This is a genomic window from Collinsella sp. HCP3S3_E11 (assembly GCF_052067375.1).
Classification (GTDB): domain Bacteria; phylum Actinomycetota; class Coriobacteriia; order Coriobacteriales; family Coriobacteriaceae; genus Collinsella.
The window spans coordinates 1-41,055 of record NZ_JBQHQI010000016.1 but is presented as its reverse complement, the minus strand read 5'-3'; the positions used below and the strand labels follow the sequence as shown (position 1 = coordinate 41,055).

Annotated in this window: 37 protein-coding genes; 9 read left to right on the top strand and 28 right to left on the bottom strand. The window is 59.2% G+C overall.

The genetic code is table 11. The features are described 5' to 3' along the window. Positions 1-438: 438 nt before the first annotated feature. From ACTM86_RS08145 to ACTM86_RS08135, 3 genes are all read right to left on the bottom strand, one after another. Positions 439-1,839 carry a phosphoglucomutase/phosphomannomutase family protein gene (locus tag ACTM86_RS08145; protein WP_441017015.1) on the bottom strand — a complete coding sequence of 467 codons (1,401 nt, stop codon included), beginning with the start codon at positions 1,837-1,839 and terminating at the stop codon, positions 439-441. Positions 1,840-2,013: 174 nt separating this feature from the next. After that, complete coding sequence (locus ACTM86_RS08140) at positions 2,014-2,907, bottom strand: homocysteine S-methyltransferase family protein (protein WP_154518399.1); 894 nt, start codon at positions 2,905-2,907, stop codon at positions 2,014-2,016. Positions 2,908-2,919: 12 nt separating this feature from the next. Next, positions 2,920-3,342, bottom strand: a complete 423-nt coding sequence (locus tag ACTM86_RS08135) for a metal-dependent transcriptional regulator (RefSeq protein ID WP_154518396.1) — start codon at positions 3,340-3,342, stop codon at positions 2,920-2,922. Between the two features lie 120 nt (positions 3,343-3,462). On the opposite strand from ACTM86_RS08135, the gene pepT reads away from it, so the two are divergent. Next, entirely contained in the window at positions 3,463-4,710 is a 1,248-nt protein-coding gene (gene pepT / locus ACTM86_RS08130; protein ID WP_427719695.1) for a peptidase T, read from the top strand. Positions 4,711-4,965: 255 nt separating this feature from the next. Here pepT and ACTM86_RS08125 read toward each other — a convergent pair whose 3' ends face one another. From ACTM86_RS08125 to prfA, 16 genes are all read right to left on the bottom strand, one after another. Beyond that, on the bottom strand, positions 4,966-6,219 hold the full coding sequence (locus tag ACTM86_RS08125) for an LCP family protein (protein WP_441017012.1): 1,254 nt from the start codon (positions 6,217-6,219) through the stop codon (positions 4,966-4,968). Positions 6,220-6,231: 12 nt separating this feature from the next. After that, positions 6,232-7,515 carry a UDP-N-acetylglucosamine 1-carboxyvinyltransferase gene (gene murA / locus ACTM86_RS08120; protein ID WP_441017009.1) on the bottom strand — a complete coding sequence of 428 codons (1,284 nt, stop codon included), beginning with the start codon at positions 7,513-7,515 and terminating at the stop codon, positions 6,232-6,234. 88 nt (positions 7,516-7,603) lie between these two features. Further along, on the bottom strand, positions 7,604-7,996 hold the full coding sequence (atpC, locus tag ACTM86_RS08115; protein WP_154518384.1) for an ATP synthase F1 subunit epsilon: 393 nt from the start codon (positions 7,994-7,996) through the stop codon (positions 7,604-7,606). A 3-nt stretch (positions 7,997-7,999) separates the two neighbouring features. Next, on the bottom strand, positions 8,000-9,454 hold the full coding sequence (gene atpD, locus ACTM86_RS08110; protein ID WP_055286334.1) for a F0F1 ATP synthase subunit beta: 1,455 nt from the start codon (positions 9,452-9,454) through the stop codon (positions 8,000-8,002). Next, a complete protein-coding gene (gene atpG / locus ACTM86_RS08105) occupies positions 9,454-10,362 on the bottom strand; it encodes an ATP synthase F1 subunit gamma (protein WP_427747818.1) in 909 nt (302 codons plus the stop codon). Before atpG ends, atpD begins: the two co-directional genes overlap by 1 nt. Positions 10,363-10,367: 5 nt before the next feature. Next, positions 10,368-11,966, bottom strand: coding sequence for a F0F1 ATP synthase subunit alpha (gene atpA / locus ACTM86_RS08100; RefSeq protein ID WP_427719698.1), 1,599 nt, complete (start codon positions 11,964-11,966; stop codon positions 10,368-10,370). After that, on the bottom strand, positions 11,966-12,442 hold the full coding sequence (locus tag ACTM86_RS08095; protein ID WP_441017006.1) for a F0F1 ATP synthase subunit delta: 477 nt from the start codon (positions 12,440-12,442) through the stop codon (positions 11,966-11,968). The genes atpA and ACTM86_RS08095 overlap by 1 nt, the downstream gene beginning before the upstream one ends. Next, positions 12,432-13,034 carry a F0F1 ATP synthase subunit B gene (gene atpF, locus ACTM86_RS08090; protein ID WP_118081621.1) on the bottom strand — a complete coding sequence of 201 codons (603 nt, stop codon included), beginning with the start codon at positions 13,032-13,034 and terminating at the stop codon, positions 12,432-12,434. The genes ACTM86_RS08095 and atpF overlap by 11 nt, the downstream gene beginning before the upstream one ends. A gap of 15 nt (positions 13,035-13,049) precedes the next feature. After that, entirely contained in the window at positions 13,050-13,244 is a 195-nt protein-coding gene (locus ACTM86_RS08085) for an ATP synthase subunit C (protein ID WP_022094262.1), read from the bottom strand. 124 nt (positions 13,245-13,368) lie between these two features. Continuing rightward, positions 13,369-14,172: a F0F1 ATP synthase subunit A gene (atpB, locus tag ACTM86_RS08080; protein WP_022094263.1), complete on the bottom strand. Its 804-nt coding sequence runs from the start codon at positions 14,170-14,172 to the stop codon at positions 13,369-13,371. A 3-nt stretch (positions 14,173-14,175) separates the two neighbouring features. Next, a complete protein-coding gene (locus ACTM86_RS08075; RefSeq protein WP_055286330.1) occupies positions 14,176-14,487 on the bottom strand; it encodes a hypothetical protein in 312 nt (103 codons plus the stop codon). A 281-nt stretch (positions 14,488-14,768) separates the two neighbouring features. Next, positions 14,769-15,416, bottom strand: a complete 648-nt coding sequence (gene upp, locus ACTM86_RS08070; RefSeq protein WP_040359658.1) for a uracil phosphoribosyltransferase — start codon at positions 15,414-15,416, stop codon at positions 14,769-14,771. A 123-nt stretch (positions 15,417-15,539) separates the two neighbouring features. Next, the gene (glpK, locus tag ACTM86_RS08065; RefSeq protein WP_154518372.1) at positions 15,540-17,081 is read right to left on the bottom strand and encodes a glycerol kinase GlpK; all 1,542 of its coding nucleotides are present in this window, start codon (positions 17,079-17,081) and stop codon (positions 15,540-15,542) included. Continuing rightward, the gene (locus ACTM86_RS08060; RefSeq protein WP_229770733.1) at positions 17,035-17,838 is read right to left on the bottom strand and encodes an L-threonylcarbamoyladenylate synthase; all 804 of its coding nucleotides are present in this window, start codon (positions 17,836-17,838) and stop codon (positions 17,035-17,037) included. Before ACTM86_RS08060 ends, glpK begins: the two co-directional genes overlap by 47 nt. Before the next feature lie 209 nt (positions 17,839-18,047). Continuing rightward, positions 18,048-19,298 (bottom strand): N5-glutamine methyltransferase family protein, encoded by a 1,251-nt coding sequence (locus tag ACTM86_RS08055; RefSeq protein WP_441017000.1) that lies wholly within the window; start codon positions 19,296-19,298, stop codon positions 18,048-18,050. 628 nt (positions 19,299-19,926) lie between these two features. Next, complete coding sequence (prfA, locus tag ACTM86_RS08050) at positions 19,927-20,994, bottom strand: peptide chain release factor 1 (RefSeq protein WP_154518366.1); 1,068 nt, start codon at positions 20,992-20,994, stop codon at positions 19,927-19,929. A gap of 323 nt (positions 20,995-21,317) precedes the next feature. Between prfA and ACTM86_RS08045 the strand changes: the two genes are divergently transcribed. Then, entirely contained in the window at positions 21,318-22,610 is a 1,293-nt protein-coding gene (locus ACTM86_RS08045; protein WP_441016997.1) for an IS30 family transposase, read from the top strand. Positions 22,611-22,943: 333 nt separating this feature from the next. Here ACTM86_RS08045 and ACTM86_RS08040 read toward each other — a convergent pair whose 3' ends face one another. The 7 genes from ACTM86_RS08040 to ACTM86_RS08010 form a co-directional block, all read right to left on the bottom strand. Beyond that, positions 22,944-24,371 (bottom strand): M20/M25/M40 family metallo-hydrolase, encoded by a 1,428-nt coding sequence (locus tag ACTM86_RS08040; RefSeq protein ID WP_441016994.1) that lies wholly within the window; start codon positions 24,369-24,371, stop codon positions 22,944-22,946. 72 nt (positions 24,372-24,443) lie between these two features. Then, positions 24,444-25,229, bottom strand: a complete 786-nt coding sequence (locus ACTM86_RS08035; protein ID WP_441016991.1) for an amino acid ABC transporter ATP-binding protein — start codon at positions 25,227-25,229, stop codon at positions 24,444-24,446. A gap of 22 nt (positions 25,230-25,251) precedes the next feature. Continuing rightward, the gene (locus tag ACTM86_RS08030) at positions 25,252-26,400 is read right to left on the bottom strand and encodes an amino acid ABC transporter permease (RefSeq protein WP_441016988.1); all 1,149 of its coding nucleotides are present in this window, start codon (positions 26,398-26,400) and stop codon (positions 25,252-25,254) included. 9 nt (positions 26,401-26,409) lie between these two features. Then, positions 26,410-27,336, bottom strand: a complete 927-nt coding sequence (locus ACTM86_RS08025; protein ID WP_441016985.1) for a transporter substrate-binding domain-containing protein — start codon at positions 27,334-27,336, stop codon at positions 26,410-26,412. Between the two features lie 339 nt (positions 27,337-27,675). Next, positions 27,676-28,569 (bottom strand): aldose 1-epimerase family protein, encoded by an 894-nt coding sequence (locus ACTM86_RS08020; RefSeq protein ID WP_427719707.1) that lies wholly within the window; start codon positions 28,567-28,569, stop codon positions 27,676-27,678. 114 nt (positions 28,570-28,683) lie between these two features. Further along, complete coding sequence (locus ACTM86_RS08015) at positions 28,684-29,550, bottom strand: hypothetical protein (RefSeq protein ID WP_154518349.1); 867 nt, start codon at positions 29,548-29,550, stop codon at positions 28,684-28,686. 125 nt (positions 29,551-29,675) lie between these two features. Continuing rightward, on the bottom strand, positions 29,676-30,992 hold the full coding sequence (locus tag ACTM86_RS08010) for an ATP-binding protein (RefSeq protein WP_441016979.1): 1,317 nt from the start codon (positions 30,990-30,992) through the stop codon (positions 29,676-29,678). A gap of 115 nt (positions 30,993-31,107) precedes the next feature. On the opposite strand from ACTM86_RS08010, the gene ACTM86_RS08005 reads away from it, so the two are divergent. Together ACTM86_RS08005 and ACTM86_RS08000 are read left to right on the top strand one after the other, a co-directional pair. Continuing rightward, complete coding sequence (locus ACTM86_RS08005) at positions 31,108-31,302, top strand: hypothetical protein (protein ID WP_441016976.1); 195 nt, start codon at positions 31,108-31,110, stop codon at positions 31,300-31,302. Further along, positions 31,296-31,439 carry a hypothetical protein gene (locus ACTM86_RS08000; RefSeq protein ID WP_441016973.1) on the top strand — a complete coding sequence of 48 codons (144 nt, stop codon included), beginning with the start codon at positions 31,296-31,298 and terminating at the stop codon, positions 31,437-31,439. The genes ACTM86_RS08005 and ACTM86_RS08000 overlap by 7 nt, the downstream gene beginning before the upstream one ends. A 197-nt stretch (positions 31,440-31,636) precedes the next feature. On the opposite strand, the gene ACTM86_RS07995 is transcribed toward ACTM86_RS08000, so the two are convergent. Both ACTM86_RS07995 and ACTM86_RS07990 read right to left on the bottom strand, forming a co-directional pair. Further along, on the bottom strand, positions 31,637-33,199 hold the full coding sequence (locus ACTM86_RS07995) for a PTS transporter subunit EIIC (protein WP_427794056.1): 1,563 nt from the start codon (positions 33,197-33,199) through the stop codon (positions 31,637-31,639). 82 nt (positions 33,200-33,281) lie between these two features. Beyond that, positions 33,282-34,607, bottom strand: a complete 1,326-nt coding sequence (locus ACTM86_RS07990) for a 6-phospho-alpha-glucosidase (protein ID WP_089573127.1) — start codon at positions 34,605-34,607, stop codon at positions 33,282-33,284. Between the two features lie 298 nt (positions 34,608-34,905). Here ACTM86_RS07990 and ACTM86_RS07985 point away from each other — a divergent pair, with 298 nt between their 5' ends. From ACTM86_RS07985 to ACTM86_RS07965, 5 genes are all read left to right on the top strand, one after another. Further along, complete coding sequence (locus tag ACTM86_RS07985) at positions 34,906-35,655, top strand: MurR/RpiR family transcriptional regulator (RefSeq protein WP_117757480.1); 750 nt, start codon at positions 34,906-34,908, stop codon at positions 35,653-35,655. A gap of 1,192 nt (positions 35,656-36,847) precedes the next feature. Beyond that, a complete protein-coding gene (locus ACTM86_RS07980; RefSeq protein WP_441016970.1) occupies positions 36,848-38,386 on the top strand; it encodes an ATP-binding cassette domain-containing protein in 1,539 nt (512 codons plus the stop codon). A gap of 361 nt (positions 38,387-38,747) precedes the next feature. Further along, the gene (locus ACTM86_RS07975) at positions 38,748-39,071 is read left to right on the top strand and encodes a hypothetical protein (protein WP_117734898.1); all 324 of its coding nucleotides are present in this window, start codon (positions 38,748-38,750) and stop codon (positions 39,069-39,071) included. Between the two features lie 154 nt (positions 39,072-39,225). After that, entirely contained in the window at positions 39,226-39,441 is a 216-nt protein-coding gene (locus tag ACTM86_RS07970; protein WP_117743463.1) for a hypothetical protein, read from the top strand. A 126-nt stretch (positions 39,442-39,567) separates the two neighbouring features. After that, complete coding sequence (locus ACTM86_RS07965; protein WP_441016964.1) at positions 39,568-40,833, top strand: hypothetical protein; 1,266 nt, start codon at positions 39,568-39,570, stop codon at positions 40,831-40,833. The last annotated feature ends 222 nt before the right edge of the window (positions 40,834-41,055 follow it).

The window sequence follows — 41,055 nt, the reverse complement described above, 5'->3', positions numbered from 1 at the left end:
CGTTCATCCTGAGCCAGGATCGAACTCTCCGTCCAAATATGCTTGGGCCTCGAGCCCGTCCGGTCCTCTCAGTCATCGCTGATCGGTTCCGTTCGATTCATATGGTTCTGTATAGGAAAAGGAATTCTCGGGGCCGCCTCTCGGCGGCCTTGCGAAAAACGAATCCAAGTCAGACCATTTCAAATGGTTCGATGTCTGCCCGGATGCGACACATCTGGTGTGTCCATCCTCGCAGTATCCGGTTCTCAAGGTGCACGCCTGCGCCGGTTCCCGGTCCGACCGGGCCGCGCGGCAAGGAGATATATTGCCAGACCGGAGGGGCCCGCGGGGCGGGAATCTGGTTGCACACAACTCCTACACATTTATACCCGCAGCTGACGCTTGCCAGTCGTTACCTACCACTCGCCGAGCATATCTTTATATTGATTAGCCCCATGGCTAGAGCCGATATGCGCCCCGAGCCAAAGCGCAGCCGGCATCAAGCAACTCGTCGCGCTCCTCCACCGAAAAGCCCTCGGCGTACACTCGCACCACCGGCTCAGTGCCGCTCGGGCGAACCAACAGCCAGGTATCATCCTCAAATGCCAAACGCAAGCCGTCCATGTGACTTACGCTCTGCGGCACCTTGCCGCAAATCGACTTGGGATTCACACCGGGAAGCAGCGTGCGCAGCGACTCGGCATCTTCTGCCTCAAGTCGTAAATCTCGACGGCCATAACTTGTTTTTCCAAAACTCGCCTCGAGCTGATCGACCAGCACGCCCAGCGAAGCCCCCGTCTTTGCCATGAGCTCACACAGGAGTAGGCAAGCGAGAATGCCGTCACGCTCGGGCATATGCGCGGCAATGCCGATGCCACCGGCCTCCTCACCGCCCATAAGCACCCCGTCTTTTTTCATCTCGGCGGCTATATATTTGAAGCCAACCGGTTTTACGGTCACGCGGCAACCGAGTGCCTCGGCAACACGACGTACAAGCGTCGAGCACGATAGATTGACGACGACTCGCCCCTTCAAATTGCGAAACTGAACCAATTCGCCCATTACGAGCGCCATGATCTGATGCGGATGTATATATCTACCGCGCTCGTCGACCGCGCCAATACGGTCAGCATCGCCATCGGTCACCAGGCCGGCACACGCACCGTCTTCGATAACTGCACGCTCGCAGGCATCCACCCACGGCTCTACGGGATCGGGACAGATATCCCCCCAATCCGATGCTTGCCCCGCATGAATCTCATGGACCTCAACACCCAGCTCGCGCAGCAAATCGGCAAGATAACCTTGAGCCGCTCCCCCCATGGGGTCGACCACCACGCGCAGACGAGCGGCACGAATGGCATCGGCATCGACAAACGATGCTACCGCTCGCATATAGTCGGGAATGATATCCGCCGTGCGGTACTGCTCCTCGAGCCCCAGAGGTTCGGCGGCCATCGTTGCCTCGAGTTCTTCGATGACGTCCTGGTTTGCCGTGGAACCATCGCCCATGCGCAGTTTGAGACAGAGATAGCCCTGCGGATGATGTGAACCGGTCACCATGAGCGCCCCGCACGCCTCGCCATCGTATGCGGCAGCCCACGTGATGGCAGGCGTGGGTACAAAACGGGCCGCGAGCACGGCATCAAGGCCATGGGCCGCAAGCACGCCAGCTGCAAGTTCTGCAAACTCGCGCGCCCGGGGACGGGTGTCATACCCGATATATACCGTCTTGCCGGGATATGTCTTTTGCCAGAGCTCGCCAGCGGCATCAGCGATACGGGCAACATTGTCAGCGTTGAAATCCTCGCCGACGCGAGCGCGCCAGCCATCAGTTCCAAAATGAATTATCGCGCACACACGCAGACACCTCGCAGTGTTTGGATCATGGTACGCAGGTGGTATACCCGCAACGAGCGCCCGGCAAGCCGCCGGCGCACGCATTCACCGTTTAGGCAAAAGCCGTCGAGGGCGCATATAGACAAAAAACCGCCCCGGTTGGGGCGGCAATTCGAATGTGCTTTTCTTAGGACTCTATATATCGAGCGCGTCTGCCATAGCAGCCGTCGTGATCGCCGTGGTTCCGCAACAGCCACCAACCATTGCGGCGCCAGCCCGCTTCCACTCGACGCATGCGCGCGCGAAAGCTTCGGGGTCCTCGTGCCACACAGGCCCATCTTGCGTTTGGACCGGATTTCCCGCATTGGGACGTACAGTAACGGGCGTCGTGGCTATCTTGACCATTCTTGGTACCGCAGCGGTAGCCGCTGTCAGGGTGCAGCAATTGACCCCAACCGAGCTCGCACCGTGCTTCTCGGCATACAAGATGGCACCTTCGATGTTTAGGCCATCACCCAGCAGGTCGCCCTTGTCATCAATAGCAAAGCTCACCAGAACGGGCATGCCATCAGCGGCATCATGGACACCGGCGAGCACGGGCTGCAGATTGCGGATAGACGTGATCGTCTCGACCAGAATCCCGTCGACGCCGGCGTTGAGCAGGGCGGACGCCTGCTCGCGAGCATTTGCGCGAATCTCTCGATACTCGGAAGAATCCTCGACAAACCACTCAATCGCAATAGGCCCCATGGACCCCAGCAATAGCTGGGGATTTGCCTGGCGGGCATCGTCGACCGCCCCGCGATTGACCTCTGCCATAGATGGAGCGATTTCATCGCGATCGAGCGCAAAACCCGATGCCTGGAACGTATTGGTAATAAGCACCTGTGCACCAGCGGCGGCATACAGTCGGTGGATGCGAGAAACCGTCTGCGGTTCGGCGAGGTTCCAAAATGCCGGCGGAATATCGGCGGCACCGTATTCACTCAGCAGCACGCTGCCCATCGGACCCTGTGCCAGCAGCGTCTCGCTGGCAAGTCGGCGCATAAGCTCCTCGCCGCCGAAGCGATTGTAATAACTCGTATCCATATATATGTTTCGCTATTCCTCGATGCTGATTCCCTGCTTTTCGAGATAGGCGAGCCAACGGACCATTGTGTCCTCGGAAAGCGCGTGCTCCATCATGCAGGCCTCGGCATCAGCGCGCTCAAAGTCGACGCCGAGCTCCTGGACCAAAAATGTGCGAATCAGGCGATGGCGATACCAGATAGCCAAACCGACCTCGCGCCCACGGTTGGTCAGGATAACCTTGCCGTAGTGAGACTGCTCGACAAGTTCGGATGCCTTGAGAGCCGAAACCGCCTTGTTGACCGATGCCTTCGAGACGCCAAGGCGCTGTGCGATATCGACCGACCGCACGCCATTAGTCTCCCCATCCTCGCTTTCGATGCGAACCATGCACTCCAAGTAGTCTTCGTTCGCCACCGTTAGATGTAGCTCGCGCGAGCTATTTGTCGTATCCATGAACATCCGTCCCTTCTGCATTCAATGGCTGATTCTACCCCATCCAAGCGTCGCGGTATGCTGCGGCATACCGTGCTAGAGTTCTTGTTGCACACGACAACCAAGATTGGAGCGGTCTCTATGGAAAACACCACCACGAACCCCGACGTACTCGAGCGTTTTTTGCGCTACGTCCAGATCAACACACAGTCCGAGGACGCCAACTGTGACCAGGTTCCGTCGAGCACCGTCCAGTTTGATCTTGCCAATGTGCTTGCCGAGGAATTGCGCGAGCTTGGTGCAACCGATGCCCATGTAACCGAAAACGCCTATGTCTGCGCTCACATTCCCGCGAGCGCCGGCTCCGAGAATAAGCCCGCTCTGGGCCTGATCGCGCACCTCGACACCACCGAGGTCGCACCGGGCGCCGGCGTAGCGCCGCACATCGTGCACTACGAGGGCGGCGACCTGGTTTGCGGCATCGTCGACGGCAAGCCCGTATCCATGAGCACCGCCAAGCTCCCCGCCCTCAACAACCTTTTGGGCGAGGACCTGGTTTGCACCGACGGCACCACGCTGCTGGGCGCCGACGATAAGGCCGGTGTCGCCGAGATTATGGCGCTCGTCGCACGCATTGCACAGGACCCCAGCCTGCCCCACCCCACGCTTGGTATTTGTTTCTGCCCGGACGAGGAAATCGGCCACGGTGCCGAGCTGTTGGATATCGAGGACTTTGGCTGTAAGTATGCCTACACAGTCGACGGCGGTCCGGTTGGCGAGCTTGAGTGGGAGTGCTTCAACGCCGCCGAGGCTACCGTTAGCTTTGAGGGCCAGTCCATTCACCCCGGCGACGCCAAGGGCCGCATGGTTAACGCGGGCAATCTGTTCTGCGACTTCAATGCCCTGCTTCCCTACGTGCAGCGTCCGGAATACACCGAGGGCTACGAGGGCTTCTATCACCTCGAGGGCGTTTCTGCCACAGTCGACCATGCCACGGCGCGCTATATCGTCCGTGATCACGATGCCGCCAAGTTCCAGCAGAAGCTCGATCTGATGGATGCTGCCGCCGCGCTGCTCAACCAGCGTCTGGGCGAGGAGCGCGTAACGGTCGAGATCAAGCACCAGTACCGTAACATGGCCGAGATCGTCCGCGACTACCCAGAGCTGATCGATGTCGCTAAGGAATCCTTCCTTGCCTGCGATGTTGAGCCCCAGGTGCTGCCGATTCGCGGCGGCACCGACGGTGCACAGCTGTCGTTCCGCGGCCTGCCCTGTCCCAACCTTTCGACGGGCGGCTACTGCTACCACGGCGTCAACGAGTTTGTTCCGGTCAGCTCGCTCGTCAAGATGACCGACGTCTTGCAGGAGCTCGTCGCCCGCTTCGCATAAGGAACTCGAATAATCTAGGTAAGCAAAATCGCCCCGTCCTCAAAACCGGGAACGGGGCGATTTTTTGGTGCAAGGGGAGTAGTCGGCATCGCTGGTTGAATCAACGTCAGCGAGCGACGTCCAGAGCGAACAAGTTGGCATGAAAAAGGCAGGACATTGACCTTCTGGTCATGCCCTGCCTTTTGAATGACAAATTGTCGCTCTGGGCGGCGCGCAGCGTCGAGCCGTTGCACGGGCTGGCAAGCCCGCGCAACCCTAGTAGTTGGCTTCGTAACCGTTGCCGTCGCCAGTGGGCTCCTCGTAATAATATGAGCTGTAATCCGAATCGTCCGAATAGCTCGAATCGTCCGAATAGCTCGAATCGCCCGAGCTTTCCGACGAACCGGCCGTACCGTAGGCGTAATCGTCAGAAGTATGGTTGCTCAAATCACCGATTGTGGAGCTGGTTCCGTCGGATAGGCCCATGGTGTTTGGTCCCTTAGGATCCTTGCCGGCATCGACGCGCGCCATCATCTCCTTAAGCTCGTCCTCGTAGACAAAGACATAGCTCTGGCCGTCGATCATGGTGGTTTCATCTGCGTAGGAAGGCAGATTCGCCGAATAGATGCCATCGACATCCATGCCGCGCATAGCATTGACCGTAGACACGATGTCCTGAACGCTCATATCGGTCACAAGCATATCGGACAGCGAATTAACCAGGTCGAAGACCTTCGTAGCATCAAAGTTGTTGAGAATCTGGTTGGCAAGGGCACCAAGCACCTGGCGTTGGTGACGCATGCGCGTATAGTCGCCGTCGGCATAGGTATAGCGGCAACGGGCATAGGTGAGCGCGGTAGCACCGTCCATGTGCTGCTGGCCTGCCGTAATCTTAATGTCCAGATGCTCGGGGTCATCGACATCGTCGGTGGCGTTGATGTCGATACCGCCCACAGAGTCAATCAATGATTGCATACCGTCAAAGCTAACCTCGGCATAGTGGGAAATCTGCACGCCGCACAGCTCATTGACCGCTTGAACCATGGCCTCGGCACCGCCATAGGTATGGCAGGCGTTGACCTTCATGGTTTCGCCGTTATAGACAACCTTGGTATCACGTGGAATGGATATAAGCGTAGCCTGCTTTTGCGTAGGGTCGATGCGCGCCAAGATAATTGAATCGGCGCGATACGTGTCCTCGCCCGGACGACCATCGGTACCCAAAAGAAGCACGTAGAACGGATCTTTGGCCTCATTGGTATCCACCAAGATATGGCGCAGATTGTCGGTAATGACATTGGAATCGCCAAGCTTGCCCATAATGTTGGCGAACCACAGCCCGGCGGCAGTCGTAGCGCTCAGCAGCACGCCAAGCACGGCGATAAGCGCAACGCGACGGATTGTCTGGCCGCGGCGGCGCTGACGAGCGCGCTCGGAGTAGCGTGCAACATTATCGCGACTGTAGATCTTGGCCTGTGCGCCGGTTGAAGGTCTTCGAGTATCCGCTAAAGGCTTCTTATTATTAAACATAGGCAACCTGCATTAGTAGATGACGGGATCGGGAACAGTGGCGTGCTCGACGTTTGCGCCAAGTGCCTGCAGTTTTTCGACAAACTGCTCATAGCCACGTTTGATGTGATGGATGGCCGAGACCTCGGTAACGCCGTCGGCGATAAGGCCAGCAACGACGAGCGCGGCTCCGCCGCGCAGATCAGGCGAGGTAACCTGTGCACCCGAGAATCCCTTGACGCCATGAATCATGGCGTGATGGCTTTCGATGCGGATATCCGCGCCCATACGGACCAGCTCCGACGCGAACATGAAGCGGTTCTCGAAGATATTCTCGGTAATCACAGAGCTGCCATCAGCAAGAGCGGAAAGCACCATGATCTGCGCCTGCATGTCCGTCGGGAAGCCCGGGAACGGAAGTGTCTGAATATCGACCGGCCTGATGCGCTCGACACGACTCACGTGAACGCCATTCTCGATTCGCTCACACTCGATACCCATGAGCTCCATCTTCTTGAGCACCATGCCCAAGTGAATGGGGCAAAAGCCCGTAACGTCGACACCGCGGTCATCGGCCATCAGGGCACCGGCAACGATAAAGGTGCCGGCCTCGATGCGGTCGCCCACCACGCGATGGGTAACGGGATGCAGTTCGTCCACACCTTCGATGGTCACGACGGGCGTGCCGGCGCCAACAATCTTGGCGCCCATCTCGTTAAGCATGTTGGCAAGGTCGACGATCTCGGGCTCGCGAGCCGCATTATCGATAACCGTAGTGCCTTGTGCGCGCACGGCCGCCATGATGAGGTTCTCGGTAGCGCCGACGCTGGCAAATTCAAGCGTAACCGTGGTACCACGCAACCCCTGAGGAGCGTTGGCATTGATGTAACCGTGTGCAGTGTCGAATTCTACGCCCAGCGCCTCAAGACCCAAGATGTGCATGTCGATCTTACGGGCACCCAGATTGCAGCCACCCGGCATGGCAATCTTGGCACGATGGAAACGGCCCAGCAGGGGACCCATCACGGCCGTGGAGGCGCGCATCTTGGCGACAAGCTCGTAGGGAGCCTCCCAGGAATCAACCTGAGAAGTGTCGATCTCGAGCGTATGCTCATCGAGAACGTCAATCTTGGCGCCCATACCCTTGAGCACCTTGCCCATAACATGGACATCCGAGATATCGGGCACGTTCTGCAGCGTCGTCTTCCCCGGTGCCAGAAGCGTTGCCGCCATGAGTTTGAGTGCAGAGTTCTTTGCACCCGAAACGGGCACGGAGCCTCCGATGGTGTGGCCACCTTCAACACGGATAATATCCAAGGTCTACCCTTTCAAAAAGCATGCCCGGGATGGCTGGGCCATCCCGGGCATGATGTGTTCGCAAATGGTCGAACGCCAAATCGTTTGACTATTGGGCAAGCATGAGCTTACACCATGCGATTTCATTATAGAGGTAGGCGCGGCGCGCATCATCCTCCGACAAATTACCCAGCTTCTCTTCAAAACCTTGAATATCAGCTTTAAGCTTGTCGGCATCGACGGTCGCCAAATCGCAAGCGCGCTCGGCGAGAACGGTCACGACATCGTCCGCAACCTGGGCATAGCCGCCGGCCACGGCAAACGTGTGGTCGACAGTGCCCATGGCCTTATCGGAGACGCGAACGTAACCGCGGTCGATCGTGCAGATCTCGCTGGAGTGAGCAGGCAGAACGCCAAACTCGCCATCCGTGGACGGAATCGACACAAACGCAGCGTCGCCCTCATAGGCGCAGCTCACGGGGCACACGATGCGGATACGCATAACCTACTTCTCCCCCATCTTGCGGGCACGCTCGCGCACGTCCTCAATCGTGGAAGCATAGCGGAAAGCCTGCTCGGGCAGGTCATCGGCCTTGCCGTCGACAATCTCGGCGAAGGAGCGGACGGTATCCTCGACGCGAACGTAGACACCGGGGTTGCCGGTGAACTTCTCGGCGACGTGGAAGGACTGCGAGAGGAACTGCTGAATCTTACGAGCGCGGTTGACCGTAAGGCGCTGCTCCTCGGACAGCTCGTCCATACCCAGAATGGCGATGATGTCCTGAAGGTCGGAGTACTCCTGCAGGAGCTCCTGGACCTTAACGGCGACACGGTAGTGCTCCTCGCCGACGATCGAGGGATCGAGGGCGTCGGAGGAAGACGCGAGCGGGTCGATGGCCGGGAACAAGCCGAGCGACGAAATGCTACGCGAAAGAACCGTAGTGGCATCGAGGTGCGTAAACGTCGTGGCGGGAGCCGGGTCGGTCAGGTCGTCTGCGGGGACGTAGACAGCCTGAACGGAGGTGATGGAGCCCGTCTTGGTCGAGGTGATGCGCTCCTGAAGGTCGCCCATCTCGGTAGCCAGCGTGGGCTGGTAGCCAACGGCGGACGGCATACGACCCAGAAGGGCGGAAACCTCGGAACCGGCTTGGGAGAAGCGGAAGATGTTATCGATGAACAGCAGAACGTCCTGACCACGATCGCGGAAGTACTCGGCGGTGGTAAGGCCGGCCAGACCGATGCGCAGACGCGCTCCAGGCGGCTCGTTCATCTGACCATAGACCAAGCAGGTCTTGTCGATAACGCCCGACTCGCTCATCTCGAGATAAAGGTCGGTACCCTCACGGGTACGCTCGCCGACGCCGGTAAACACCGAGGTGCCACCGTGCTCCTGAGCGAGGTTGTTGATGAGCTCCTGAATCAGAACGGTCTTGCCGACGCCGGCGCCACCGAACAGACCAGTTTTGCCGCCACGGATGTAGGGCTCGAGCAGGTCGACGGCCTTAATGCCGGTCTCGAAAATCTCGGTCTTGGTAGTGAGCTCGTCAAAGCGGGGCGCTGCATGGTGGATGGGATAGAACTCCTCCACCTCGGGCATGGGCTTGCCGTCGACGGGCTTGCCCATGACGTTCCAGATGCGACCGAGTGTCTTGGGGCCAACGGGCATCTTCATGGGCTCACCGGTATCGGTGGCGATGAGGCCGCGCTGCAGGCCGTCGGTCGAGGACATGGCGACCGTGCGGACGACGCCGCCCGGAAGCTGGCTCTCGACCTCGAGGATCGTGCTCAGGTGACCGATCGGGGTCTCGGCCTCGACCGTGAGCGCGTTGTAGATCGGGGGCACCGCGCCGTCAAACTTGACGTCGACGACAGGACCGATAATACGCACGATGCGACCATCACCGGCAGTCGTCTTCTTGGTGGCTTCCTCGACCGCAAGCTTTACGGTGTTATTAGCCATTACTGTTCCTCCAATGCTGAGGCTCCGCCGACGATCTCGTTAATCTCGGTCGTGATCGAAGCCTGACGCACGCGACTATACGTGCGGGTAAGGGTCGAGATGATCGCGGTGGCGTTTTCCGTCGCGGAGTGCATCGCCTTGCGGCGTGCACCCTGCTCGGCGGCGGCCGAATCGATCAAGGCCTGGTAGATGACCGTCAGGATATACGACGGTACAAGCTTGCCGAGAACATGCTCGGGAGAGGGCACGAACTCGAATGTGGACGAGATACGCTTAGGGGCGTCGGCCTCGTTCTTACGCGGACCGTGGGCCATAGCGATCATCTCGGGATCGAGCGGCAGCAAGTGCTCGACGCGAAGCTCCTGATCCACGCGGTTCTTGGCGTGGTGGTAGACAAGCTCGACACGGTCAAGCTCACCGGCACGATACGCATCGCAGATATGAGAGGAGATCATGCGGGCCTGATTGAAATCGGGCTCAGAGGAGTTGCCCTCAAAGTGCATGATGACGTTTGCGCGGTCACGGAAATACGTGGCCGGTTTGCGCCCACACGCGATGATCTCGCACTCGATGCCGTCGTTCGCCCAAGAAGCGGCGAGCTTTTCGGCCGTGCGCTCCACCGTCGTATTGAAACCGCCGGCAAGGCCGCGGTCCGAGGCGATAACGACAATCAGGCCATGCTTGACGCTCTCATGCTTCTGCAGCATGGGATCGGTGCCCGAACAGGAGGCGTCGCCGGCGACCGTCAACATGACGTCGGTCAGCGCCTCCTTATAGGGTTCGGCCTGCTTGGAGCGATCGAGGGCACGACGGATCTTGGCCGTAGAGACCATCTCCATCGTGCGCGTGATCTGCTTGGTCGTGGTAACCGAGGAGATTCGCTTCTTAATGTCGCGAAGGTTGGCCATAGGGCTTAGTTCTCCTCTGATCCAGTCGTATCGGCATGGTGCTTGGCCATGAACTGCTGCTTAAAGTCGCCGATGACGCGCAGGAGCTCAGCCTTGGTGTCATCGTCGATCTTCTTGGCGCGAACCTTGTCGAGCAGCGAACCAAAGCCGTTGTCCAGGTACTCGATAAGCTCGGCGCGGAAAGGCAGCACGTCGGCAATCTCGAGATCGTCGAGGAAGCCCTCGTTGCCTGCAAACAGAACTGCAATCTGCTCGCCAACCTCAAACGGTTTGTAGCGCGACTGCTTAAGGAGCTCAGTCATGCGAGCGCCGTGGGTAAGCTGCTTTTGCGTGGCCTCGTCGAGGTCGGAGCCGAACTGCGTAAAGCCGGCGAGCTCCTGGTACGAAGCGAGGTCCAGACGGAGGTTGCCGGCGACCTGCTTCATAGCCTTGGTCTGTGCGTCGCCACCGACGCGGGACACGGAGATGCCCACGTCGACTGCCGGGCGCTGACCCTGGAAGAAGAGCTCGGACTGCAGGTAGATCTGACCATCGGTAATGGAAATGACGTTGGTCGGAATGTAGGCCGAGACGTCGCCGTCCTGGGTCTCGATGATCGGCAGAGCCGTCATGGAGCCGTAACCGTTCTTCTTGGACATCTTGACGGCACGCTCGAGCAGACGAGAGTGCAGGTAGAAGATGTCGCCAGGATAGGCCTCGCGTCCGGGCGGACGATGCAGCGTCAGCGACATCTGACGGTAGGCCACAGCCTGCTTGGACAGGTCGTCGTAGATGACGAGCACGTGGCCGCCGGGGTTGGTCTCGCTGGCGGGCTTGCCGTCCTCGCCGTTGTACATGAAGAACTCGCCGATAGCGGCACCGGCCATAGGCGCGATGTACTGCATAGGGGCGGAATCGGCAGCGGTGGCCGAAACGATGATGGTGTAGTCGAGCGCGCCGTGCTGAGCGAGGGTCTCGCGGATGTTGGCAACCGTGGAGGCCTTCTGGCCGATAGCGACGTAGATGCAGACCATGCCCTTGCCACGCTGGTTGAGGATAGCGTCGATGGCGATAGCGGTCTTACCGGTCTTACGGTCGCCGATGATAAGCTCGCGCTGACCGCGGCCGATAGGCACCATGGAGTCGATAGCCAACAGGCCAGTCTGAACCGGCTCGCATACCGGGGTACGGTCGATGACACCGGGGGCCTTGAACTCGATAGGACGACGGTGCGTGGCGACAATGTCACCCAAACCGTCGATGGGCTGGCCGAGCGGATTGACGACGCGGCCGAGCATGGCACGGCTCACGGGGATATCCATAATGCGGCCAGTGGTGCGGCACTCGTCGCCTTCCTTGATGGAGTCGACGGCACCGAACAGAACGGCGCCGACCTCGTCACGGTCAAGGTTCTGGGCAAGGCCGAAGACGGTCTCACCGGTATCGGAGCTCTTGAACTCCAGAAGCTCGCCTGCCATGGCGCTCTTGAGGCCGGAGACGCGCGCGATGCCGTCGCCTACCTCGTCGACCGTTGAAACCTCATGCGTATCGACCGTCGCGGAGAGGTTCGTGAGCTGCTCCTGCAGTTTCTTGGCGATATCCTGGGCATTGAGGGTTTCGGACATTAGGCTTCACCTCCGTACGAATTGGCAGAGTTTGCGAGGGTCTCCTGTGCGATGCGCAGCTGCGTCTTGACGGAAATGTCACGACGCTCGCCGCGGGCCTCGAGCACCAGGCCGCCCACGATAGACGGATTGACCTGCTCGATAAGGAATACCTTGCGGCCGAAGTCCTGCTCGCATTTCTTAGTGATGGTTTGACGCAGCTCGTCGTCGAGCGGGATCGCCGTGGTGACGGTCACGCCCACTACATCCTCGTCTTCCTCGGCAACATGCTTAAAGGCAGCTGCCACCTTGGGAAGAAGGTCGAGCTGGTCGCGCTTGGACATGGTGTCGAGCACGGCGATGATCTCGGGGCTGGCGGAAGCCAGGCGCTCGATCATCTCGAGGTCCTCGAACACATGGTTCTCGGCCTTGGCGGCTTCCATGAGGGAGCGCGCGTAGGTCTCGAGCACCTTGTCCTGATAGCGGCTAGTCGGCATTCAGGCTACCTGCTTCCTGGATGTAGCGCTCGATGAGCTTCTTCTGCCCGGCCTCGTCCTCGAGTGCCTCGCCCACGATCTTGGTGGCGACGGCAACGGACAGGTCGGCGATGGAGCTCGCGGCACCGGCGTAGATGGACTTGCGCTCGTCCTCGACGGTCGTATGGGCCTTGGCGATGATCTCCTCGGCCTCCTTGTGAGCAGCCTCGATGATACGGGCGCGCTCGGACTCGGCGTCCTTACGGGCCTCGAGAACAATGTCGGCAGCCTGACGACGGGCGTCGGTGACGATCGAGTCGGACTCAGCGCGCTTGGCGATGGCCTCCTGCTTGGTCTTCTCGGCCTCGTCGAGGCTCTCCTCGATCTTCTTGCCGCGCTCCTCCATGGTTTTCATGATGCCCGGCAGGGCGACCTTGGCCAGCACGATCCAGATGATCAGGAAGGCGATAAGCGCCGGGATGAACTCCGCCATCTTAGGGATGAGGATGTCCGCACCGGCAGCGCCGTCCTCGGCGAACGCGGAAACCGGCATAAGCAGCGCGGCCGCGGACGCGGAGAGTGCGATCGCGCTCTTCTGGGATGAAAGATTCATACTTGACGCTCCGTGCTATTTAACGATCAGCGCGACAACGAAGCCGATCAGAGCCAGAGCCTCGCCGAAGGCGGAGCCCATGATGAAGACGGTGAACACGCGGCCCTGGACCTCAGGCTGACGGGCCATAGCACCCGTAGCACCCAGAGCAGACAGGCCGATAGCAAGACCAGCGCCGATAACACCGAGACCGTAACCGATAACTCCCACGATTCCTCCTTTGTCGTGCGTGTCTTATTTCACGCAGGATAACCTTTTTATAACTGCCGGGCTCCATGGGTACGGGCACCGGCGGTTTAACGAATTGCCTTACCTTTAAGGCGCGAACGGAAGACTACTCCTCCTCCGCGACCTCCTCTGCCTCGGAGACATACACGGCGGTAAGGACCGTGAAGACGTAAGCCTGGATGGCGCCGACCACAAGCTCGATCGCATAGATCAGGATGAGGATGGCAAGCCAGGCCAGCGAAGGCAGGGCGCCGACGGCGTGGGCCGCGGAAACCTGCTGAAGCAGCGGCTGCATGAACATGCTCGCCATGATGGCGAACGAGCCCATGACCACGTGTCCTGCGAACATGTTGCAGAACAGACGGACGGCGAGCGTGATGAGGCGCAGGAAGGTCGAGAAAAGCTCGACGACCCACACAAGGACGTTCATCGGGAAGCTCACGCCCTGCGGGGCGAGGCTCTTGATGTAGCCGATCACACCGTGAGCCTTGCATCCGTAGTAGATGAAGTACACGAAGGCGAAGATGGCGAGCGCGGCGGTGGAGCCGATTGCGCCGGTGCCGGGCTTCATTCCCGGAATCAGGCCGATCATGTTATTGATCAGGATGAACAGGAAAAGCGAGCACAGGAACGGGAAGTGCTTCTTCCAGTTCTCACCCACGACGCCCTTGCCGATATCGTTCTCGACGTACTCGATGATGTACTCGAAACCGTTGACGAAGAAGCCCTTGGGAACCAGGGTCTGCTTCTTCTTGAACACGGCCAGGACGATCAGGAGCACGATCGTGGAGACGATCAGCCAAAACGAGTACTGCGTGATGCCGCAGCTCAGATCGCCCACGACGGGGGTGGAGCTGAACTCGCTGACCAGATGATTAATCTCATCAGGCAGCTTTTCAAAAATTTCCACGACTTACCTTTCGACCTCATGAGGATCTCGCAGCGCCTTGGCGACACGAACCGTGCAGGCGGCCATAAAGGCCACGAAGCCGATCGCCTCGCCCAGGAGGAACATGCGAAATGCCTCTCCGAACAACACGAACACAACCAAGGTAAAGACGAGCAGGGCGATTGCCGAAACCGCCAGACTCACCATGCCCTTGAGCATGTCCGCATTCTGCTTATCGTCAAGAACCGGCTTGAGCGTAAAAACAAAGGGAAGAAAGGCGACCGCGCCCGCGATGGCGCCTGCAACGATAGCGAGCAGATCGGCTATCTGAAACACTGGCGTCCTCACTTTCTTTTTTAACGCTTCACAGAACAGTTCCCGCCAAACATTGGTGACTATTGTACGAGCCAATCGCTAAAGTACAACCGAAAAAGCATCGGTTAATACGCACCTGTTCGTTTTCTTAAGACCTTCTTTATGCCGCAGGTACGGTAATACGTTTTTCTCGAACCCTGCAGGGCAAAACGTCCGTTAACAGGAGTGCGCGCGGTCGACTTTTGTTCGTCCGCGCGCACCGTTTCTTCGTATTTGCAGCCGCGGCCGTCTTAGCCCAGCGACTAGAGCGTGCCGTAGATGCGGTCGCCGGCGTCGCCGAGGCCGGGAACGATGTAGGCAGCCTCGTTGAGATGGTCGTCGATGGCGCAGGTATAGATATGCACATCTGGGTCCTTCTCGGTCAGCGACTTGAGGCCCTCGGGGGCCGCGACGATGCACAGCATGCGGATGTCCTTGACACCGCGCTCGCGCAGGTAGCTGATGGCCATCTCGGCCGAACCGCCCGTGGCGAGCATGGGGTCGACAACCAGGCAGATGCGCTGGTCGATATCCTTGGGCATCTTGCAGTAATACTCATGCGGTTCGTGGGTAACCTCGTCGCGCTCCATACCGATGTGTCCCACGCGAGCGGAGGGCACCAGGTCGAGGATGCCGTCGACCATGCCAAGGCCCGCACGCAGGATGGGCACGATGGCGAGTTTCTTGCCGGCGAGCTGTTTGAACGTGGCGGTAGTGATGGGGGTCTCGACCTCGACGTCTTCCATAGGCAGGTCGCGCATGGCCTCGTAGCCGTCAAAAAGCGCGAGTTCGCGCACGAGCTGGCGGAACTGATTGGTGCCGGTGTTTTTGTCGCGCAGGATCGACAGCTTGTGCTGGACGAGCGGGTGATCGACAAGCGTCACACGGGACGCATCGTAGGTAACGGTCATGAGTTGATTGCCCCTTTCGTTGCGGCCGTAAAACGACCTTGCTGGCATGGCGCGCAGCGATGTTGCCGCCGCGCGCCATACACAAGTTTAGCGGTTTGCTGTATCGAGTGGCCCGTCGCAGCCCTACTGTGCGGTACTGAGCGAGCGCTTGACCGCATCGCGCCAGCCCGCAAGGTTTTGCTCGCGGCGCTCGGCGGACATGTGGGGAAGGAAGGTCCTAACGATCTGGGCATTTTGCTCCAGCTCTTCCAGGTCTTCCCAATAGCCGACGGCAAGGCCCGCCAAGTACGCGGCACCGATTGCCGTGGTCTCCACCGTCTCGCATTGCAGCACGGGGATATCCAGCAGGTCGGCCTGGAATTGCATGATGAACTCGTTGCGCGACGCGCCGCCATCGACAGACAGGCGTTCGATCGAAAGCCCCACGTCCTGCTCCATGGCGCGCAGCACGTCGTAGCTCTGATATGCCATGGATTCGCAGGCGGCACGTACGATGGTCGCACGGCTCGAGGCGCCGGTCAGACCGCACACGATACCGCGGGCACGCGGGTCCCACCAGGGAGCGCCCAAACCCGCAAAGGCGGGAACGAAGTAGCAGCCCTCGTTGTCGTTAATCGAAGCGGCGAGTTGTGCAGACTCGCTCACGCTCGAGATGATGCCCATGTTGTTGCGAAGCCAGTTCATGGTGGAGCCGGCGGCAAAGATGGAACCCTCGAGTGCATAGCTGATCTTCCCGTCCGCGGCGATACCGATGGTGGAGACCAGACCGTTCTTGGATTCGACGACCTCGTCGCCGGTGTTCATGAGCATAAAGCAACCAGTGCCATAGGTGTTTTTGGTCTGGCCGGGATGGAAACAGCAGTGGCCGAACAGCGACGCCTGCTGGTCGCCCGCCACACCCATGATGGGTGGCATGTTGGTCATGATGTCGCTCGCGACGCGGCCGTAGTCGCCCGAGCTCCAGCGAACCTCGGGCATCATGGAACGTGGAACGTCAAAGAGCGCCAGCAGGTCGTCGTCCCAATCGAGCGTATGGATATTAAAGAGTGCCGTGCGGCTGGCATTGGTGTAGTCGGTGGCAAAGACCTGGCTGCCGGTGAGGTTGTAGATGAGCCAGGTGTCGATGGTGCCAAACATGAGGTCGCCCGCCGCCGCGCTCTCGCGTGCGCCGTCGACGTTGTCGAGAATCCACTGCACCTTGGAGGCCGAGAAATACGGGTCGAGCGTAAGCCCCGTGCGGGAGCGCACCAGCTCTTCTGCGCCCTGCTCAACCAAATTATCGATCAGAGACGCGGTGCGACGGCACTGCCATACGATGGCGTTATAGATGGGCTGGCCGCTCACGCGGTCCCAGACCACCGTGGTCTCACGCTGATTGGAGATACCGATGGCGGCGATGCGATCGGAATGAATCCCGCTCTTAAACTGAACCTCCATCATGACCGCAATCTGGCTGGCAAGGACCGCCATGGGGTCTTGCTCCACCCAGCCGGGACGCGGGAAGCTGGTTTTGACACTGCGGCGCGCTTGGGCGACAATGCAGCCGTACTCGTCGACGATGGTCGCAAGTACCGAGGTGGTGCCGCAGTCGAGCGCCATGATGTAGGAACCGCCAAAGTCAAACGAGGCATCTTCCATGCCCAGGCTGCCCAGATTCAACGACATCGCTTACACCTTTCTGTTGCATCGGGTCGGACAGGACCCGCTCAATCTCTGACGCGGGAAGTGCGCCTTGGCGCAGGATCTGGAGCCCGCCGTGCTGGAACGACACGATGGTCGAAGCGTCGCGGCACGGCGTCTCGCCCGCGTCGACGGCCACGTCGACCCCTTCTAGAATGCGGTCTTCAACGTCGGCAAAGCTTGCCGGCGCGGGCGCGCCGTGTGTATTGGCGCTCGTACAGGCAAGTGGGCTGCCACAGGTGCAGATGAGCGCCTGTACCACGGGCGATGCCGACGCGCGAAGAGCCACCGTGTCGTCGGCGGCACGCATAAAGGTCGGCACGCAGGGAGCCGCCTTGACCACAATAGTCAGGGCGCCCGGCCAGCATCGTCGGGCAAGTATGCGTGCCTCTTCTGGGATATCCACGCCGTAGCGGTCGAGGGCCTCGGCATCATCGACCAGCCAGGCGACCGTTTGGGTGAGCTCACGCTGCTTGAGGGTAAAGATGCGACGGTAGCCGGTACCGAGCGCGGGCACCGCGGCGCCGTTGACGGCAGCCTGCGGATCGCGCGGCCACGGCAGAGATTCGCTTGTATCTTGGGGCACGGCGTCCGAGAAGGCGTTGACTGCCACAGCGACGCCATAGACGGTCTCGGTTGGGATCAGGGCCAGGCCGCCACGGCCGAGCACCTCGGCCGTACGCTCGACGGCGAGCCGATGCGGCTCGCGCGCTCCCTCGAATACCCGATAGACCGTCTGCATGTGTATGCCAGCCCCTTACGCTCTGGTGAAAGTTTGTTTACTGAGGGGCATTCTCGCACGAAACGTTTAACCTATTTGTCCACAGCGCATGTTGGTTTGGTGAGCGGCTATAGCAGTCGGTGAAAGTGAGGGGTAATTGAGCCGTGACAAGCCTCTTTACATTTCCGGCGCAGCGCTCCCGCCGCCGCGCCGCCAATGCGCTTCGTACTTTACTGACGTTGTTTGGGCTCGGTGACGATAGCTCGAACGATGCGGGGACGATCGGTGAGGTCACGGACGATGCGTACGTCCGAAAGACCCGCCTGGCGGCAGAGCTTGGCCGCAGCGTCGAGGGCGCCCTCATAGAGCTCGCAGGCAAACAGGCCGCCGGCGCGCAGCATATAGGGCGCCGCATTGAGCAGGCGGCGGAAGATATCAAGGCCATCGGCTCCGCCCTCGAGCGCCAAATCGGGCTCAAAGTCCTTGACCTCGTGCGGCAGCGAGCGCATGACGTCAGTCGGGATATAAGGCGGGTTGGAAACGAGCACGTCGAAGGTGCCCCACTCCTCGCGGGGGATAGAGCTCACCAGGTTCGTGAGGCTGAAGGCGACCTCATCGGACGTAAGCCCGAGTGCATCGCGGTTTTTGGTGGCCAGGTCGATGGCGCGCGGCTCGATATCGGTAGCGGTGCAGGCGACATGGCCGCGACGCTCCCAAGCAAGGGAGAGCGAAATGCAGCCCGTGCCGCAGCCGACCTCGAGAACGCGGGCAATGCGGGGGTCGGCAGGCACAGACGCGGCGGCATCCTGCACTAGGGCCGTCTCTTGTTCGACGCCTTCGATGGCAATGCCGTATTCGTCGAGCTCGGGCTCGGCGACTTCCGCGGTCTCGGCCTCAGCTGCCTGCGCGGCGGCTTCCTCGGCCTCACGATCGGCCAGCTCCTCGGCATAAGCTCGGCTGCCCAGCACGTCTCCGCCCAACGCCGCCTCATCGGCAGCCGTGAGGTTGGCGGCACGGCGCTCGGCAGTCGCGCGTTCGTCAGCCAATGCGACTTCGGCTTTACGCGCCTGCTCGACCTCGTCGTTCCATGGCAACTCTACACGCTGGCGGGTGGCAGCTTCGGGGCTCAGAACCTCGACATCCAGATAATTGAGGACTTCCTCGACGAGCATCTCGGTCTCGGGACGTGGAATGAGCACGCCGGGGGCGCACGCGACGTCGATCATGCGGAACTGCGTGCTGCCGGTGATGTACTGCAGCGGCTCGCCCTTGGCGCGACGGACAACCGCCGCGTGCATGGTCTCGAGCTGCGCTGCATCGAGCGTGTCGTCCATACGCATATATAAGTCGATGCGCGCTAGGCCCGTGGCGGCGCACAACAGCCACTCGGCAGAAAGACGGGGGTGCTCTTCGCCGCGCTCGGCTAGGTACTCCTTGGTCCACTCGAGACAACGCCTGATGGTCCAGATCTCGTTTGCCATGGGTCCTCCCCTCTTAAGCGCCGGGCGGCGCGCGAATGTCGGAGCAGATTGTACGCGAGGGCGGCACGCGGCGAGAGACGATTGGAAGCGATTATCGAGAATCAGCCCAGAATTTTGCACCGGGCTCGCTCAAAGTGTTCATTCGCCGACGTCTAGATTTGCATTCGTCAAGCTTTTGGCAAGGTTGCCCCAAAACTAACCAATATCTAACCAAGAACTTGCCAAATCACTTGACGTGCGACGCACCAAAAAGGGCCCCGCGACTTCTTGGACGATTTTTCGAGCAGTATTTTCAATTGCAGATGAAGGCTGTTAATTACTTTGAGCAGGCAGGCAGCTTAATTTCCAACAAAGTAGATTAAATAAACTCGAAAAGTGATTTACCCAACCTAGTCATTTAAGAACGTCCCCAATGACTACCTCTAGGCGCCGCAGGTTGAGCATAAGTCCCCAATGACTACCCGCCGCAGGTAGAGGACGGACAGCGAGCGGGTCGCATTTGAGACAAGGTGACGTGGAACGAAAGGGCGCTGACCTTCTGGTCGCGCCCTTGAAGTTGAACGTCAGATTGTACAGGTGCGGCCCGCGCAGCGTCGAGCCGTTACGGCGTTTGGTAAAACGCCGTAACTTATACGGCCTGTGCCAGCTTCTCGGCACGCTCGGCGGCGGCAAGCGCCTCGATGACGGCACCGAGTTGGTCGCCCAGAAGGACGCCGTTGTAGGTGGAGTTGAAACCGATACGGTGGTCGGTCACGCGGTCCTGGGGCTGGTTGTAAGTACGGATCTTCTCGGAACGGTTTCCGTGGCCAATCTGGCTCTGGCGCTCGGCGCCGAGCTCGGCCTGCTGCTTCTCGAGTTCCATCTCGTACAGACGGGCACGCAGCATCTGCATGCAGACCTCGCGGTTTTGAATCTGGGAACGCTGCTCCTGCGACTGCACCACGGTATTGGTGGGCAGGTGGGTAATGCGCACGGCGGAGTAGGTGGTGTTAACGCACTGACCGCCAGGACCGGAGGCACAGTAGGTATCGATGCGCAGGTCGGACTGGTTGATCTGAACGTCGATCTCCTCGGCCTCGGGAAGCACGGCGACAGTTGCCGTGGAGGTCTGGATGCGGCCCTGGGACTCGGTCTTGGGAACGCGCTGGACACGGTGCACGCCGGACTCGAACTTCATGACGGAGTAGACACGGTCGCCCTCGACCTTGAACTCGATGGACTTAAAACCGCCGGCCTCGCTGGGGCTGGAGTCGAGCACGGTGGTCTTCCAGCCACGCGACTCGCAGAAGCGTTGGTACATCTTGTACAAGTCACCGGCGAAAATGGCCGCCTCGTCGCCACCTGCAGCGGAACGAATCTCGACGATGGTGTTCTTGTCGTCATTGGGGTCACTCGGGATGAGCATGTACTTGATGTCTTCCTCGAGCTGGGGAAGCTTGTCCTCGTTCTCGGAGATGTCCATCTGGAGCATCTCCTTCTCGTCGGCATCGGTAGTGTCACGGAGCATTTCTTTGGCAGCCTCGATGTCGTCGAGCGCGCCGATGTACTCGCGCGCAGCGGCAATGAGGTCGGACTGGTGCGCGTACTCCTTGTTGAGACGCGTGAACTCCTTGATGTCGGAGGCGACGGCCGGGTCGGAAAGCTTCTTCTCGAGCTCCTCGTAGGCCTTGATGATCTTTTCGAGCTTGTCGCGCATGGCGGAACTCCTTTATATGCGTGAAGGTGAAAATCGGCGGAATTGATGGGGCGCATGGCGCCGTTGCGGGGTAAGCCCAGCTAGAACATGTCGATTTTCAGATACATGCGCATCCCTTCGCGTATAGGGTACATAGTTGCGGTCTAACCCATATATGATAGCGTGCGCAGGCAAACCTGCATATAACCCGCACGGAATGAGTGGACCTTGATTATCGACTTTATCCGAACACCTCCCACATTCATCCGTACATGTGCGGATGAATGTGGGAACCCGATACCCTGAGGGCCGGATCGGCCGGCCCCGGGAGATCGGAGGACGGCATGTCCGGAAAGAAGAAGAGCGGCTCCGCAAGGGCGGTCCCGAGGGCCTACGGAAGGCTCACGAGGCACGAGCGGGACACGGTCCAGAGGATGCTGGAGCGCAGGGCGTCGTGCAGGGAGATCGCGAGGGAGCTGGGCAGGTCGCCCTCGACGGTGAGCGCCGAGGTGGCGTCGCACAGGTTCGTGACGGCGCCGAAGGCCAGGCGCGGCGAGCGCGTGGACGCCTCCGCCGACCTGTCGGCGGCCTGCCCGCGCCTGGCGGCGTGGCCGCGATGCTGCAACGGCTGCGGCCGGTACCGCGCGATCGGCTGCAAGCGCCGCCCCCACGTCTTCTACGAGGCCCGGGCCGCGCAGCTGTGCGCCGACTCGGTCCTCGTCTCGTCCAGGCGCGGGATAGACGCCGACGAGCCCGCCGCGGCGGCCAGGCTGGAGGCGATAAGGGACTGCCTGCGCCGGGGGCTGTCGCCCGAGCAGATGGCGGCGCGCAACGGCGGCCCGGTGGACCTGTCGCCGTCGACCATCTACCGCTGGGTCTCGGCGGGCTACGACGGCATGACCAACATGGAGCTCAGGCGCAAGGTCGGCTACAGGCCGAGGAAGCGCGCCGCGGGCCGGGCGGCGACCCGCCACTCCGCCCGCAGGTCGCATGCCGCGTTCCTCGCCCTCGGGGAGGGCGCGTGCGCCGCGGCCTGGGAGATGGACACCGTCGAGGGGGCCCGGGAGGACTCCGCCTGCCTGCTCACGCTGCTGCACCGCCCCAGCAGGCTCCAGCTCGCGCTGCCGCTGGAGGAGAAGACCGCCGGGTGCGTCGCGGACGCCCTGGAGGGCGTCCGGGCCATCCTCGGCGCCGACGGGACGCGCCGCGTGTTCCGCGCCGTCCTCACCGACAACGGCGCCGAGTTCTCCGACGAGGCGGCGATCGCGGCGCTGCTCGGCGAGGGGCCGGGCGAGACGAGGCTGTTCTACTGCGACCCCAGGCGCAGCGACCAGAAGGGCGCCTGCGAGCGCAACCACGTCGAGATCAGGAAGCTGCTGCCCAAGGGCGCCGGAATCAGGTTCGACCGGCTCGTCCCGGCCGACCTGGCGCTGGCCATGTCGCACGTGAACTCCGAGCCCCGCGGCGCGCTCGGCTTCGCGACGCCCGCGCGCGCCTTCAGGGCGATGCTCGGGGAGGACGCGGCGGCGCTGCTGGACGCCTACGGCGTGGGGGACGTGCCGCTCGGCGACCTCGACCTGACGCCGGGGCTCATCGAGAGGGCGCGCGCAGAGAGGGGCGATGCCCCGCTGGCCTAGCCTAGGAGAAAAACGGAATAGACGGACCGACCGTCCGGCTGAGTCTGGGAAGAGGTGCCGGGCGGCGGGCGGGGCATGGCCACCGGACCCATCGAAACACATCTCCACCATTCCTTCAACTGGGAAAATGGCGCCCCCGGGGCCCGAGAGGGGCCGCGGGGACGTTCGGTTAACTGCGGGAGCGTGCCATCAGCTCAATGTGTTCGGTTGAGATCGGAAATCAACCCGGAATGAGTGGACGTAGTCGTTGGGGACGTTCCTTAACGACGAGTCGTTTAAGAACGTCCCCAACGACTACAACGGCTAACAAAGGGACTGTCGCTTTGTCACATTCTAGAGCGTTTGAAGCAGAGCGATGAAAAAGTGGACACCTTGGAGGTAGGCACGGCGGGTAATGCGCTCGTTGGTGCCGTGGACACCGCGATCGCACTCGTCATCGTCGACCACAAACGCCGAAAAGCGAATGCATTCAGAGCAAATACGCTGATAGTTAGCCGCATCGGTGGCACCGATCACAGTTGAGGGCACAATGCCGACAGCAGCCCCGCCCGCCGCATTCGGTACGTTTTCCTCCGCCCCCTTTTGATCACGAAAGTAGCGGGCGGCAATAGTGCGAACGGCCTCGAGCCCCGGTCCGCCAACACGTGGGGACGGCGAAGGTTCTGAGCTGCCGGGGCCAAGTTCGACCTCCACGCGCCCGGTAAGGCCCGCAGCGGCAACGGCCTCGCGGCAACGGTCAACAACATCAGCCACGCCCGTGCCCTCGAGCATGCGGAAGTTAATATTGGCCCACATATCCTGCGGCATCACGTTGGCGCCAGTGCTGCCGCCCTCAATCTGCGTGGGCGCACAGGTAGTGGTCACGAGCGGATAGAGCTTGTTGCTGGCGAGGCAGTCGCGAACAATGACGCCTCCGTTGGCGGCAATCTCATCCGCCGTGTAGAGCCCCAACTCGACAAGCTGCGCGGCAAGCAGATCGGTCACGCGCGTCGGCCACTCGATATCGCAGATTGCGGCGATAGCGCGGCTCAATACCTCGAGCGATGTGCCGCCGTAGGGGTTGGACGAATGTCCGCCTTCGCTCTTCGTCTTGAGCACGATATCGGCATAGCCCTTCTCGGCAAGGTCGGCATGCATAAGCCACCCCTCGCCCGCGCCGTACTCGGCAGCCGAAACAATACGGTAGTCACCCTCGTCGATCAGGTATTCAAGTTCAACGCCGCGCTCCTCGAGCACGCGGCCGATGGCCCCCGCTCCATACTGCGTGGTCTCCTCGTCCTGGCCAAAGGCGAGCAGCAGCGTCCGCTCGTGCTCCCAGCCGTGCACCAACGCATACTCAACCGCCTCGAGAATACCTGCGACCTGGTCTTTCATGTCGATAGCGCCGCGACCCCAAATGTAGGTGTCATCCACGTGACCGCTAAAGGGGGCATGCGTCCAGTCGGCCTCGGTGCCGGGCACCACGGGAACCACGTCCATGTGGCCCATGAGCATAACGGGCTTGAGGGCAGGGTCGGAACCGCCAAGTGTCACCAGCAGCGAGTGGTCGATGAGTTCGACCTCGCCCGCCGCGAACACATGTGGCCACGCCTGCTGCATATAGGCGCGCAGGTCATCGAACGGCTGCCAGTTCACCGCCTCGGCATCCATACTCGAAACGGTCGGAAACGACAGCACGCGCCCCAGGCGCTCGCACGCGCCAACTTCGTCCAAATCGGCAAAATCATCCTCATGCGCAAAGAAGCGCCAAACCTCGGCCATGACATCCTTTCGATTGTGATGACGAGGGCCGCCCCACCGGAACGGCCCTGCCATGCAAACATTTGCGGTTGGTTATTTGTCCTCGAGATAGCGCGAGAGGAACTCGCGGGTACGCTGGTGCTTGGGGTTGCCAAAGAGCTCCGCCGGCGCGGCGTCCTCGAGGACCAAGCCCTTGTCCATAAAGACCACGCGATCGGACACGGTGCGGGCAAAGGCCATCTCGTGCGTGACGACGACCATGGTCATGCCGTCGGCAGCGAGCTTGCGCATGACCTCGAGCACCTCTCCCACGATCTCGGGGTCGAGTGCGGAGGTCGGCTCGTCGAACAGCATGATCTGCGGATTCATGCATAGGGCACGAGCGATGGCCACGCGCTGCTTTTGACCACCGGACAGGCGACCCACGGCGGCGTGCGCGAACTTTTCGAGTCCCACGCTCGTCAGATGCTCCAGCGCGACCTTTTCGGCCTCGGCCTTGCTCATCTTTTTGAGCGTGACGGGCGCAAGCGTGCAGTTATCGAGCACGTCCATGTTGTTAAACAGGTTGAAGCCCTGGAACACCATGCCGATGTCCTCACGCAGCTTGTTAATGTTGCAGCGCTCGGCCGTGAGGTCCTGGCCATGGAACCAGATATGGCCCGCGTCCGGGGTCTCGAGCAGGTTGAGGCAGCGCAGAAAGGTCGATTTGCCCGAACCCGAAGCGCCGATAATGGTAACGACCTCGCCGGGGTTAACGGACAGGTCGATGCCCTTGAGCACCTCGAGCGAGCCGAAGCTCTTGTGCAGGCCCTCGACGCGGATGAGCGGCTCATTGGTCTGTGCGGCGGCCGCAGCGCCGGTAGTGGCGGTATCTGCCATGATGATTCTCCTCGTCTTGAGCCTAGTTGGAGCTGGGCAGCGTGGCCGGGGCCTCGGCGCCGAGCTTTTTGCCAAAGGCCTCGAGCAGGCGGCTCGCCACGAGCGTCAGGATTAGGTAGACCACGAGTGCCACGCAGTAGACCTCCATCTGGCGGTAGTACACGCCGGCGACGGTGGTTGTGGCGTACATGAGGTCGAACACGCCGATGACCGAGAGCACCGACGAGTCCTTGATGTTGATGATGAGCTCGTTGGTGAGCGCCGGAATCGCGTTTTTAATGCCCTGGGGAAACACGACTTTACGCATAGCCTGCCACTGCGACAGACCCAGCGAGCGCGCCGCCTCGGCCTGACCGGGATCGATGGACTCGATGCCGCCGCGCAGGACCTCCATCATGTAGGCGGTGGAGTTGAGCGAGATGGTGACGAGGCCGGCGGTAAAGGTACTCCAAATCTGGTTGGCCTGGGCGGTCTCGAAGCCCATGCCGCGCAAAACGGTGAAGCCCGCGTAATAGATGAGCAGGCCCTGGACCATCATGGGCGTACCGCGCACGATGGTGGAGTAGACGGTCGTAAAGCCGCGGCCGATGCTCTTAAAGAAGCGCACCAGGTCGTTGTCCACGCGATCGAAGGTCTGAATGCGCAAAAACACAAAGAGCAGTGCCAGGAAAAAGGCGATAACGGTACCGAAGGTCGCAAGTGCGATGGTAATCTCGATGCCGCGGATAAAGAAGTCGCCGCTCTTGTAGGTCATATAGACCAGGCTCGACAAAAAGTCGCTGGGGTTGGAATCCGAGACAATGCTCACCTGCACCAAGTCGATAAACGACATGACGCAGCGATCCACGAAAAAGACCACCGCGATGGCGACCACGACATAGCTGCCCAAGCGTGCTCCACGACGGAAACGCTCGGATGCGAACGGCGATTTTTCGCGATAGTCGCTCCAGTGCATAAGCTTGGTGACCAGCGCCGCCGCCGACACGACGAGCCACGCCCACAGGATCGCCCAAAGGCAATCTTGGAACACGCCCGTGGGGGCCAGGAAGCTCAGCGGCGTGGGGTTGCGCTGGCTAAACGCCAGTCCGAGCGCCGCGATGACGCTCGTGCCCAGGTACACATAACGATGGTCGGCTTTGATAAAGGAGACCAGACGATTGATGGCTTTCATGCTGCCTCCCTATGCCGGCTGACGGTCGAGGCACGCGTCCCACATCTGGTCGCGCTCCTCCTGGCTGACGCCCTTGAGCGTCTTGTCGATGAGCTTAAGCAGCTTGTCCGAGCCCTTGCGGCAGCCGACGTTTGCCGCGACCTCCTGCTTAAAGCCCTCGCCCTCGGCAAAATGAATGGGGACGATACCGGGATTTTGGGCCATGTAGCCCTTTTCGTTTTCGGTGTTGTACGTCACGGCGTCGCAGGTGCCCTGCAGCAGGTTCGAGAACACCGTGGGGACGGAGTCGACCGGGTTTTTGTGAACGACGCCCGGGATCTCGTCGATGACGGTATCGAGCATGGTGTCCTTTTGGCCGAGCACCGTGGCGCCGCTGAAGTCACTGAGCTTGGTGGCGTTTTGGTAGGGGGAACCCTCTTTTACGAACAGGCCGAAGTAGCCAATAAAGTACGGGTCGGAGAAGCCGACCGACTCCTCACGCTCGGGCGTGGCGCTCATACCGGCGATGATGAGGTCGATCTGGCCGTTGTTGAGCGAATCGATAAGGCCCGAGAAGCTCTGCTTGACGGCAACGGGCTCGCCACCGAGGGCCTTGCAGACAATCTTGGCGATCTGCACGTCGTAGCCATCGGCATAGGCGCCTTGTACGTTGTCGATGGGGATGGTGTACTCACTGGCTTCGGAAACCTGCCAGTTGTACGGGGCGTAGGCCGCCTCCATGCCGATGCGAATCTTATCCTTGCCGATCACGGAATCGGACAGGTCGTCGCGACCGCCGCCCGTCGTGGGCTGAACCACCTTGAGCGTGGACGGGCGCTGACAGCCGGCGAGCGCGCCGGCGACGACGGAAGCGCTCGCGGCAAGAGCGCTACCCAAGAAGATGCGACGGCTGCACACCGGCTGTGGACGCACGTCGCGCTGATGGGGAGAATGCATAATCTGCCTTCCCTGTTGAATCGTATGCTAACGACTTAACAGGATACCGCTCAGCGTTACCTCCAGCAGATGCATATATACAAATTAACAAACAGAAAACGATTGGTAGCCGTTGGGGACGTTCTTAAACGACTGGTCAAACAAGTAGTCATCGGGGACAGTCGTTGGGGACGTCGATGATTCGGCAATGCCAGCGAGCGCCACCCAGAGCGAACAAGTTGGCATGAAAAAGGCAAGGCATAGACCTTCTGGTCATGCCTTGCCTTTTGAATGACAAATTGTCGCTCTGGGTGGCGCGCAGCGTCGACCGGTCCGCCGTTCGTTAGAACGGCGGAACCTCTAGAGCAGCGTAACCTCGAAGGCGCGCTTGTCGGTGGCGCCGGGAGCCAAGGTGATGGTGTTGACCTTGTGCTCGAAGACGTCGTCCTCGGTGTCCATGGTGGTATGTCCGGTCCAAGGCTCGAGCGCCACGAACGGGGCGTCGTTGGCGGCAGACCACACGCCAATGTACTTAAAGCCCTCAAAGTCAATCTTGACGCCGTGGCCCGACTTGCGACTGCGCAGCGTGAGCGTGGAGCCCGGGGTATCGGTGAACATGATGGCGTCGTTGTCGAAGCTACGGTGTGTGATGGGCAGCACGTCCGAGTTATCGGGAGCCTTGTAGCTTCCCTCGAACGTCATAAGGCCATCGGGCGTGATGATGGGGGCCTCGTTAGTCCAAGCCTCGGTAAACGCCAGCTCGTAATCCTCGAATGCCTCGTCCTCGGCACCGGGAACGGGCACGTTAAATGCGGGGTGGCCGCCCACCGAAAACGGCAGGTCCACGTCGCCGGTGTTGGTGACGGCAAAGGTCTGCGTAAGAGTGGCGTCGCCAGTCAGGGCATAGGTCATATTGAGCTTAAAGTGGAACGGGAAGGCCTTGAGCGACTCGGGCGTATCGGTGATCTCGTAGGTGACGGACGAACCGTCCTCCGACACCTCGACCAGCTTGTGCTCCACGATACGCGCGATGCCATGGCGCGCCATCTCGCAGCTGCCGGCCGCAGACGTCGCCGTGTTGTTGCGCAGCGAGCCCACAATGGGGAACAGGATGGGCGCATGCTTGCCCCAAAAAGCGGGATCGCCCTGCCACAGATACTCGTTGCCGTTGAGGGCAAGGCTCGTGAGCTGGGCGCCCATGGAATCGATGGCCGCGGTGAGGCCGCCGCGCCTGATGGTAGTGACGGTAGACATGCTACTTCCTCCAAAAGTAAACAATAGTGTCGAGGACTATTGTCCCACTCTTGGCGGCGGGACGGGACGGCAGGCGATTATTGAGTAGCCATAGCGGAAATGGGCGGCGAGCGCCTACTGGGTATCCACGTAAAGGTCAAACCCGCCCTGCGAGGTGGTGTCGACCGTATCGGGCGCCCGCGAGTTAAAGCTCGCGGGAACCATTCTTTTCGAGGCACGAAAACGCGTGCCGTCGGTGGCGACAGGTGGCTCATCGACCGTAAGTTCGTAGTCGCCGGGCTTGAGCTCGATACCGTCACCTTCGGAATTGACGTATTGGTGCTCGTCGATCGCTTGTCCCTTGAGCGTACGGCCCACGATATGGATGAGCATCTGGCTGTCGCCGCGCGCGGTATCCCACGTCGCGCCGTCCTTGACCTCGACCGACACATGCACCGAGCGCGTACGGCTGAGCGATTGTTCGACGGAGATCTCGACCTTGGCGGCGTCTTGGCGCTGCTGCTCAACATGGCTCCAAACGCTGCCGATTGCCGAGCAGGCGATAACGCCGGCCATGAAGGCGATGAGGATGGGGCCGAGCGGAGAGCGCCGGCCCGCGCCTTCCTCGCGAGCCAGATCGGGGCGATGCGTGGGCGCAGGCGCCTGGGCGCCCTGCGCGGGCACGTCGAGAATGCTAAAGGATGCCGTGCTGTCGGGGTCGATAGTGTGACGCGGCTGTGGGGTCCTTGCCGGCGAGATGGACATGTCGGCCGGCTCACCCAGTGTGGCCGTGGCGTCGGCCTTTGCCTCGTCGGCCTCAGCCTGGGCCCAGGCCTGTTCAAAGGTTAGGGGTTCGGCCGAGTCGGAAGCGGCATCCGTCTCGACGGCATCGTCGCCGCTCTCGTCCTCGTCGCTCGACACGTCATGCGGCGCGGGCTCGTCCCACTCCTCGTCCGGAACCTCGCCCTCGCTATACCACCATTCAAAGTTATCGATATCCATACGGGGCGCCCCTTAGGCCTCGCAAATAAACACTTGCTAGCCTTATACCCCCAGACGGCACGAGGGCTCGCACGGAATGCGAAAAGGACTGCTCCTTTGTCGCATCGAAACGGATCTGTTTACGTTTAGCCGCGGGTAATCTTATTTCTCAACAAGAAGTCGACTGCCCCCACGATTCTGATGCCATCGATGTCCGTTGGATGGTCGCCATCCCTGACAATCAGGATCTTCTCATACGAATCAGGAATTTTTCCTAGCGTGCTTAGCTTGAGCGGTCGCAGCTCGCGTTCCCTCGTCGCCTCGGCATCGATCCGTTCGGTAACCTGGATATATTTGCGGTCTGATCCCTCGCCGATTGCGACAAAGTCGATTTCCCCCGCGCGTAGATGGCCGCAAAACACTTCGTATCCTTCAAAGACAAGCTGGTTGTAGATAACGTTCTCGAGCATCCTTCCGCTATCGCTACCTCTATATCCGTCAAGATAGCTGCGAATTCCCGTATCAGCTATGTAATATTTACCGCCTGTCTTAAGAAGCTCCCGCCCCTTGATGTCATACCTTTTTACTTTGGTAAACAGGTACGTCTCTTCCAGAGCGTCAATATATGCCGACACCGTCGATGCGTTGGTCTTACCGCCCGCTGATTCGTTGAGCGTCCCTACGATTTTGTTGACCGAGGTTTGGTTGGAGATGTTGTCTGTCAGATACGCACAGAGCCGCTCGAGAACATCGCGCTTGGTGATAGCTCCGCGACCCCTACGCGTCACACGCGACAGGATATCGCGCGCGACGATCGTCTGGTAGAGGCTACGGATATAGTCGCGACACAGCTCACGTCTCGGCTCATCATGGGCCAGAAACGGCATGCCGCCATAGGTTATGTACTGCTCAAGCACGGTATTTGAATTAAGGCGATCGCCCGTCTTGGAAACAAGTTCGACCCTCTCACCAAGCCCTTCAGCGGCGACCGCATCAATCGAGCGAAAATCAAGATATTCGCCAAACGTGAGAGGCTGCATCTTGACCTCGACATATCGGCCCGAGATAAGCGTTGCGAGCTCGCTCGATAGCAAAAAGGCATTGGAGCCCGTGACATAGATATCGCACGGCAAATCCACTCGGAGCGAGTTGACCGCCTTTTCCCAACCTTCGACATTCTGGAGCTCGTCAAAGAACAGGTAGGGATGATCGATGCCGTCGATGCGCTCCCGAACCATACGATAAAACGTCAGATAATCCGTAATTCCCGCGTACTCTAGAGATTCCATCTTAAAGGTCAGCAAACGCTCGGCTGGCACCCCCTGTTGCGCCAGATAGTCCCTCATCATGTCCAATAACGTTGATTTGCCACAACGGCGTATGCCCGTCACGATTTTGATGAGGTCGGTATCCTGAAAAGCAATGAGTCGATCAAGATAACGGCTTCGGCGAACGATATCCATAGAGTCTCCCTAGCGCCCGACCAGACATGAAATCTTATAAACTTGCATTTTTTGCAAGTTTATAAGATGTTACCTTAGAAACTTGCAGAATTTGCAAGTTTATAAGGCATGGAATGTGACAAACGGACTGCCCCTTTGTCACATTAGCTTGGCGCTGCTCATGTGCCTGTTCTCGGTGTCATGCTTCACGCACTTCATGGACGTGGCACGCCGCCGCCATCCCAAGTCGATGGTACTCGCAAGCTCGGTTAAGCCCATGGGTTTAGCGTCGGCATCACGTTTGGCACCGCAGTGGGCGGAGCCGTGGTAAGCAACATTGGCATTGCGTACGTAGGCGCAGTGGGCGCCGCGTTCTCGCTTGTGGCCTGGGCGCTCACGCTGGTGACGATTAAGCTCGCCCGCTGGGAACGCCGTCATCAATCAACACAGCCCCGGATGCAGGCATAGGGGCGAACATAGTCCAAGGTGGCAAGCAACCGGTGAAAACCGTCCCATACGAGTAGTGTCTATCCGCCTGCAAGCTCCAACAGTGCAATTTCGTGTATTTCAAATACACGAAATGCGCGTGGGGCAACTCAAAGGCGGCGGCAGACACATTGTCTGCCGCCGCCTTTTATCCTGGATTTTATAGATATGTGGGGCGTTTACTCCATACCCAGCAGCTCGCGCATCTGGGTTGCGTAGTTAGATGCCATGTTGCCGTAGACAATCTGCACGCCGCCGTTAACATGCACGATGCCACGCGCTTCGAGCTTTTCGGTAAACTCGGCGTCATCAACCACCTTGTCACAGTCATTGAGCTGGATGCGCAGACGGGTGAAGCAGGCCTCGACAGACTTAATGTTGTTGTCGCCGCCCACTGCCTCAACGATGGCGGGAATGAGGTCGCTGATCACGGTCTTGGGAGCCTTTTCGGCCTCATCGCCAGACTCTTCCTCACGGCCAGGGGTCTTTAGATCCTTCTTAAGAATGATGAACTTGAAGACGAAGTAGTACACCACGAAGTAGATGGGGCCGAGGAACAGGATAACCTGCCAGTTGGAGCCCTTGGCTGCACCCATAATGCCGTTAAAGATCAACGACAAGAGCGGGCCGCCAAAGGATGCGGAGCCGGCCACGTTGAACTGCAGGATATAGGTCAGCGCATAGGCAAGACCAGCCATGAGAGCGTGGAACACGTAGAGGATGGGCGCGATAAACAGGAAGGAGTACTCGAGCGGCTCGGTAATGCCGGAGAGGATGCAAGGCACCACGATGGCAATCATGAGCGCTGCGGTCTTCTTCTTGTTCTTGGGAAGCGCCGTCTTGTAGAAGGCGAGTGCAGCACCGGGCAGGCCGAACATGGCGAAGATAACCTTACCGTTCATGACAAAACGGCTGACCTCGATGTTAAACGGCGTGCTAGGAGAGCCCAGGATCGCGTTGTAGATATTGATAGCGCCCTGAACGGTCTGGCCGTCGATGGTCTCGACGCCACCGAGCGACGTGAAGAAGAACGGTAAATAGACAAAGTGATGCAGACCAAAAGGCAGGAGCATGCGCTCGCCAGCGCCGTAGACAAATGCACCAAAGGCACCCGTAGTCTTGATGAACTCGGACAGCGCACCGAGAGCGTTCTGGATAAACGGGAAAACAAAGGACATGACCAATGCGAGGACACTGCATGAGAGCAGCGTTACCGCCGGGATAAAGCGTGTGCCGTTGAAGATGGAGAACACGGCAGGCAGCTCAATCTTGTAGTAACGGTTATGCAGCCATGCGACGATTGCACCCACCAGAAGACCGCCGATAACGCCCGTGTCGAGCGTGGTGATACCGAGGATCGTGCTCTGGCCCGTCGTAAGATTGGCGGGATCGATAACGCCAGTCGCCGTAAGGAACGTGCCCATCACGGAGTTCATGCACATGTAGCCCAAAAAGCCACAAAGCGCCGCGGTAGCCTTCTCGGACTTGGCGAAGCCATAGGCGAGGCAAATCGAGAAGATAACCGGGATGTTGCTCATAACGATGCCGGCTGCGGCCTTAAGAATCGAAAAGAAAATCGCAAAGCCCGGAGCAGCAAGCCAGGGAACAGCTGCCGTAAGGGTGGGGCTGGTAAAGGCATTGCCAAAGCCCTGAAGGATGCCGGCGATTGGCAGGATCAGGACAGGCGTCATGAGGACTTTGCCCAGGCGCTGGAACTTTGCCAGCAGCTCATCTTTGTTCATGGGATACCCCTCTTAAAGAAACGGGGCGTGCAGTTCTACAACCCACACGCCCCATAACAGTTATCAAACGCTATGGAACTAGCTACTTAAGCTCCGGCCAGTAATCCTTATTGGCCTCGATGAGCTTATCGAGCACCTTACGCGCCTTCTTTGCGTCACCGACCAGACGATTAAGCGTGAGTGCCTGCAGGGCCTTCTCGTAGGAACCCTCCATCCAAGCCTCAACAGTCAGGCGCTCATAGGCGTACTGGTTCTCCATAAGACCGCGATAGAAGGTGCCAATCTTGCCAACAGCATAGGGCTGCGGGCCATTGGCGCCCACGCTTGCCGCGACCTCGACCATGGCGTCATCGGGCATACCCTCGATAATGCCGTTGTTGGGCACGATGACAATGAAGGTCTTGTTGGTGTTGCGATAAATGGCCGAGGTGATTTCCACGATCATATCGCCATGAGCATCGTTCTGCACAACCGAGGAGTTCTTTGCGGTGCCGACTTTGGCAACACGCTCGCACTCGGCGAACACGCGCTTCTCGCGACCGTTGATAACCTCGTCGGAGCGAGTGTAGTCGGGGTCGAGGTGAGCGACCTTGTACTCGGGATACAGATAGTACTGCAGATAAGTGTTGGGCAGATAGTCGGGGAAGTCCTCGAGCATATCCTTGACCATGGCGTAGGTATCAAGCCAGGACTGGTCACGCTGCTCGGCATCGGCAGGAAGGAAGCCGTTCTTCTCCGTGTACTCCTTAATCTGCGGGACGAGGTCATGGCCCTCTTCATCGTAGATGTGCTTGAACCAACCGAAGTGATTGAGGCCAAAGTACACAGGCTCCGTCTTGCTCATATCGCGACCGAGCAGGCGACCGTAAGAGCGCATGAGGTTGACAGGCTGGTCGCAGATGTTGAGAACGCGATGCTCATCGGGCAGGACGCGCTCGAGACCATATGCCACAATAGCAGCCGGATTGGTGTAATTGATAATCCACGCCTCCGGGCTATGGGCGCGAACGTCGTTGACGATCTCAACCATGTCATGCATGGAGCGCATACCGTAAGCCATGCCGCCAGGGCCCACCGTTTCCTGGCCGATGATTCCCATATGCAGCGGAATCTTCTCGTCCTTGCTACGCATCTCGTAGCCGCCGGTACGAATCTGGCAGAGCACAAAGTCGACGTCGGTGTAAGCCTCGTCCTTATCGGTGGTGTAACCAAACTCCACACCGGGCTCCTCCTCGGCGAAGAGAATCTTGCCAAACTCGCCGATCGGACGCTGGCGCTCGGCATCGATGTCATAGAGCATCACGCGGTTCAGCGGCAGAATGTCCATGTGCTTGGTCAGGGCTTTAAGAATGCCAGGGCACCACGTGGAGCCGCCGCCAACGATCACAATATTGAGCTTATCCTTCATGTTCCGTCCCTCCAGGGTTGGCTGATCGGTGTTCTCGAAGACCTTGGGCTCCGCGGCTGTCCTCGGCTTGCTTCGTTTCGATTGGTATTTTGCGACATAAGGTCATTTGCAAGTCCCCGTGTGGGCCAATGCGAAACGGGGACACATGATTTCGCTCACGACACAGATATGTGTAGGCAGACACGCGCGTTTGCCCAGTTCATGGGCAATAGGCAATCTTGACCGATTACCGATTTCTCACCTGGCTACACAAAGCGGTACCATATGTACGGCGAGGTGCGAGGGGCTGAAACATCTTATGAAAGATCAAGAATCTTTTTATGATCATGTGCGAGCTGGCGAGAGCAAGCTCAACGATCTCGAAAGCGAGATCATGCGCTACATCATCGAGCTGCGTGATGATATTGACGATGTCACGCTTAAGAGCGTTGCCGAACGGTTCTTCGTCGCTCCCAATACAATCGTCAGGCTTGCCCATAAACTTGGCTTCTCGGGGTTTACGGAGCTCAAACAATCGTATTCCGCCTCGCTCGATCGCAATCGATTCACTATCGAGGCACTTCCTCTTGATACCCAGCTCGTACAGACCAAAGATCTGCTTAACGACCGGGTCATCGATTCGGTTGTGAGTCTTATCCAGGACGCCTCGCATATCGTCTTCTTCTGCTCGGGCTTTTCGAAATACCCGTGCCTCGAGATGGCTGAAAAGCTCAAAATAATGGGCAAGAATACCGACACGCTCAGTGAACGCCACGTCATGAGGCATTACGCAGAACTCCTCGGCAAAAACGACCTGGTCTTCAGCGTTTCCGTAAGCGGCGAGACGCAGGTGTCTATTGACGCCACATCGATAGCCAAAACGCGCGGATGCAAGGTTGTCACGCTCACCGGCTTTTCTCGAAATTCCCTCTCGAAACTAGCCGACTACCCTATCTACACCGTGCAAAAAGAAATCCGCTTGGGCAGCATGGACCTCGACAGTCGATTGATGTTCTATTACGTTTTCGAATTGATATTTGAGCGCTACTTCAAACTGGCCAAGAAATAAAACTTGGTATGCGCCCGGCTTCGACTCTTTAGCAGCCTTCTATATGAAAGGTATCGCCCTATGCAACGCGTACTGTTTATCTGTCATGGGAACATCTGCAGATTCAGAAAAATGCCTAGCTAGTTAGGATCCCGGCGAACCATATCGCGTACCTTACGACGTTTTTACGACTTTGAGCCCCGATGCGATATTGCCGTGATGGAGAAAAGCAACTCCTTTCGCCTTTCCCCAGTAGCTGAAGAACGGAGAATCGAGCATAAGCATTCCTTTCCGGTCGTCTCAAACCTCTGCAATTTGGAGGGTAAATCGCGAAAGCTAATATCTCAAACACCAGAAAAATCAAGTCGATGACCTCGCTCAACATTCACGATGTTAGTGTCGGAAAAATTTAGCCAAATATAGTCGGCCGAGATTGACCAATCCCGGCCGACCCATTTTGGCCAACACGCCCGCATCTATGACTTTCCTATCGCATTCCTACATCCCCTCGGGCTGGATCCCCCTCACCTTCACCGCCTGGGGGACGGCCTCCACCGAGTACGTGTCGAGCCCCCTGCCGCGGTAGCTCGGGCCCCGCATCACGAACACCGACGCCTTGTCGAGCAGCCTGTCGAGGGCGGCGTGTTGGCGCCACCAGCGTAGTGGCGGCGGGGAGGCACGGTGGCCATTATTCGGTGACCGGGATTGGTCAAAATCGGTTGACTATTAGCGGCTAAAATCGCCCGGCGCTAACAACGACGCCCACCATCGCATGCTAGTTACAAGAAGCGGATGCACTAGTATTCTTTCAATCGACTTGCAAACCCCTTCAAGCGTCCAACGCAATGGCGTGCTTTCAGACGCAACGCCTCCTTGCGTCCGCATTATTGCTTTGTTAGACTCTACGGAAGAATTCAGCGCAGGCCCATATGCCAAGCCAGCGCCCCGGAAAGGAAAAGGATTCGTGAAGCTGTAGACGATACATATCGACGCCAATTTGCAAATTGCCATCTATCCAAGAATAAATCTGGCTGCACATTTGTCGTATCGTCTTTTCACTGATCCTCGTATATCCTAAACACTACCTTTGCGAGCATTGCCGTCGACTCATTTTCTTTCAGCTTGACTCGAGTCGACGGGCGTTCACGTTGGTCGGAACGAGCCAATCAGAGCATATGCGGCAAAACGCGGCCTCCCATGCCGAGGAGGCACAATGTCAAGAACCAATTTGAACAGCTCCACCACCCTCGTTCTTTCCCATATTACTTATGCATATCCTGGCAGCGCAATGCCCGCACTCGACAACGTGTCGGCGACATTTGCCCCCGGCTGGCACGGCATCGTCGGAGACAACGGGTGCGGGAAATCAACTTTCGTCCGCATTGCGTGCGGACTTCTGATTCCAGATCGCGGCGTCGTTTCACCGCGTCTCGTCTCCGCATATTGCGCGCAAGAAGCCGGAGTCGAACCGCCCATGCTCTTCGATTTTGCGTGCGACTTCGCCCCGGCGACCACGCACCTCAGAAGGATGCTCCGCATCACCGATGATATGCTCTGGCGTTTTTCCGAGCTCTCCGGTGGCGAGCAGAAGAAAATTCAAATAGCCGTCGCGCTTTGGCAGAATCCCGATCTTCTGGCAATGGATGAACCGACTAACCATGTGGACGCAGAATGCAGAAGGCAGATTTGCAAAGCACTCGCCGAGTACAAGGGTATTGGCCTCCTCGTCTCGCACGACCGTGCGTTGCTCGACTCCTTGGCAAATGACTGCCTGTGCTTTGAGTCGGGGCACGTCACCATGCGCCCCGGCAACTACTCCCAAGCTCGCTCGCAGGCGAATCTGGAGCGCGAAAGCGCGGCGCGGGCCAAATCGATTGCGCGATCCGAAGAAAAGCGCATGAAGGCTGAGTATATCAGGCGCGTTGAAAACGCCTCACGGTCCGCATCCAAGAGAAGCGCCCGTCATGTCGATCCGAAGGATCACGACGCGAAAGCACGAATCAAACTCGCCATTCTCACTGGCAGAGACGGCGTTGCGGGCAAGCTCGCTTCGCGCATGGACTCCCGAATCCAGCGCGCGCAAGCCGCCGTCGACGCCCACCATGTCGAAAAGCGCTACGAAAGCACCTTGTGGATGGAAGCGCAACCCAGCCCGCGCAAAACACTGATTCACGTCAGCTCAGATCGCATACCGTGCGGCCCGAGGCAATCTTTGCGGGTTCCCGAGATTTATCTGGGAAATACCGATCATCTGGGCATAAGCGGCCCCAACGGAGCGGGGAAAACAACACTGGTCAAGCATATCCTGGAGATATTGGAAGGCCGCAAGGCCACGGGATTGGACATTCGCACGCTGTATATCCCTCAGGAAGTCGACGATTCATCCTCAATTGAATTCCTCTCGGAAATCAAGGACCTGCCCCAAGCCGAACGTGGAGCCCTGCTTTCGATCGTTGCGCAACTCAATTCGGATCCCGAACGAATATTGTCCGGCGAGAACATCAGCCCGGGGGAGCTGCGGAAGCTCATGCTCGCCCGCGGTATACTAGATGCCCCCGAAATCATCGTCATGGACGAACCCACGAATCACCTGGACCTGCACTCGGTGGAGGCACTCGAGCGAGCGCTTTCCGCCTTTCCCGGCGCGCTTGTTTTGGTGAGCCATGACGAGCAGTTCCTCTCGGCCTCATGCCCCCTCCGCTTGGATTTGGCCCCAGAAGAGGAGCACACTATTGGTCAGCCCCTCCTCTAGCGCTCAGGCATGTCTTCTGCAAGCCGCCTTCTTCTGATATCCCCTCCCCCGTTTTGCAAGCAACTCAGCGCAAATGGCCCATCCCCCTCAGCCTGAAGGCTCAGCGACACCAACGATACCGACGATTCAATATCTGGATGTCCATATTTGCCCCATCTGGGTGATTATTAAATTGTGTTTGTTCCGTGATTGAATACTTTGTCATCATTACGCCCCACTTCTTCTCATCAGAGGACGTCGAGAACGACAGGTCCTTGCGAAATAATCCCAGCTCAGAAGCTTATGGCATGATGTGCTCACCGAGTGCTCGATGACGGTTGACGAATCGTCGGTAATATCCAATTTTAGGAAAGAGGTGTGTATGACCCGACCGAAGATCATGCGCGGACCGTTTGAATGCGGCTCCATCTCAACAACCAGTACGGCAATGTCGTCTATAAAGGAGTCTTCGGCGAGCATGCCGACTTGTTCTGAACGAGCTGTTCGACATGCCCTGAAGGCCGAAGAGATGTTCTCTCGCGTCATGTATCGCCAGATTCTTTGTGCCCACACGAAGCTCCATGGGGCAATGTTTGGGGACGATGATCTTCATGCCGCAACAAGAAATGTCGAGGAGATCTTGCGCAACGTCCTGCGCCTCTATCTCGATGTCCACGGCGAGCCGCAACGCGGAGTCAGCAAATAATTGGATTGAGAGGAGTTCGAGTATGAGGAAATTGAATCAGTTTATGAAGTTCGATTGGGAAGCTTTTGCGAAAGGCAAGCGTTTCCTTTGTGTCGGAGGTGGTAAATGGGTTGATTAAAACACCAAAGAGCATCGCGGCACCAAGATCGACGTGGTGATCACAACCGATAACACGCAGTATCACCAAAACGAAGGCGAGGTGGTCAGCAATCGTTTCGAGAAGCTTTCCATCAAGGTTTCGAACGATATCGAGATTCCCGTCAATCAGCACGTCATTCCCACCGGCGTGGTCGCAAAGGTTTACGGTGATTATCGCAACCAGTTGTCCATCACGGCGGACGGCATTACCGTCATCCCCGCGAAGGGCTAGGTGATTGTGGTGCGTTACTCCAGTGGCGCACCGGCGATCGTGTATTCGACCCCCAGCGCAAAGCTTTGTGTGCTGGGGGTCGCTTTATTTGCGGTCGCCGCGTGCGTTTATTGCATCGGGCTATTCGTGAACACCATTCTTGCGCCCATCGCCATAGAGCCCAGTACGGTGATGGCGTTTGGCGGCAACCTTACCTCCGCAGCGGCCACTCTTAGCCTCGCTGGGACCATGTTGTTTGCGGGAGGGATCACACATTACGTCATGCTATCTGAATCAACACGGTTGCATGCACGCATTAGGAAGGGGCTCTTTGATCCACGTTACGGGAATCCTCTACACCTGCGAGAAGGCGAGCTTCTTCCCGACATCTCTTGCAAAGAGACGGCTCCTGGACAGTTCGAGCTCGCCATCTCAACCTCATCCTCAACGGCAGAAGAAATATCGAAGATGGGACCTAGCATTAGCTCCCGACTTCGCGGAAGGTTCTCCCGCTACGCCGTCGTACTTGCCGAAGCAGACGTCGCATGCAATCAAGTGACCTTCTTCCTTGAAGATGTGACGTTGCATCGAGAGATCAAGGCATCGCGTGTCGAGGATTTGTGCCCGGCGAACGCCTACGAATTCCGCGTTCAAAACGGCACGAGCATCGACCTCCGCACCTCCGGTTCCATGCTCATCGCTGGAAAGACCACGGGCGTGATCGCCCTCTTGCTCCAAGCCCTGTTGGCTGGTCCTGACGGACACGGATCGCAAGTCCTCATCATAGACCCCAAGCAGGCCGAGCCCTCCCGACTTCCTCGCGTGGTTTCACTGAATGCTGACAGGGACGCTCGCGCAATCCTGTCTGCGTTATCACGGTTCGCCGACAGCATCAAAGAGCGACAGAGCTTCCTCAACGACAGGTCGACAGAGACGGGAGACGCCGTGCACTGGTGGGATGCGAGGCTTCACGTTTCGCTTCTCTTCATGGATGAGTACGTGGCACTCCGCACGCTGTTTCCCAAGCGCGCGAGCAAGGAGGACCCCGATTACTGCCTCGCGACGTTTGATGGGCTGGTGAAGCGCATCGTAACGATGGGGGCGAGCGCGGGCTGCTACGCCATCATCTCGATCGCCGAGGCGTCTGTTGAGGAGGGGGGCTTGCCGTCGATGCTGCGCTCGGCGTGCAGCACCCGCGTCCTCTTCAAGCCGACGCTTCCCGAGGCGCGGCTCATATGGGGCGCGGAACGCCTGCTCGACCTCGGTGCACCTCGCACCTTCTCCCCGGGCGACGCTTGGTTCAGCAGTACGGACGGGGCGCACGACCGCATCGGCTTTGTGCATTTTCCGATCATGGACTTCCCCGTGTACCGCGAGCTTGGGCGGCTCCTTGACCTGTACTTCAGAGAATAACCACCGCGGGGTCCGCTTCGCGCAGCAAAAGCGGACCCCGTCGATTGTTCCATTACTTGAAATTCTGCTCATTTATGCGCCTTGGGGAGCTTGTTATCCCAAGGCGCACCCGGGACTGCGGACGATTTCTTGGACCGTTACGCGGCCCTTCCCAGCGCGGCGCGGAACTCGGCCGGCGTGCGGCCGCCGAGCGCATCGCTGCGCCTCTCCGTATTGTATCGG

What these genes read in the sequence shown, in the direction of transcription:
- ACTM86_RS07990 (WP_089573127.1), bottom strand. Translation starts at nt 34,607, where the DNA reads ATGAAGGATAAGCTCAATATTGTGATCGTTGGCGGCGGCTCCACGTGG.
- prfA (WP_154518366.1), bottom strand. Translation starts at nt 20,994, where the DNA reads ATGCGCGACAAGCTCGAAAAGATCATCAAGGCCTACGAGGAGCTCGAG.
- ACTM86_RS08035 (WP_441016991.1), bottom strand. Translation starts at nt 25,229, where the DNA reads ATGGCAGATACCGCCACTACCGGCGCTGCGGCCGCCGCACAGACCAAT.
- pepT (WP_427719695.1), top strand. Translation starts at nt 3,463, where the DNA reads ATGGAAAACACCACCACGAACCCCGACGTACTCGAGCGTTTTTTGCGC.
- atpG (WP_427747818.1), bottom strand. Translation starts at nt 10,362, where the DNA reads ATGGCCAACCTTCGCGACATTAAGAAGCGAATCTCCTCGGTTACCACG.
- upp (WP_040359658.1), bottom strand. Translation starts at nt 15,416, where the DNA reads ATGACCGTTACCTACGATGCGTCCCGTGTGACGCTTGTCGATCACCCG.
- ACTM86_RS08030 (WP_441016988.1), bottom strand. Translation starts at nt 26,400, where the DNA reads ATGAAAGCCATCAATCGTCTGGTCTCCTTTATCAAAGCCGACCATCGT.
- atpC (WP_154518384.1), bottom strand. Translation starts at nt 7,996, where the DNA reads ATGCGTATCCGCATCGTGTGCCCCGTGAGCTGCGCCTATGAGGGCGAC.
- ACTM86_RS08015 (WP_154518349.1), bottom strand. Translation starts at nt 29,550, where the DNA reads ATGGATATCGATAACTTTGAATGGTGGTATAGCGAGGGCGAGGTTCCG.
- ACTM86_RS08025 (WP_441016985.1), bottom strand. Translation starts at nt 27,336, where the DNA reads ATGCATTCTCCCCATCAGCGCGACGTGCGTCCACAGCCGGTGTGCAGC.
- ACTM86_RS08060 (WP_229770733.1), bottom strand. Translation starts at nt 17,838, where the DNA reads ATGCAGACGGTCTATCGGGTATTCGAGGGAGCGCGCGAGCCGCATCGG.
- ACTM86_RS08040 (WP_441016994.1), bottom strand. Translation starts at nt 24,371, where the DNA reads ATGGCCGAGGTTTGGCGCTTCTTTGCGCATGAGGATGATTTTGCCGAT.
- atpD (WP_055286334.1), bottom strand. Translation starts at nt 9,454, where the DNA reads ATGGCTAATAACACCGTAAAGCTTGCGGTCGAGGAAGCCACCAAGAAG.
- ACTM86_RS08020 (WP_427719707.1), bottom strand. Translation starts at nt 28,569, where the DNA reads ATGTCTACCGTCACTACCATCAGGCGCGGCGGCCTCACCGCGGCCATC.
- ACTM86_RS07995 (WP_427794056.1), bottom strand. Translation starts at nt 33,199, where the DNA reads ATGAACAAAGATGAGCTGCTGGCAAAGTTCCAGCGCCTGGGCAAAGTC.
- ACTM86_RS08135 (WP_154518396.1), bottom strand. Translation starts at nt 3,342, where the DNA reads ATGGATACGACAAATAGCTCGCGCGAGCTACATCTAACGGTGGCGAAC.
- ACTM86_RS08055 (WP_441017000.1), bottom strand. Translation starts at nt 19,298, where the DNA reads ATGGCAAACGAGATCTGGACCATCAGGCGTTGTCTCGAGTGGACCAAG.
- ACTM86_RS08045 (WP_441016997.1), top strand. Translation starts at nt 21,318, where the DNA reads ATGTCCGGAAAGAAGAAGAGCGGCTCCGCAAGGGCGGTCCCGAGGGCC.
- atpA (WP_427719698.1), bottom strand. Translation starts at nt 11,966, where the DNA reads ATGTCCGAAACCCTCAATGCCCAGGATATCGCCAAGAAACTGCAGGAG.
- ACTM86_RS07975 (WP_117734898.1), top strand. Translation starts at nt 38,748, where the DNA reads ATGACCCGACCGAAGATCATGCGCGGACCGTTTGAATGCGGCTCCATC.
- ACTM86_RS08125 (WP_441017012.1), bottom strand. Translation starts at nt 6,219, where the DNA reads ATGTTTAATAATAAGAAGCCTTTAGCGGATACTCGAAGACCTTCAACC.
- ACTM86_RS08095 (WP_441017006.1), bottom strand. Translation starts at nt 12,442, where the DNA reads ATGCCGACTAGCCGCTATCAGGACAAGGTGCTCGAGACCTACGCGCGC.
- ACTM86_RS07985 (WP_117757480.1), top strand. Translation starts at nt 34,906, where the DNA reads ATGAAAGATCAAGAATCTTTTTATGATCATGTGCGAGCTGGCGAGAGC.
- atpF (WP_118081621.1), bottom strand. Translation starts at nt 13,034, where the DNA reads ATGAATCTTTCATCCCAGAAGAGCGCGATCGCACTCTCCGCGTCCGCG.
- ACTM86_RS07980 (WP_441016970.1), top strand. Translation starts at nt 36,848, where the DNA reads ATGTCAAGAACCAATTTGAACAGCTCCACCACCCTCGTTCTTTCCCAT.
- ACTM86_RS08140 (WP_154518399.1), bottom strand. Translation starts at nt 2,907, where the DNA reads ATGGATACGAGTTATTACAATCGCTTCGGCGGCGAGGAGCTTATGCGC.
- glpK (WP_154518372.1), bottom strand. Translation starts at nt 17,081, where the DNA reads ATGTCGTTGAATCTGGGCAGCCTGGGCATGGAAGATGCCTCGTTTGAC.
- ACTM86_RS08010 (WP_441016979.1), bottom strand. Translation starts at nt 30,992, where the DNA reads ATGGATATCGTTCGCCGAAGCCGTTATCTTGATCGACTCATTGCTTTT.